Here is a 46395-nt window from a genome sequence, read left to right as displayed (position 1 = left end):
CCGGCAGAAGTGCTGATCGACACATATCGTTCATCCGGTGCCTGTGGTCAGCACGTAAACACCACCGACTCGGCCGTACGTATCACTCACGTACCGACCAACACCGTGGTCAGCTGCCAGAACGAACGTTCCCAGCACGCCAACAAAGACACCGCCATGAAAATGCTGCGGGCCAAGTTGTACGAGCAGGAAATGCAGAAACGCAACGCCGCGTCGCAAGCGCTGGAAGACACCAAGTCCGACATCGGCTGGGGTCACCAGATTCGCTCGTACGTGCTCGATGCGTCGCGGATCAAGGATCTGCGCACCAACATCGAACGCAGCGACTGCGACAAGGTACTCGACGGCGACATCGACGAATACCTGTATGCCAGCCTGAAATCAGGGCTGTAAAAGACGCAATACAGCATCGGCTGATTCAGGCCGATCCCTGTAGGAGCCAGCCCTGCTGGCGATCCCCGGGCCGCGAGGTCCGGGGGCAACGAACCTGATGGAATATCTAAAGACATGAGCGACCAACAACTCGACCCGCAAGCCCTGCAACAGGAAGAAAACTCCCTGATCGCCCTGCGCAAGGAAAAGCTGGCTGCCGAGCGCGCCAAGGGCAACGCCTTCCCGAACGACTTCCGCCGCGAAAACTACTGCGAAGATCTGCAGAAGAAATACGCGGACAAGACCAAGGAAGAGCTGGCAGAGGCTGCAATCCCGGTCAAGGTTGCCGGTCGCATCATGCTCAACCGTGGCTCGTTCATGGTGATCCAGGACATGACCGGTCGCATCCAGGTCTACGTCAACCGTAAAACCCTGTCGGAAGACACCCTGGCCGCGGTGAAAACCTGGGACATGGGCGACATCATTGCCGCCGAAGGCACCCTGGCGCGTTCCGGCAAGGGCGACCTGTACGTTGAAATGACCAACGTGCGTCTGCTGACCAAATCGCTGCGTCCGCTGCCGGACAAGCACCACGGCCTGACCGACACCGAACAGCGCTACCGTCAGCGTTACGTCGACCTGATCGTCAACGACGAAGTGCGTCAGACCTTCCGCGTGCGTTCGCAAGTGATCGCGCACATCCGCAGCTTCCTGATGAAGCGCGACTTCCTCGAAGTCGAAACGCCGATGCTGCAGACCATTCCTGGCGGCGCTGCGGCCAAGCCGTTCGAAACCCACCACAACGCGCTGGACATGGAAATGTTCCTGCGTATCGCGCCAGAGCTGTATCTGAAGCGTCTGGTGGTTGGTGGTTTTGAAAAGGTTTTCGAGATCAACCGCAACTTCCGTAACGAAGGCGTTTCGACTCGTCACAACCCTGAATTCACCATGTTGGAGTTCTATCAGGCGTACGCCGATTACGAAGACAACATGGACCTGACCGAAGAACTGTTCCGTGAACTGGCGCAGCTTGTGCTGGGGTCTACCGACGTGCCGTACGGCGACAAGGTGTTCCACTTCGGCGAGCCGTTCGTGCGACTGTCGGTGTTCGACTCGATCCTCAAGTACAACCCTGAGCTGACCGCCGATGATCTGAACGACATCGACAAGGCCCGCGCCATCGCCAAGAAAGCCGGCGCCAAGGTGCTGGGCTTCGAAGGTCTGGGCAAGCTGCAAGTGATGATTTTCGAAGAACTGGTCGAGCACAAGCTGGAACAGCCGCACTTCATTACTCAGTACCCGTTCGAAGTGTCGCCGCTGGCGCGTCGCAACGATGACAACCCGAACGTCACCGACCGCTTCGAGCTGTTCATCGGTGGCCGTGAAATCGCCAACGCCTACTCCGAGTTGAACGACGCGGAGGACCAGGCCGAGCGCTTCATGGCACAGGTGGCCGACAAGGACGCCGGCGACGACGAAGCCATGCACTACGACGCCGACTTCGTGCGCGCGCTGGAGTACGGCATGCCGCCAACGGCCGGTGAAGGCATCGGCATCGACCGCCTGGTGATGTTGCTGACCAACTCGCCGTCGATCCGCGATGTGATCCTGTTCCCGCACATGCGACCGCAAGCGTAAACGTTTCAGTTAAAAAGCCGCCTAAAACAGGCGGCTTTTTATTGCCTGTCTGGTACAAATGTATCAATTGGTTACTTTGGAAATAGCAGAGGAAGTCCTGTCGTGATGGGTGCAATAGCTCAAGAAGGTGCAGCGGGTATCGCCACTGCGGTCGCTGAAAGCGTTCAGTACCAGGGTCGCAAGGCCAGCCGACAGGGCAGTGAGCAGCGTCGCCAGGACATTCTCGACGCGGCAATGCGTATTGTCGTACGTGATGGCGTACGCGCTGTGCGTCACCGCGCAGTTGCCGCCGAGGCCGGTGTGCCGCTGTCGGCGACCACGTATTACTTCAAGGACATTGATGACCTGCTCACCGATACCTTCGCTCAATACGTAGAGCGCAGCGCCGAATACATGGCCAAGTTGTGGGTCAACAACGAAGGCTTGTTGCGTGAGATGGTGGTCAGTGGCGACGGCAGTCCGGAGTCGCGCTCGCAATTGGCTGACGACATTGCACGGTTGATGGCCGACTACGTGCATCGTCAATTGGTTAACCGGCGTGAGCATTTGATGGCTGAGCAAGCGTTCCGCCAGGAAGCGCTGCTTAACCCGCGCCTGGCGATTCTGGTGCGTTCACATCAGCAGATTCTGTTGCAGGGCACCTGCCAGTTGTTTCAGGTGCTGGGCTCGCGCGAACCGCAACAGGATGCCAAGGTGTTGACGGCGATTATCGGACGGATGGAATATCAGGGCCTGCTCAATGACGCCGAGCCATTGGCCGAAGAGGACATGCTCGGCATTCTGACGCGCTACATGCACCTGGTGCTCGCATCGGTCTGAACTGCGCTGATCGTTCCTCACGCTCTGCGTGGGAATGCCGCCCGGGACGCTCCGCGTCCCTTCGTCGACATGACGCAGAGCGCCAGTGGATGCATTCCCACGCAGAGCGTGGGAACGATCGATCACCATGAGGGCGGCGAATGTTCATAGGGAGTTTTGAATGAAAGCCTGGCGTGGCGTGCTGATCGCCTTGTCGTTCCTGCTGCTCAGTGGCTGTCTGGTGACCTTCAAGGAACCGCTGGCCGCCAGCGAACCGGCGCCCAAGGGCCTGCTCGGCAAGTGGTCGAGCACCAATGCCTGGGGCGAACCGATGAACCTTGAACTGACCCGCATCGGCAACGATCGCTATCAGGCCATCAGCTGGTTCAAGGCCAGGCCTCGCGAGCGCGAAGCCTATCCGTTCACTGTCTCGCGTCATGGCAATCGCTGGTATCTGTCGGCGAAAGTCCCGGCACAGTACGGCGGCCACTACACCATTGCCGGTTTTGAACTCACCGATAAACACGAACTGGTGGTCTACAACCTCGATCTTGAACAGATCAATCAGGCGATCAAACAGCAAGCCCTCGACGGTCAGGCGTTCCAGACCGACGATGGCGAGGGTGTGCAAGTCGACAGCAACCTCGACAAGGTCTTTGCTTATCTCGACGATCCGGCCTATTCCGATGTCTTCGTTGAAGCCGTGCGCTACCAGCGCCAGGCCCGCGCCCAATAATTCAGTACGTCACGTTTTCTACAGGAGTTTCGGGTGGACGATTACCAGCAGACGATACGCATGTTGTCCGACCGCATTGTGCTGGCGCAGACGCCGATCCGTGTGCTCGACGCGGTCAAGTGGGACGAGAACATCCGCAAGGGTTTCCTCAAGGCCAAAGGCAAGGAAATGCCGGCGGTGGATCGCGACTACTACCTCAATCGGCCGCTGAGTTTCGATTCGAGCAAGGTCAAACTGGAATTCCAGAACATCGAGCGCGACATCACCCGCCAGCTCGGCCAGTTCAACCCGGTCGGGCAGATCATGCGGCGCATGTGCAAGGAATACCGCATGGTCGTGCGCATGCTCGAAGCGCGCGGCACCGAGGATTTCGGCCTGATCTCGCAAGAGCTGTACGGCGCCGCCTCCGACGCCTTCCACGCCGGTGACCCGACCCTTGCCGACCTCGGCCTGATGATGTCCGATTACCTCAACAACATCGACGGCCGTGGCGATCTGAAGGACGAGCCGAAAGTCCTCACCGCCAAGGACGCCGTGCACCTGCTGCAAACCCGTCTGAACAAGGTGTTCGGCGAGGCCGAGGAGACCATCCGCGTGTTCGAGTCCGACGGTATCGTTGCCGACGCGGCGGCGGGCGCCGACTACATCAAGATCCGCACCGACGCGATGTTCAACGATAGAGACGTGCGTGCGCTGGAAGTCCATGAAGGCCTGGTGCACGTTGGCACCACGCTCAACGGTCTGAACCAGCCGATCTGCACCTTCCTCTCCAAAGGCCCGCCGTCGTCGACGGTGACCCAGGAAGGCCTGGCGATCCTCATGGAAATCATCACCTTCGCCTCCTACCCGAGCCGTCTGCGCAAGTTGACCAACCGCACCCGCGCCATTCACATGGTCGAGGAGGGCGCCGACTTCCTGCAGGTCTTCGAATTCTTCCGCGAGCAGGGCTTCGAAATGGCGGAAAGTTACGGCAACGCCAGTCGGGTATTCCGTGGATCGACGCCAACCGGTCTGCCATTTACCAAAGACTTGTCCTATCTCAAAGGCTTTATCATGGTTTACAACTACATTCAGTTGGCCGTGCGTAAGGGCAAGCTTGAGCAGATTCCGTTGTTGTTCTGCGGCAAGACCACGCTGGAAGACATGCGTACCTTGCGCCAGTTGGTGGATGAGGGGCTGGTGGTGGCGCCGAAGTATCTGCCGGAGCAGTTCCGCGATCTGAATGCGTTGTCGGCGTGGATGTGCTTCTCCAACTTCCTCAATCACTTGAGCCTGGACCGGATCGAAGCCGACTACTCGAACATCCTCTAACCCACTACAGACCGATCGTTCCCACGCTCCGCGTGGGAATGCTGCCATGGACGCTCCGCGTCCACTGTGACGCAGAGCGCCACGGGATGCATTCCCACGCTCCGCGTGGGAATGCTGCCATGGACGCTCCGCGTCCACTGTGACGCAGAGCGCCACGGGATGCATTCCCACGCAGAGCGTGGGAACGATCTGAACCTGAATTTTTGCGAGGTTTCACCGGATGAGAATCCTCGGCATCTTCTGCCTGCTCCTGACCCTCAGCGGTTGCAGCTCTTTGTTGTTCTACCCCGAACCCGGTCAGATTTTCACCCCGGAAAAAGCCAAGCTCGAATACCGCACCGTCACGCTGGTGACGGCGGATGGCCTGAAGCTCAACGCCTGGTGGCTGCCGGCCAAACCCGGTGTCGAGGTCAAAGGCACCGTCCTGCACCTGCACGGCAACGGCGGTAACCTGCCAATGCATTTGGGCGGCAGTTGGTGGTTGCCGAAAAACGGCTATCAAGTGCTGTTGGTCGACTATCGCGGTTATGGCCTGTCCGAGGGTGAGCCGAGTTTGCCGGCGATCTATCAGGACATCGACGCGGCGTTTGCCTGGCTCGACAAAGCGCCGGAAGTCAAAGGCAAACCGCTGGTGTTGCTCGGCCAGAGCCTCGGCGGTGCGATGGCCGTGCATTGGCTGGTGCAGCATCCAGAGCGGCAGAAACAGCTCAAGGCCTTGGTGCTCGACGGCGTGCCCGCCAGTTATCGCAGCGTCGGCCAATACGCCCTCAGTACTTCGTGGCTGACCTGGCCATTCCAGGTGCCGCTGTCGTGGCTGGTGCCGGACGGCGACAGCGCGATCAACTCGATGCCGCAGCTTAACGGCGTGCCGAAGCTGATCTTCCACAGCATCGACGATCCGCTGGTACCGCTTTCCAACGGCATCCGTCTGTATCAAGCTGCGCCGCCACCGCGCGTGCTGCAGTTGACCCGTGGCGGCCATGTGCAGACCTTCGGCGACCCGGTGTGGCGCCAGGTGATGCTGCGTTACCTCGACGATCCCGAACATTTCAACGGCCTGCGCCGCCTCGGCGAAATCCCCAATTACCCGCCACCCCCGAATTCTGAAGATGAGAGTCCGCAATGACTGAAGAACGCAACGCCATCCCGCTGATCATCACCGGTATCTGCAGCATCCTCGGCACCGTCGGGGCGCTGTGGTTCTACGGCTACCTGCACTTCGCCAAACCCGAGGATGCGTTGCTGCTCAACGAATTCACCATGCTCAAGACGGTGCCGGGCGAAGACTACAAAGTCTCGCTGGACCCGGCGCCGCAAGTGGCGCAGTGCATCGATGGCGTGCTGGTGTTGTTCGACACCGAGCAGAAAGGCCTGACCGGCGTGCTGATCAATGCGCAGAAAAAAGCCGTGCGCTGCATGGGCGAAGAGACCCCGCAAAAACTCCAGCCATAAAAGCAAAAGATCGCAGCCTTCGGCAGCTCCTACAGAAATCCCATGAGCTGCCGAAGGCTGCGATCTTTTGATCTTGAAAAAAGCCCCGCCTGATCACTCAGGCGGGGCTTTTGCGTTACAGCAGGGAGCTTAGTTCGAGCTAACCGCCGAACGTGGCACAACCGGCTGGTTGTCGTTGGAAATGGTCACTTCCACACGGCGGTTCATCGCACGGCCGGAAACACTGCCGTTCTCGGCAACCGGGTATTCCTTGCCGTAGCCCTGAGCAACGATGCGCGCTGGATCAACGCCCATTTTCACCAGAGCGGTACGCACGGAGTTAGCGCGACGCTCAGACAGCGTCTGGTTGTGGCTGGCAGTACCGGTGCTGTCGGTGTAACCCTCGACGATCACTTTGCGATCCGGGTTTTCCTGAAGGAACTGCGCCAGTTTGTTGATGTTGACCAGACCGCTGGATTTCAGGTCGGCACGGTCGGTGGCGAACAGCACGTCACCGAAGGTCACCAGCGTACCGCGATCGGTCTGCTTGGCGTTCAGGCTGTCCTGCAGCTGTTTGATCTGCTGATCGCGAGCATCCAGACGGGCTTGAGCACGTTGTGCCGAAGCGTTTTTCAGGTTGGCCTCGGCAGTGCGCAGGGCGATGGTCTGTTTGGCCACTTCCACGCGCTGGTTGGTCAGGTAAGCCAGTTGGTCAACCTTGGCCGCGTCTTGTTTGTCCAGATAAGCCTTGTCGGCCTTGTCCAGGTAATCACTGGCGTCTTTGGTTTCCAGCGCCGCGACTTTGCTCGCCTGTGGGTTGGCTTGCAGACCCGAGTAGTTGGTGCGCGCGTTTTCCAGGTTCGGATTAGGCGGAGTGGAGCAGGCAGCCAGAGCGACGCTTGCGGCCAGAAGAGCGGGGATCATCAGTTGCTTACGCATAATTTTTCGTCCTTTCTATCGATAAAGTTTCAGCGTTGCGGTCGGGATGCGCGCTTACTGCACGGTGCGCTGGCTTTCCTGACGCAGTTCCTGAACACCTTTCTGGGAATCCTTCACAGCCTGTTCGGCTTTCATTGCCTGAGCCTTGCGTTCGGCGACACGAGCGTCCCATTCGGCTTGCTCGGCGAGGGTGCGCGCTTCGTCATACTTCTTGTCGTGCATGGCGATTTCGGCTTGTTTCAATTTGTCCTGCGCTTGCTTCATTTCGACCGCCGCGAACTCGGTACCGCCAGCGCTGACCGCACTGTTGACCGCCGATTGGGTCACGGCGTATTGCTCGGTCGGTGGATTACCGGCGCAACCGGCCAGCACGAAGCTGGTGCCGATGGCCAGAGCGGCCAGTTTCAGACCGCGCAAGTGCGAGAAAGTGGTTTGGTTTTTCATGGTCTTCAACTCCATTAGGCATCTCCTGAAAACATCTGAATCCATCCTGGTCGAGGAGCCGAAAAGCGTCGTGTGAAAGGCGTTTTTGAAACGCTCGTTCCAGGCGTGGTTACAGGTTCCGACCGGAGTGATTTTTCAAAAGTTCAGAAAAGATGGCCTATCGCCTAAATAATTTTTGACCGAATGGACAAGGCTCTAAAGCGGGAACTTTGGCGGGATGGAGCGGTACGCGCGGGGGGGCGGATCTCGAAAACACATCGATTTTGAGCTGGAATACGATCCTGTAGGAGTGAGCCTGCTCGCGATAGCGTCATGTCAGACAACAAAAAATTTTGAATGAAATACCGCTATCGCGAGCAGGCTCACTCCTACAGTTTGATCTGTGTTGTGTCAGTGTTTTTGCTTGCCGGCAGCGGCCGAAAGGTCATGCAAATGGCGGCGCGACAACGCGAGGAACCTTGGCGTAGGCCCCACGTCTTCATAGAGCGGATCACCTTCCTCATCCGTCGCCACCACGGTCGAACCCTTCACATACGGCAGGCTCGCTTCGAACTCTTCAAGCGCTGCGCCAATCAGTTCGCCGAGCAGTTCTTCGGGATGGCGTTTGGGGTACATCTCGGCAATCGCTGCCAGTCGCGCAGCGGCTTCAACGTCCAGATGAATCGTGTAGCCAGTGTCGGTCAGGCGACCCTTGGCGTTTTCTTCCCAATGCTGGGCGAGTTCACGAATTTTCATGATGACCTCATTTCGCGCCTGCTCATGGCAGGCCTGGGTGAGTGTCCGGCAGGGCCGGCGGCAAGCCGTTGTACGGCTTACTGTTGAGACTAGCTTTCGCCCGCAAGGTTTAAAGTCCCTTGGTCGGATGCTTGTAAGAAGCGTCGTTGAGCGGCACTCTCTAGCTCATGCACTCGTTTCTAAGCCGTCCGGATTACTGCTGGGGAATTGCTGATGACCGATATTGATGCACGCTTGCGCGAAGACGTTCACCTGCTCGGAGAGCTGTTGGGCAACACCATTCGAGACCAGTACGGCGAGGCGTTCCTCGACAAGATCGAGCAGATTCGCAAAGGCGCCAAGGCCGATCGCCGTGGCTCGATGGACGCTGAACTGAGCGCCAGCCTCAATCAATTGAGCGAAGACGAATTGCTCCCCGTGGCGCGGGCGTTCAACCAGTTTCTCAACCTGGCGAACATCGCCGAGCAGTATCAATTGATCCATCGCCGCGAAGAATCGCAGCCGGCGCCGTTCGAATCGCGCGTGCTGCCTGAGTTGCTCGCGCGTTTGCGCAATGAAGGCCACAGCGCCGAATCGCTGGCCCGGCAACTGGCGCGGCTGGAAATCGAACTGGTGCTGACCGCGCACCCCACCGAAGTGGCGCGGCGCACGCTGATCCAGAAGTACGACGCCATCGCCGGACAACTCGCCGCGCAAGACCATCGCGACCTGACCACAGCCGAAGGCGAACAGATCCAGAGCACCCTGCAACGGCTGATCGCCGAAGCCTGGCACACCGAAGAAATCCGCCGCACGCGACCGACGCCGGTCGATGAAGCGAAGTGGGGTTTCGCGGTGATCGAACATTCGCTGTGGCAGGCGATTCCCAACCATATGCGCAAGGCCGACAAGGCGTTGCATGAAGCGACCGGCCTGCGTCTACCATTGGAAGCCGCGCCCATTCGCTTCGCCTCGTGGATGGGCGGCGACCGTGACGGCAACCCCAATGTCACCGCTGCGGTGACTCGCGAAGTGTTGCTGCTGGCGCGCTGGATGGCCGCTGATTTGTACCTGCGCGATGTCGATCATCTGGCTGCCGAGCTGTCGATGCAACAGGCCAGCGATGCCTTGAAAGCCAAGGCTGGCGACAGCGCCGAACCGTATCGCGCGGTGCTCAAGCAATTGCGCGAACGCCTGCGGGCGACGCGCAATTGGGCGCATGCCGCATTGACTGCGCCGACACCGGCGCCTGCCGATGTGCTGCACAACAACCGTGATCTGCTCGACCCGCTGGAGCTGTGTTTCAACTCGCTGCACGAGTGCGGTATGGGCGTGATCGCCGACGGCCCGTTGCTCGATTGCCTGCGTCGCGCGGTGACCTTTGGCTTGTTCCTCGTGCGCCTCGACGTGCGGCAGGATTCGTCACGACACAGCTCGGCGATGACCGAAATCACCGATTATCTCGGCCTCGGTCGCTATGAAGATTGGGACGAAGAACAGCGCATCGCCTTCCTGACCCGTGAGCTGAACAATCGTCGGCCACTGCTGCCGGCGCACTTCAAGCCGTCGGCCGATACCGCCGAAGTGCTCAACACCTGCAAGGAAATCGCCGCCGCACCGGGTGCGTCGCTCGGCTCCTATGTGATCTCCATGGCTGGCGCCGCTTCCGACGTCCTCGCTGTGCAACTGCTGCTCAAAGAGTCTGGCGTGTTGCGGCCGATGCGCGTGGTGCCGCTGTTCGAAACCCTCGCCGACCTCGATAACGCCGGGCCGGTGATGGAGCGGTTGTTGCTGCTGCCGGGCTATCGCGCACGCCTGCAAGGCCCGCAGGAAGTGATGATCGGTTACTCCGACTCGGCCAAGGACGCCGGCACCACGGCGGCGGCCTGGGCGCAATATCGCGCGCAGGAAAGGCTGGTGGAAATTTGCCGTGAGCAAGAAGTTGAACTGCTGCTGTTCCACGGTCGTGGCGGCACGGTCGGCCGTGGCGGTGGCCCGGCGCACGCGGCGATTCTGTCGCAGCCACCGGGCTCGGTTGCGGGGCGTTTCCGTACCACCGAGCAAGGGGAAATGATTCGCTTCAAATTCGGCCTGCCGGACATCGCCGAGCAAAATCTCAATCTGTATCTCGCTGCCGTGCTGGAAGCGACGTTGCTGCCGCCGCCACCACCGACGCCTGAATGGCGGCATCTGATGGACGAATTGGCCGCCGACGGTGTCAGCGCTTACCGCCAGGTGGTGCGGGAAAACCCGCAGTTCGTCGAGTACTTCCGTCAGTCCACGCCGGAGCAGGAATTGGGCCGTTTGCCGCTCGGCAGTCGTCCGGCCAAACGTCGCGCCGGCGGCATCGAAAGCCTGCGGGCGATCCCGTGGATCTTTGGTTGGACGCAAACGCGGTTGATGCTGCCGGCGTGGCTGGGTTGGGAGTCGGCGTTGAGCAAAGCGCTGGAGCGTGGCGAAGGCGAGTTGCTCGGGCAGATGCGCGAGCAATGGCCGTTCTTCCGTACGCGCATCGACATGCTCGAAATGGTCCTGGCCAAGGCTGATGCGGACATCGCGTTGTCCTACGACGAGCGTCTGGTCGAGCCGGATCTGCTGCCGTTGGGCGCGCAGTTACGCGACCTATTGTCGCAGGCGTGCGCGGTGGTGCTTGGTCTGACTGGCCAGTCGCAGTTGCTGGCACATAGCCCGGACACCCTCGAATTCATCCGTCTGCGCAACACTTACCTCGACCCGCTACATCTATTGCAAGCCGAACTGTTGGCCCGTTCGCGGCAGCAGAATGTCGAGCAGGGCAGCCCGGTGGAGCAGGCGCTGCTGGTGTCTGTGGCGGGGATCGCCGCTGGTCTGCGCAATACCGGCTAAGGTTTTTCACGGGACGCAAGGCATCTTGGGGATACCTCCGGTGCCGCATTGCGTGCAGGGGGAAAGTGCCGGCAGGCGACAGTTAATGATGGGGTTGCGACTTGGCTCACCGGATCGCGAGGTCGCGGCAGGCAGCGGTTTCTCCGACTTTTGGCGTCTTGTGTGGGCGCAGCCTGCTGTGTATCTTGATCAGCCTTTGGCCGTTTGTGCGGCCACGACCCGTATTTTTAAGATTGGCCCCAAGAGGCGAATCCTGTTGTTTTCTATATAAAAAATTGAGGAGCACATCGATGCGCGTCATTCTGCTGGGAGCTCCCGGGGCCGGTAAAGGTACTCAGGCAAAGTTCATCACCGAGAAATTCGGCATTCCGCAAATCTCCACCGGCGACATGCTGCGTGCTGCGGTCAAGGCCGGCACGCCGCTGGGCGTTCAAGCCAAGAGCATCATGGATGCCGGCGGCCTGGTGTCGGATGACCTGATCATCGCACTGGTTCAGGATCGCATCGCTCAGCCAGACTGCGCCAACGGCTTCCTGTTCGACGGCTTCCCGCGCACCATTCCTCAGGCTGAAGCACTGGTGACTGCCGGCGTTGAGCTGGATGCAGTGGTTGAAATCGCCGTTGAAGACGAAGAAATCGTGCAACGCATCGCCGGTCGTCGTGTTCACGAAGCCAGCGGCCGCGTTTACCACATCGTCTATAACCCGCCGAAAATCGCTGGCAAAGACGATATCACCGGCGAAGAGCTGGTACAGCGCAAGGACGACACCGAAGAAACCGTGCGTCATCGCCTGTCGGTCTACCATTCGCAGACCAAGCCGCTGGTGGAGTTCTACCAGAACCTGTCCGCCAAGAACGCGGGCAAGCCGAAGTACAGCCACATCCCGGGCGTTGGTTCGGTTGATGCAATCACCGCCAAGGTGCTCGCAGCGCTGAGCTGAAAAGTCTGATCGGCTGCATCATCCACGGCCCGCTTGCGGGCCGTAGTTGTTTATACTGACGCACTTTTTCCCACCCCTGTTTTGGAAACATCGATGAGCACCTTGCTGGCCCTGGACACCGCGACTGAAGCTTGCTCCGTTGCCTTGCTGCATGACGGCAAGGTCACGAGCCATTACGAGGTGATCCCGCGCCTGCACGCGCAGAAGCTGCTGCCGATGATCCAGCAACTGCTGGCCGATGCCGGCACCACGTTGCAAGCGGTCGATGCGATCGCCTTCGGTCGTGGGCCAGGCGCGTTTACCGGTGTGCGAATCGCCATTGGCGTGGTGCAAGGGCTGGCGTTCGCGCTGGAGCGTCCGGTGCTGCCGGTGTCCAATCTTGCGGTGCTGGCGCAGCGTGCCTTTCGTGAACGCGGCGTGAGCCAGGTCGCGGCGGCCATCGATGCGCGGATGGATGAAGTCTATTGGGGCTGCTACCGCGAGACGGCGGGGGAGATGCGTCTGGTCGGTGCCGAAGCGGTGTTGCCTCCGGAAGTCGCCGCGTTGCCGGCCGATGCCAGTGGCGAGTGGTTCGGTGCCGGCACCGGTTGGGGTTATGCCGAGCGCATCGCCGTCAATCTGAGCGACTCGGATGCCGGCATGCTGCCCCACGCCGAAGACTTGCTGACCCTGGCGCGTTTTGCTTGGGAACGCGGCGAGTCGATCCCGGCGGACGATGCGCAACCGGTTTACTTGCGCGATAAGGTCGCCACCCCCAAAGCCCGTTGAGCCTTTAAAAGATCGCAGCCTGCGGCAGCTCCTGCACAGGTAAGCATGTAGGAGCTGCCGCAGGCTGCGATCTTTTGATTTTCAAAACGCCAATCGTCAGTTTCCAGCCTCAGGTTTTAAACCTTTTGCGCTTTATGTGTTCTAGTTATCACTCGGCAGTTTGCTAAGTCGGCCCGGTGCCGCTAAATTGCCATCATCGATACCGAGCATGAAATTATGCGTATAGACGGCCTTTCCTCTCAGTCCTACCCCATCAAGCGCAAGCCTCGCAAAGGCAATGCGGCGCTGGATGAATCCGTCGACGATATCGATGGCGAGCTGGAATTCCCGACTGAAGAGCAAATGGCCGCCCGCGCTGCCAAAGCCTCCGCACAACGCCTGGCCAATTTGCCTGCCCGTCAGCAAGACATGATCTACCACCGTGCGATGAAGAAGAGCGTAGCCATGGCCCTCGCCAGCTACCTCAGTACTGCGGGTTTTGTCGATTGGGATGCAGACGTGCTGGGCCTCGACCTGTACATCTGATGGCGCTGCCTTACTACCTCGGTTGTCCGTCCTGGAGCGAAAACGCCTGGCGCGATTATCTGTACCCGGCAGACGCCAAGACCTCTGACTTCCTCGGTCTCTATTCTCAAGTGTTCAACGCAGTGGAAGGCAACACGACCTTCTACGCCAGCCCGTCGCCCGCCACCGTGCAGCGTTGGGCCGAGATCATGCCGGTGCACTTTCGCTTCACCGCCAAATTTCCCGGCGACATCAGCCATGGCGGCGACTTGCGTGAACAACTGACCGCTGCCGAAACCTTCCTGCAATTACTTAAACCGCTCGGCGAGCGTGTCTCGCCGCTGTGGCTGCAATTGTCGAAAAGCTTCACGCCGCAGCGTCTGCCGGAACTGGCGGCGTTCATTGATGCGCTGGATTGCCCGTTGGCCGTTGAAGTCCGTCATGAGCAATTTTTCGCCAAGGGTGAAAGCGAGCGACTGCTCAATCGTCTGCTGCTCGATCGTGGCGTCGAGCGCATTTGCCTTGATCCCCGGGCGCTGTTCAGTTGCCTGTCGACCGAGTCTTCGGTGATCCACGCGCAATCGAAAAAGCCCCGCGTACCGACACGTCCGGCGGCGTTCACCCAGTTCCCGCAGGTGCGTTTCATCGGCCATCCCGAGCTTGAAGCCAACGACACGTTCCTCGTGCCATGGGTGGCGAAAATCGCCGAGTGGATTGAAGAGGGGCGCACGCCGTACATCTTCCTGCACACCGCCGACAACCTCATGGCAGCGAAGCTGGCGCAACGTTTTCATGCACAACTGATGCAACGTTTGCCTGGCTTGCCGGCGCTGCCTGAGCTATACAGAGAACCCGCCGCGGAGCAACTTGGCCTGCTCTGAAGCGGATTTTTTTCCTGCCCAGGAGCCTGCCGATGGACGCCGCTGCCCTTCAAGAACAAGTCCTTAGAGCCCACGCCTTCAAAGCCCTGCATGACCGTCCGGGGATTTTCGTCATTCCCAATCCGTGGGATGCGGGTTCGGCGAAGATGCTCGCCAGTCTCGGCTATCAGGCTTTGGCAACGACCAGCGCCGGTTATGCGTTTTCCCAAGGCAAGGCCGATGGCACGTTGAGTCTCGATGAGACCTTGGCCAATGTCCGCGCGATTGTCGCCGCAACGGATTTGCCGGTGGCAGTGGATCTGGAAAACGGCTTCGCCGACGACCCGACCGAATCCGCGAAAAGCTTGCTGCACGCAGCCAAGGCGGGCGCCGTCGGTGGCTCGATTGAAGACGCCACGGGTCGGCCGGACGCGCCGATCTATTGTTTCGAACACGCCGTGGCGCGCATCGAAGCCGCCGTCGCCGCCGTGCGCACGTTGCCGTTTCCCTTCATGCTTACCGCGCGTGCGGAGAACTATCTGCACGGCAATCCTGATATCAACGACACCATTCGCCGCTTGAAGGCTTTTGCCGACGCAGGCGCTGACGTGCTGTACGCGCCGGGTTTGCGCAGCGCCGAAGAAGTGCTGGCGGTGGTGCGTGCGGTGGCGCCGAAACCGGTCAATGTGTTGATGTCCGGCGGTTTGAAGCTGACCGTGCAGCAACTTGAAGAAATGGGCGTGCGCCGCATCAGTACCGGTTCGGCATTGGCGTTGGCGGCGTTCGGCGAGTTCTTTCGCGCGGCTGAAGAAATTCAGCAGTCCGGCACGTTCGGGTTTACCTCGCACTCGATGCCGTACGCCAAGGCCAATCAGTTTTTCAAAGGCTGAACATGGGGCGCTGGATTGCGTTGCTGCTGTTGCTGATCGTTGGCGGCGCGTTGCTCAGTGTCTGGCGCGGTTGGCTTGAGCTCCCGCCGCAGTGGAATCCATGGGCGCCACTGGACGTGAAGGCCGCGCCCAATTGGCTGACCGGCTACAAGCTCATGCGTTTGCGCAGTGACCCGCAACTCTGCGCCCAGGCGTTGAGCAGCTCTGAATTGCGCGTCACGCGGCAATCCGACAGTCCCGACGCCAAGTGTCCGCTGATCGGCGCACTGCGCGTACAGGGTGGCGAGGTGGTGCTGAGCAGCAGTTTCCTCGCCAGTTGCCCGTTGGCGGTGGCCTACGCGCTGTTCGAGCGCCACACCCTGCAACCCGCCGCGCAAGCCGTTTACGGCGAGAAGGTCGTGCGCCTCGATCATCTCGGCAGCTTTGCCTGCCGCAATATCTACAACCGCGAAAATGGCGCGCTCAGCCGCCACGCCAGCGCCGATGCGCTGGATATCGCTGGTTTCCGTCTGGCTGACGGGCGCACCGTCAGCGTGCTCAAGGACTGGCCGAAGCAAAGTCAGGACGCAGCGTTTCTGCGCCAGGTGCGTGACGGCGCCTGCGAGGCGTTCAGTGTGGTCTTGAGTCCGGATTACAACGCCGCCCATCGCAATCATTTTCATGTCGATGTCGGGCGTTGGAGTGTCTGTCGCTGAGGTTTAAGCGGCGAGGCGCAGGTTCTGCAGAACGATCGGGCGTGCCCAGCCGTTATCGAAGTCAAGCGCCTTCTGTTGCTCGACGATTTCTTCCGGCGGGAACGGCGGGAAAGGTTTCTGCATCAAGTCGAGGTCGAACTCGGCAATGGGCAGGTACAACGGCTTCTTCTGCGGCGCCGGGCCAGGTTCTGGTGTCGGTTGACCATTGTTGATCACGACCGGACGTACCCAGCTGCTGTCGAAATCCTGTTGGGTTTGCTGAGCCTTGAGTTCTTCTGGCGGGAACGGTGGGAGCGGCTTGTCGAGCAGCTCTGTTTCGAACTCGGCGATCGGCAGGAACAGCGGCTCTGGCGGACGCACTTCGGTGTCGACCACATCGCATTCGCGCTGGCTGACAATGTGCGCGTGCAGTTCGCTGCCGACGGTCGGCTCTTCAGGGCTGTTCAGGTCAACCGGTGGAAACGTGCCGCAGGCCGGCACCACATCACTCGACTGTTCAGCCAGCGCCTGGGCAAAGAAATCTTGCCACAGATGGCTGACGCCGCTCAGTGCTTGAGTATTTTGACGGCTGAAGTCGCCATGGGGCGAGATGTAGCCAATCGATGTGGGAAGAATGCCTGACATTTTTTTCGGTTGACGCTCAGCTCTGGCAAAATGTGCGTTGAATGAGTTATCGGCGGTTTTTGCCGCTCCTTGAATTTTTGAGCGTGTTTTCCATGATTGAGCAACCCGCGGCCTGCCGCATCCATGTCGAAGCCCTCGGCGCGACGTATGAAGCGCAAGCTGCGCAGTGGGCCGAGCGTCTAGGTCTGCCGCTGGCAGTGGTAGACGGCGAGTTTGCCTTGCAGGTCGGCGAGCAGGGTTTGCAGCTGCAACAACTCGGCCCGGAAGCGCCGGGGCCGGTGCGCGTCGACTTCGTTGAAGGTGGCGCGGCACATCGACGTTTATACGGCGGTGGCAGCGGGCAGATGATCGCCAAAGCTGTCGGCGTCGCGCAAGGTGTGCGTCCACGGGTGCTGGATGCGACGGCGGGGCTGGGCAAGGATGCGTTTGTGCTGGCCAGTCTTGGTTGCGAGATGAGCCTGATCGAGCGTCAGCCACTGATCGGCGCGCTGCTGGAGGATGGCCTGGCACGTGGCGCGGAAGATTTCGAGGTGGCGCCGATCGTGGCGCGGATGAAGTTGCTCAAGGGCAACTCCATCGAGGTCATGCAGAACTGGGAAGGCGAGGCGCCGCAGGTGATCTATCTCGATCCGATGTTTCCCCATCGTGAGAAGACCGCGCTGGTGAAGAAGGAGATGCGTCTGTTCCGGCCGTTGGTCGGCGATGATCCGGATGCGCCGGCGCTGTTGCAGGCTGCGTTGGTCTTGGCGACGCACCGGGTGGTGGTCAAGCGGCCGCGCAAGGCGCCGTGCATTGAAGGGCCGAAGCCGAGTCATGCGCTGGATGGCAAATCGAGCCGGTATGACATTTATCCGAAGAAAGCACTCAAGCCTTAAAACCGAGTCGGCCCTATCGCGAGCAGGCTCACTCCTACAATTGATCTGTGGTGCACACAAATCCACTGTAGGAGTGAGCCTGCTCGCGATAGGGCCAGCCAAACAGCGCAAAAGCTAGGGTTTGTAAGCCCGCATAAACAACCCCACCACTTCCTCAATATGGCTCTCCGAAGCCTCTTCGCTCAACGGCTCGCCACAGCCATACAGCAACCGAAAATTCCCCGCGCCTTTGATCAGGCAAAAGAAATGCTCGGCCGCATTGCGCGGCAGATCGATGCTCAGCACGCCGCTGTCATGGATTTGCGTCAGCAACCGCTCCATGCCTTGCACCATGCGCTGCGGTCCCGCCTCGAAGAAGATCAGCGACAGCTTCGGATCCTGAACCCCCAGCGCCATGATCAAACGGTGCAGATTCACCGATTCATCGCTGTTGATCAGGTGATGAAAGCCTCGGGCAATGTTCAGCAACACATTTTCCACGGCAATGCCTTCGGGCAACTCGAAGAACAATGGCGGTAATTGCTCCTCGCATTTGGCCACTACGGCGGCGGAGAACAGCGTCTCCTTGTCGTTGAAATGGCTGTAGACCGTTAGCTTCGACACGCCGGCCTCGCTGGCGACCGCGTCCATGCTGGTGTTGGCATAGCCATGACTCAGAAACAGAATTTTCGCCGCGTCGAGGATCGCCTGGCGCTTGGCCAGGTCCTTGGGGCGGCCCGGGCCGTTTGGAGCTGAAAGATTGTTCGACATTCTTCGCTTTTATTACTGGACTGGTGAGTTTGCTATTAATAACATACCCGCCAGTATAATTATTCCCAGCACCATTAGCGAAAGGTCCGTCACCATGTTCCGCCATGCGTTGTCCTTTGCGTTGCCAGCGAGTCTGGCGTTGTTATTGTCCGCATGCGGTCAGGAAGAGGCGACGCAAGTCACCGTACGACCGGCCATGGTGGTGCAGCCAGAGCCTTCGGCGCAGGCGATGGAAAGTTATCCGGGCGAGGTGCGTGCCCGTTACGAACCCGATCTGGCGTTCCGTATCGGCGGCAAAGTCAGCCGACGACTGGTCGATGAAGGTCAGCGCGTGAAGGCTGATCAGCCACTCGCCGAACTCGATCCGCAGGACGTGCGTCTGCAACTCGAAGCCACTCGCGCACAAGTGGCCGCCGCCGAAGCGAATCTGACCATGGTGCGCGCCGAGCGTGATCGCTACAAAACCCTGATGGATCGGCAGATGGTCAGCCGCTCGGCGTATGACAACGCCGAAAACCTTTACCGTTCCGGTGAAGCCCGCCTCAAACAAATCAAAGCCGAATTTAACGTATCGACCAATCAGGCCAGTTACGCGGTGCTGCGTGCGCCACAGGATGGCGTGGTGGCCAAGCGTTCGGTGGAGGTCGGCCAGGTGGTCGCCGCCGGGCAAACCGTGTTTACCCTCGCCACCGATGGCGAGCGCGAAGTGTCGATCAGCCTGCCGGAGCAGAGCTTTGGCCGCTTCAAGGTGGGTCAGCCGGTGACCGTCGAATTATGGACGCAACAGAACCAGCGCTTCGCCGGACAGATCCGCGAACTGTCGCCGGCTGCCGATCCACGCTCGCGCACATTCGCCGCACGGATTTCCTTTACCAGCGGCAAAGTCCCGGCGGAACTGGGGCAGAGCGCCCGTGTGTTCGTGCAATCGGCCGATGCGCTGTCGCTGTCCGTGCCGCTCTCGGCGCTGACCGCTGAAAACGGCGCGACCTATGTCTGGGTCGTCAACGGCAATAACACCCTGAAGAAAACCCCGGTGCGCGTCGGCCCGTTCGGCGAGAAAACCGTGCCGGTGCTCGAAGGTCTGAACGCCAGCGACTGGGTAGTCGCCGCCGGCGTGCATGTGCTTTTGGAGGGGCAGCAGGTGCGTCCGGTGGATCGCTCCAACCGTGTGGTCAATCTGGCGGACAAGGAGTAAGTCCCGATGCGCTTCAACCTTTCCGAATGGGCGCTGCGTAATCGCCAGATTGTGCTGTTCCTGATGCTTTTGCTGGCCATCGTCGGTGCGTTGTCCTACACCAAACTCGGCCAGAGCGAAGACCCGCCGTTTACCTTCAAGGCCATGGTCATTCAGACCCGTTGGCCGGGTGCGACCGCGCAGGAAGTCTCGCGCCAGGTCACCGAACGCATCGAAAAGAAACTGATGGAAACCGGTGAGTACGAGCGCATCGTGTCGTTCTCGCGCCCCGGCGAATCGCAGGTCACGTTCATTGCCCGTGACTCGATGCATTCCAAGGAAATCCCCGACCTCTGGTATCAGGTGCGCAAGAAGGTCAGCGACATTCGCCAGACCTTGCCGCCGGATATCCAGGGACCATTTTTCAACGATGAATTCGGCACCACGTTCGGCAATATCTATGCGCTGACCGGCGACGGTTTCGATTACGCCGTGCTCAAGGATTACGCTGATCGCATCCAGATCCAGCTGCAACGGGTCAAGGACGTCGGCAAGGTCGACTTGCTCGGTTTGCAGGACGAGAAGATCTGGGTCGAGCTGTCCAACGTCAAACTGGCGACCCTTGGCTTGCCGCTGGCGGCGGTACAACAAGCGCTGCAAGAGCAGAACGCGGTGTCGACCGCCGGGTTCTTTGAAACCGGCAGCGAGCGCTTGCAGTTGCGGGTTTCGGGGAATTTCAAGACAGTCGATGAGATAAAGAACTTCCCCATCCGCGTTGGTGACCGGACGTTCCGCATTTCCGATGTGGCTGACGTGCGCCGTGGTTTCAACGATCCTCCGGCGCCGCGCATGCGTTTCATGGGCGAGGACGCGCTCGGTCTGGCCGTAGCGATGAAGGACGGTGGCGACATTCTCGTCCTCGGCAAAGCGCTGGAAGGCGAGTTCTCGCGCATCCAGAAAAACCTCCCGGCCGGCATGCAATTGCGCAAGGTTTCCGACCAGCCGGCGGCGGTGAAAACCGGGGTCGGCGAGTTTGTTCAGGTACTGGTCGAAGCGCTGGCGATTGTCTTGCTGGTGAGCTTCTTCTCCCTCGGCGTGCGCACCGGCATGGTCGTCGCGCTGACCATTCCGCTGGTGCTGGCGATGACCTTCGCCTGCATGTATTACCTCGGCATCGGCCTGCACAAGATCTCCCTCGGTGCGCTGGTGCTGGCGCTCGGATTGCTGGTGGACGACGCGATCATCGCCGTGGAAATGATGGCGATCAAAATGGAGCAGGGCTTCGATCGCATTCGTGCGGCGAGTTACGCCTGGACCAGCACCGCGTTCCCGATGCTGACCGGTACGTTGATCACTGCCGCCGGTTTCCTGCCGATTGCCACGGCGCAATCCGGCACCGGCGAATACACCCGTTCGATCTTTCAGGTGGTGACCATCGCGCTGCTCGCCTCGTGGGTCGCGGCAGTGATGTTCGTGCCGTATCTGGGGGAAAAACTGCTGCCGGATCTGGCGAAAATTCATGCGGCCAAACATGGCACTGGCGATGGTCAGCCGGATCCGTACGGCACGCCGTTTTATCAGCGGGTTCGGCGTCTGGTCGAGTGGTGCGTGACGCACCGCAAAACCGTGATCGTGCTGACGGTCGGGCTGTTTATCGCTTCGGTGATGTTGTTCCGTTTCGTCCCGCAGCAATTCTTTCCGGCCTCCAACCGACTGGAGTTGATGGTCGATCTGAAACTGGCGGAAGGCGCGTCCTTGGCCAACACCACAGGCGAGGTCAAACGACTCGAAGCGATGCTCAAGGATCACGCGGGCATCGACAATTACGTCGCTTATGTCGGCACCGGTTCGCCGCGTTTTTACCTGCCGCTCGATCAGCAACTGCCGGCGGCAAGCTTCGCGCAGTTTGTGGTGTTGGCGAAGACCATCGAGGAGCGTGAAGCGCTGCGCAGCTGGTTGATCGAGACACTCAACGAGCAATTCCCGGCGCTGCGTTCGCGGGTCACTCGCTTGGAAAACGGCCCGCCGGTTGGTTATCCGGTGCAGTTCCGCGTCACCGGCGAACACATCGAAGAAGTCCGTGCATTGGCGCGCAAGGTCGCGGCCAAGGTTCGCGAGAATCCGCACGTGGTCAATGTGCATCTGGATTGGGAGGAACCGAGCAAAGTCGTGTACCTGAATATCGATCAGGATCGTGCCCGGGCGCTGGGTGTAAGCACGGCCAATCTGGCGAAATTCCTGCAGAGTTCGTTGACCGGGTCGAGTGTCAGTCAGTATCGCGAAGACAACGAGTTGATCGAGATTCTGTTGCGCGGCACGGTGCATGAGCGCACTGAACTGTCGTTGTTGCCGAGTCTGGCGGTACCGACCGATAACGGCCGCAGCGTGGCGTTGTCGCAGATTGCCACGCTGGAATACGGCTTTGAAGAAGGGATTATCTGGCATCGCAATCGGCTGCCGAACGTCACCGTACGAGCGGACATCTATGGCAAGGAGCAGCCGGCGACCCTGGTCAAGCAGATCATGCCGACGCTGGACTCGATTCGCGCCGAGTTGCCGGATGGTTATCTGCTGGATGTCGGCGGCACCGTGGAAGATTCCGAGCGCGGGCAGAAGTCGGTGAATGCCGGGGTGCCGATGTTCATCGTCGTGGTGCTGACGTTGCTGATGGTGCAGTTGCGCAGTTTTTCGCGCACGGCGATGGTGTTTTTGACCGCGCCATTGGGCTTGATCGGGGTGACGTTGTTCTTGATGGTGTTCCGCCAGCCGTTCGGGTTTGTGGCGATGTTGGGGACGATTGCGTTGTCGGGGATGATCATGCGCAATTCGGTGATTCTGGTGGATCAGATCGAGCAGGATATCGCTTCCGGCCTTAAGCCCTGGCAGGCGATCATCGAGGCGACGGTGCGGCGGTTCCGGCCGATTGTGTTGACGGCGCTGGCGGCGGTGTTGGCGATGATTCCGTTGTCGCGCAGTGTATTTTTCGGGCCGATGGCGGTAGCGATCATGGGCGGGTTGATTGTCGCTACGGCTCTGACTTTGTTGTTTTTGCCGGCGTTGTATGCGGCTTGGTTCAGGGTTCGGCGCGAGGCTTGATCTTTGGTTTGACGTGGCGGCCTTCGGGCCGACCATGTTTTGGGTGTTCCTTGTGAATATCCGTTTCTGCGGGGATCAAAAGCAGGCGAGCTGACACTCAACCTGATTGGGGGGCGGGCTTGCCGTGATTCCATGTAGGAGCTGCCGAAGGCCGCGATCTTTTGATCTTGTCTTTGATATAAACACCCAAGATCAAAAGATCGCAGCCTTCGGCAGCTCCTACACGGTGGGTTACAACGTGCCGAAGACTTTCTTCGCCAGACTGGTCGCTGCAGCGGCAGGGTTTTGACGGATGGTTTCTTCCTGTTTGCCGATCATTTCAAACAAGCCATTCAGCGCCTGCTCGGTCACGTAGTTTTCGACATTCGCGCTTTTCGCATCGACAACACCGAAGGCCGCAGCCTGGCCGGCGAACGAGTTGTACTTCTGCGCCACGCCAACCTTGTCGGTGGACTGTTTGACGATCGGCAAGAACTTGGCGCGGATCTGTTCGCGGCTGGATTTGTCGAGGTATTGGGTGGCCGAGTCCTTGCCGCCGCTGAGGATGCCCTTGGCGTCTTCGACGCTCATCTTTTTAACGGCATCGACGAGGATAGGTTGGGCTTGGGTCACGGCGGATTCTGCGGCCTTGTTCATCGCGGTTTCCAGCTCTTCGACCTGAGCCCCCATGCCAAACGCTTTCATCTTGCTGGCAGCTTTGCCGAGTTTGCCCGGCAGTTCGATCTTCACATCGGGGTTGTTGCTGAAGCCACCCGGGGTGCCCAGTTGTTTGACGGCAATTTGCGCACCTTGGGTCAGGGCGTCCTTGAGGCCGCCGGTAGCGTCTTTTTGCGACAGGTCGCTGAGCGACAGGGCCATGGCGTTGGCGCAGATCATCAGGCCCGCGCACAGGCCGGCGAAGCGAAGGGTAGGGCGGAGCATGGCGGCTTCCTTGTTGCAGAATATGAATTAACGAATGGCGTCGACGCGGATTTTCAGCGGCTGCGGGTCGTTGCCGTCGAGTTGCACGGCGTGGTTTTCGGTGGTGATGAACATCAGCTCACCATTCACTTCAATGCGTGCGCTGACCGAATAACGGTGACCGGGTTTGACTTGCGCCGGATCGTAGCTCAAGTGAAAAGGCAGTGGTACCTGACCTTGGACCGGGCCTTTCTGCTCGTCGAGTACGACGGCGGGCGCATCGGCCAGAGAAATGTCTTGCAGGCTCACGCTGAGGGTCGCGCTCGGTGGCAGAGCGATGCGCTGCAGGTAGAACACTTCGCCATCGAGGCCGACCTTGCCGGCCGGTGTGGTCGATTGGCAGGCGCTCAACAAAGTGGCAGCGGCGAGAAGGGTGAGTTTTTTCATCGGGACCTCTGTGACTTTTGCGCCGGAAGAATCCCGGCACCGAAGGGGAATCTAGCGGATTTTGTCATTAACGTCAGTGAACAAACGTAATGGTTTTTTCAGCCATTGCGCGATCCACTGCGATAGCCACGAGCCCAGGTTGGGCGAAACCGGCGCAAGTTCGACATGCGACGGCGTGACCAGAATGGATTGACGGTAGCGATTTTCAACACCGCTTAACGCATAACGCCTACCGGGCATGACGCTGTCCGGATCGTATTGCAGATAAAACGAAGCGGCGGTTCGTTCATCGTGTGTGATGCGGGCAAGTTGTGTATCGGGATGATCTGCATCGTGCAGGCTGATCGTTACAGCTTCGTGTTCAGCAACCGTGCGCGGCTCCTGAACTTGCACATGCAAAAAACCGATCGGACTCAAATGCAGCGTCTGTCGGTGCGGGGCTGTGTTTACGATAACAAAGTAATCCAGCGCCAACAGTAGTGGCTGTTGGTCATGAAACATCTGAACGTTGATCTGATATTTCACGCCGACATCGTGGTAGTGATGCGGGAAAGAGAACTTCCAGTCGATATCGAAAACTGACGGGTGTCGCCAGTCTTTGATGGTAATCGGCGGAGTTAAAGTAATGGCTTTGACGCTGACCACCGTTTCATTCTCACCGCCCTCAGGAGCGCGGAAGTCTGGGGGCAGACGGAAGTCGACGGTGACAATGGGAGTTTGTTCGTGCAACAGGCTCATCTCGATATCCTTATCGCGATTATTAACGTGAGCCTATTTATTCACGAATCAACTAACGAGAGAACCCGGCGGGCTCTCCGTTAGTTATCGGCAAGTTTCAGCCTTCGGCAATGACCGCCGTTTCAGCCGCATCTTCACTGCGATGCAATGCCACTTGGCGGATCGACAATCGAATGTCCGCTGGCAATACGCGCTTCGCCGCACCTTCCGCCAGTTCGCCGAGCAGCTCGTGATAACTCAGTTTGCCGGCCTCGTCGCGACGCAGCACGTCGAGGTCGAGCAGGGTCTGGATAAAGTGACGGAACAGGCTCTTGTCGAAAAACTCCGGGGCGTTGAGGCCATGGAGGATCGACAGGCGCTGGGCCATCACGGTGCAGAGGTCTTCAAGCTCTTCGGCGCTGATGCTGTTCTGGCCGCTGTTGAGCAGCAAGGACACGGTCATGTAGAAGCGCTGCAAGGTCTGCGCGATGCTCTTCGACAGCAGCGTCAGCAAGACAAAATGTCGCGAGCTCGGTGCTGGGCGCAGGTAGACATCCTTCTCGAAACGCAGCAAGCCTTGCTCGACAAACGCTTCCAGCCACTGATCGACCACGCCATCCAGTTCTTCCAGAGACCAGCGAATGAACAGCTCCGATTGCAGGTACGGATACAGCGCACGGGTGTAGCGCAGGATCTGTTCGCGGCTCATGCGCGAAGCGCTCTGGAAGAAACTCGCCAGCAGCGCCGGCAGGGCGAAAATGTGCAAAACGTTGTTGCGGTAGTAAGTCATCAGGACGGCGTTCTGCTCATCCAGATAAAGAATCTTGCCCAGCGCATCGTTCTGCTCGGCGAGCAAGTCCATGTCCTTCACATGTTCGATCAACGCGCGACCATCGCCTTCCGGCAGCGTGGTGTGCGGCGAATACGGAACCTTGCGCAGCAACGCCAGATACAAATCCAGCACGCGGGCCATAGCGCGATCGTCCAGCGCCAGGCGCGTGGTCGACAGCAGCGCCAGCGCTACCAGGTTGACCGGGTTGATCGCCGCTGCTTCGTTCAAATGCTGCGCGACTTTCTCGCCGAGGCGGTTGGTGGTTTCGTTGAGCCACGCCGGTTTGTATTGCGGGCCGAGTTCCTGCTGGCGCCAGTCCGGTTGCTCGGCGTCGAGGAATTCCGCCAGTTTGATCGGCTCGCCGAAGTTCACCGCGACCTGACCAAAGCGTTGCTTGAGTGCGCCGATGACTTTGAAGATGTCGAAGATCGACTCTTTCTTCTTGCTCGCGCCACGCAGTTCGCCGAGGTAGGTACGACCTTCCAGCACGCGCTCGTAACCGATGTACACCGGCACAAACACGATCGGCATCCGCGACGAACGCAGGAAACTGCGCAAGGTAATCGCGAGCATGCCGGTTTTCGGTTGCAGCATGCGCCCGGTGCGCGAGCGACCGCCCTCGACGAAGTACTCGACCGGGAAGCCTTTGGTGAACAGCGTGTGCAGATACTCGTTGAACACCGAGGTGTACAGCGGGTTGCCCTTGAATGTGCGGCGCATGAAGAACGCGCCGCCGCGACGCAGCAGGCTGCCGATCACCGGCATGTTGAGGTTGATTCCGGCGGCGATGTGCGGCGGGGTCAGGCCGTTGCGGAACAGCAGGTACGACAACAACAGGTAATCGATGTGGCTGCGATGGCACGGCACATAGATCACTTCGTGACCCTGCGCGACTTTCTGCACGCCTTCGATGTGGTTGACCTTGATACCGTCGTAGATCTTGTTCCAGAACCAGCTCAGCACCACTTCGAGGAAGCGGATCGCGGTGTAGGTGTAGTCCGAGGCAATTTCGTTGCCGTAGCGCAGGGCCTGGGCCTTGGCTTTCTCCGGCGAGATGTTTTCGCGCTCGGCTTCGTCGAGGATCGCTTGCTTGACCAGCGGTTGGTTGAGCAGGCCTTTGACCAGATTGCGGCGGTGGGAAATGTCCGGGCCGATCACTGCTGCTTTGAGATTGCGGAAGTGTACGCGCAGGATCCGCTGGGCCATGCGCACGGTGCGTTCGTGGCCCTTGTTGTGTTCGATCAGCTCGCGCAGGTGGATCGGCGCGGAAAACTGCACGCGGGTTTTACGCCCGAGGACGATGATGCTCAGCAGCCGGCGCAGGCGCCCGGTGACGGCCCAGCTGTCGGCGAACAAGAGTTTCCACGGACTGTTTTCGCTGTCCGGCGATTGGCCCCAGAACACGCTGACCGGAATGATCTGCGCGTCTTCGGCAGCGTTCTGGGTGAGGGCGCTGACCAATCGGGTCAGGGTCGGCGGTGCACCGCGTTTGTCCTGGCGACCGAGCCAGTCCGGATCCGGCGTCAGATAGAAAAACGCCGCCGGTTCGATCAGCGAACCGACCGACACCGGCAGCACCGGACGCGGCAGGCCGGCCTTGGTGCACTCGGTGTCGAGCACGGCCAGATCGGTCAGCGAAGGGTTTTGCAGGACGTAGAACACCGGACGACTGCGGTCGAGGTTGAGGGTGAACGACGACTGGTTGATCGTCTCCGAGCGAACCCAGAGATACAACAGTCGGCGCAAGGTGCCAAACACAAGACGGCGGAACGGGGAACGGGTCATACGGCTTCTGCGTGAGTGAATAAAACCGAGCAGATGCTCGGGCGGTCGATAGTGTGCCGGATTCGCTGAAAATCGGCAAAAAAGCGGCGAAGTAATCTCCTGTTGAGAGTTTTCACGCCTGTCATATACTCGGCGGTCTGTCGCCGGGGCCCTTGTATGGACGTCGGACGCAGGTTGATGTTCCGCAAAGGCTTTCCTGCGAAAAGCCTGTTCAATAATAAAAAAGGAGTATGAACAGATGGCAACCCGTGAAACCGGCAACGTGAAGTGGTTCAACGACGCCAAGGGCTACGGCTTTATCCAGCGCGAAGACGGGGTGGACGTGTTCGTGCACTACCGCGCGATTCGTGGCGAAGGGCATCGGTCGCTGACCGAAGGCCAGCAGGTCGAGTACGCGGTGATTACTGGCGAGAAGGGCTTGCAGGCGGAAGACGTTGTAGGCCTGTGATGATCGTTCCCACGCTCTGCGTGGGAATGCCTCAACGGACGCTCCGCGTTCGCTTTGGGACGCAGAGCGTCCCGGACTGCATTCCCACGCGGAGCGTGGGAACGATCAATGCGGTGTATCAGTCACCATTCATATCGACTGACACTACGCATTCGCGAGCAGGCTCGCTCCCACATTTGTATCCGCGTTGCCTGTTGTTACGCGGTTTTCCAGGTGATTTCTTCTTCACCGTCTTCGCTGATGCGCATCCAGCGATCCGCCGTTTCCTCACCTTCTTCCTCGACCCACGTCCCCGGCGCGCAACGTACTTCGACGTTCAGCGCAGCAAACGCTGCGCGAGCGCAGGCGATGTCGTCGTCCCATGGGGTCGCATCGCTTTCCAGGTACAGGCTGTTCCATTTGCCCACGGCTTTCGGCAGCCAGGTCACCGGCACGTGGCCGGCCTTGCACTTCCAGGTCTGGCCTTTCTGCACCCAGTCGCTGCATGGGGCCAGTGCTTCGCCCAGCCAGGCCGAAATGGCCTTGTGGTCGACGTCGGCGTCTTTCAGGTAAATCTCGATATCCGGTTGGCGCATGGATGTCCTCACTGCGGGTCTGAAAAATCCATTCGCGGATTTAGCCGGCCCCGGGCACTTGCCCGAGACCAAAAGTTATTGAAGAACGAAATAATCGTAGCGCATCGACACGGTGGTCTCGAACGGCTCGGCCTGTTCGATCACCGCCGCGCGACGCTCGGCACTGGCGCGCCAGCCGTGGGGAGTCATCGCCAACAGGTTGGCGCGATCCTCGGGCTTGTCCAGCGTCAGTTTGAATTCCAGGGTTTCACTGTGTGCCAGCGCCATGCCTTCTGGCACCAGAGCCAGGTGCTTGTCGTCGGTGTACTCGCGCACTTCGTCGTACAGGCGTTCGCGCAGTTCCATCAGGTGGCCGCTGGTCGGGCCGACTTTCATCAGACCACCGCCGACACTGAGCAGACGTTTGGCTTCTGCCCAATCCAGCGGACTGAAAACGCTGGCGAGAAACTGGCAACTGCCCGACGCCAACGGCACGCGGGCCATGCTGGCGATCAACCAGCTGATCGCCGGGTTACGCTTGCAGGCGCGTTTGACCGCTTCGCGGGAGATATCCAGCGCGTAGCCATCGGCGTTCGGCAAGGCCTCGGCGATTTGCGCGGTGTAATAACCCTCGCCACAACCGATGTCGACCCAGCGCCCCGGCGCATAACTCGCCGCCAGCTCAGCCAGACGCTTGGCCACCGGCGCGTAATGGCCGGCGTTCAGAAAGTCGCGACGCGCTTCGACCATAGCCTGGTTGTCGCCCGGGTCGCGGCTGTTCTTGTGCTGCACCGGCAGCAGGTTCAGGTAACCCTGCCGCGCACGGTCGAAGCGGTGGCCGGCGGGGCAGACCACGCCGTTGTCCACCGCGTTCAGCGGCTCACTGCAAATGGGGCAAGCAAGCATCAGGCGAGCAACTTGATCAGGGTCTGGTAGTAGATCTCGGTCAGCACGTCGAGATCCGCCGCCAGCACGCGTTCGTTGACCTGATGGATGGTCGCATTGACCGGCCCCAGTTCAACCACTTGCGTGCCCATGGTCGCGATAAAACGACCATCGGACGTCCCGCCGCTGGTCGACGCCTTGGTTTCGCGACCGGTGATCGCCTTGATGCTCGCCGACACCGCGTCGAGCAGCGCACCCGGTTCGGTGAGGAACGGCAGGCCGGACAGCGCCCAGTCGATGTGCCAGTCCAGATCGTGTTTGTCGAGGATGTCGGCGACGCGTTTCTGCAGGCCTGCGACAGTCGATTCTGTAGAGAAACGGAAGTTGAATACCGCCACCAGATCGCCCGGAATCACGTTGGTCGCACCGGTGCCGGAGTTGACGTTGGAAATCTGGAAACTGGTTGGCGGGAAGAAATCGTTGCCGTGATCCCAATGCTCGGCGGCCAGTTCGGCCAGCGCCGGAGCGGCGAGGTGGATCGGGTTCTTCGCCAGATGCGGGTAAGCGACGTGGCCCTGAATGCCTTTGACCGTGAGCTTGGCGCCCAGCGAGCCGCGACGGCCGTTTTTCACCACGTCGCCGACCAGCGTGGTGCTCGATGGTTCGCCGACGATGCACCAGTCCAGACGTTCGTTTCGCGCGGCCAGACGCTCGACCACAGCCTTGGTGCCGTGGTGCGCCGGGCCTTCTTCGTCGCTGGTGATCAGGAACGCAACTTTGCCCTCGTGGTTCGGGTAGTCGGCGACGAAACGCTCGGCGGCGACGGTCATCGACGCGAGGCTGCCTTTCATGTCTGCCGCGCCACGGCCGCAGAGCATGCCGTGTTCATCGATCAACGCGTTGAACGGGTCGATCTGCCAAGCGGTGACCGGGCCGGTTGGCACCACGTCGGTGTGGCCGGCGAAGCACAGTACCGGACCGTCGTTGTTGCCGTGGGTCGCCCAGAAGTTATCCACATCTTCTATGCGCATCGGCTCGAGGCTGAAACCGGCATCGCCCAGGCGCTGCATCATCTGCTTCTGGCAATCGGCGTCGACCGGCGTCACGGATGGACGGCGGATCAGGTCGATGGCGAGTTGGAGGGTCGGCGAAAGGTCGGCGTGGGCCGTCATGTAATAACTCCGGGTGCGCACGGTAAACCTGTAGGAGCTGCCGCAGGCTGCGATCTTTTGATTTTGTTTTTTAAAATCAACAGCAAGATCAAAAGATCGCAGCCTGCGGCAGCTCCTACCGAGTTTGTTGGCATTGAAAAAGGCGGTCATTCTAAAGCAAAACGGCGGCCCGAAGGCCGCCGTTTGACGTTATCCGTTACCGATTATGCTGTTGCCGGCTCAGGCTTGGCCGCAGGTTTGGGCAGCGACGAGAGGAACGCCATGATCAGCGCCGCCAGATACGGCAGCGACTGCACCAGCAACATCACTACCCAGAAACGCATGTCGTTGCTCGGCATGCCGTTGACCAGATAGATCCCCAGCGCCGCGCCCCACAACAGCAGCATGATGAACAGCTCTTCCCGTGCTTCGGAAATCGCCACCCAGAAGCCATGGTTGTCGGCGTTTTTCGGCGTACGGAAGAACGGAATGCTGGTGGTAAAGAAGCCGTACAGCACCGCTTTGGCGATGGTGTGCGACAACGCCAATCCGGCCAGTGCCGCGCAGAATGCATCTTTCAGGTTCACGCCGACGGCGCGACGGTAGAGGAAGATGATCTTGCCGACCTTGAACACAAACAACGCCAGTGGCGGAATTGCAAAGATCAGCAACGGCGGATCGACCCGCTGCGGCACGATGATCATCGCCGCCGACCACAACAACGCGCCGACGGTGAAGAAGATGTTCATGCCGTCCGCGACCCACGGCAACCAGCCCGCGAGGAAGTGGTAGCGCTGACCGCGCGTCAGCTCGGTGTCCTTGCCGCGCAGCAGGCTGCGGGTGTGGCGCTTGATGATCTGAATCGCACCATAAGCCCAGCGGAAACGCTGCTTCTTGAAGTCGATGAAGGTGTCCGGCATCAGGCCCTTGCCATAACTGTCGTGGTAGTACGCCGCCGACAGGCCTTTCTCGAACACGCGCAGACCGAGTTCGGCGTCTTCACAGATGCACCAGTCAGCCCAGCCCAACTCTTCCAGCACCGAGCGCCGGGTCATGGTCATGGTGCCGTGCTGAATGATCGCGTCACGGTCGTTGCGGGTGACCATGCCGATGTGGAAGAAGCCTTTGTATTCGGCGTAGCAGAGCTTCTTGAAGGTGCTTTCGTTCTGGTCGCGATAATCCTGCGGCGACTGCACCACAGCGATTTTCGGGTCGGCGAAGTGCGGCACCATGTGCTTCAGCCATTTCGGGTGCACGCAGTAATCGGAGTCGATCACGGCGATCACTTCGGCGTCTTTGGCGGTGTGCGGAATCAGGTAGTTCAGCGCGCCGCCCTTGAAGCCGGCCAAAGGCGAGACGTGGAAGAACTTGAAGCGCGGGCCGAGTGTTGCACAGTAGTCGCGCACCGGTTCCCAGACCGCCGGGTCCTTGGTGTTGTTGTCGATGATCAGGACTTCGTAGTCCGGATAATCGAGCGCGGCGAGGGCGTCGAGGGTCTGTTTGACCATCTCCGGCGGCTCGTTGTAGCACGGCACGTGGATCGAGACTTTCGGGCGGTAATTAGAGTCGCCCTCGACCGGCAGGAATTCGCGTCGACGTTTGTGAATCCACACCGCTTCGGCCAATTCATGCGCTTCGGTCAGCAACACGATAAACACCCCGAGCGCGCCGAGCGCCAAGAGGAATCCGACCGTCAAACTGAACCAGGTGCTGTATTGCAGGCTGTAGTCGTAACCGATCCACACCAGCACCGAACCGCAAAGAAAGGCGATAAAGGTCAGGAAGATCCGCCCACGTTGACGCAGGGCCGAACCGTCGATCATCAACAGGGTCAGCGACAGCAATGCCAACACCACCGAACCGATCGCCAGCACGCGCCATTGCGGGATCGCGACAACCGGGCCTTCGAAGTTGAATTTCTGCTGGCGCGCGGCGTTGAACACGCCCCAATAAGCGCCGACCGAGCCTTCGTCGCTGGCCTTCCACGGCTGGTCAAACGCTTCGATCACGAAGTAGTTGAAGCCTTGGCGGTTGAGCTTGTTGACCAGGTTGCGCAGATAGATCGCTTGATCCGCCGGCGACGCATCGGCGCCACCGCGCATGCGACCGTTGCTCGGCCAGCCGACCTCGGAGAGCAGTAGCGGTTTTTTCGGGAAGAGCTTTTTCAGGTCGCGGGCACGGTCGAAAACGAACTGGCCAGCCTTGTCGACCGGAATGAATTCCCAGTACGGCAGAACGTGCGCAGCGATCAGGTCAACGTGCTTGGCCAGCTCCGGGTGTTCTTCCCAGACGTGCCATTGCTCGGAGGTGGTCACCGGCACTTTCACCGCCGCGCGCACGCGATCGAGCAATACGCTCAGCTCTTGCGCGGTGATTTCCTTGCGGAAAATCGCTTCGTTACCGACCACCACGCGAACCACGCTGCGTGATGTGTTGGCCAGTTCGATGGCGCGCTGGATTTCCCGTTCGTTGCGTTCCTGGTCGGGGCTGATCCAGATCCCGAGGGTCACGCGCAGGCCGAATTCTTCAGCCAGTTTGGGGATGTCTTGCAGCGAACCGTCGACCGAGTAGATGCGGATGTTGTCCGTCAGCTTGCTCATGATCTCCAGATCGCGGCGCATCTCGTCGTCAGTCGGGTACTGATCCTTTTGCGGATATTGTCCCTGCTGGAACGGCGAATAGGAGAAACCGGAGATTTGCTCCGGCCAGTTCGGCGCGGAGACCGGGCGGTTGATCAGCGCCCAGAAACCGGTGAACAGGGCGGCGATTGCCAGAACCACCACCAGGTTGAGTCCAAATTTACGCGATGACATAGCTATTTCGGGTTCCAAAGGCTGTGGAACGGAGGATCGGTCGGCTATACGCCCGAGGGGCGCGCATCCTACACCGGCTGTTCGCAAGTCGTACATCAGACAGGGAAATGCCCGACATTGGGCAGCCGACTTTGACTTAAGTTCTTACACTTGTAGCTGGAAGCTTAAAACTTGTCGCTGTGTAGCCCTATAATGCGCGCCGGTTTTTGGGGTAATGGTCATGAGTACAGAAGATCCGCGGTTTGCAGGCATCGCCCGTTTGTATGGCATCGAAGGCTTGGCGCGTTTACGTGCGGCGCATGTGGCGATCGTCGGCGTCGGTGGCGTCGGTTCCTGGGCGGCGGAAGCCATTGCCCGCTGTGGCGTCGGCGAGATTTCGCTGTTTGATTTGGACGATGTCTGCGTCAGCAACGCCAACCGCCAATTGCACGCGCTGGACAGCACCGTCGGCAAACCCAAGGTCGAGGTGATGGCCGAGCGTCTGCGCGGGATCAATCCGGATTGTACGGTGCACGCAGTGGCGGACTTCGTCACCCGCGAGACCATGGCCGAATACATTACGCCGAACATTGACTGCGTGATCGACTGCATCGACGCGGTTAACGCCAAGGCTGCGCTGATCGCCTGGTGTAAACGCCGCAAGATTCAGATCATCACCACGGGTGGCGCGGGCGGGCAGATTGATCCGACGCTGATCCAGGTCTGCGATCTCAATCGTACGTTCAACGACCCATTGGCCTCGAAAGTGCGTTCGACGTTGCGTCGTGATTACGGTTTTTCGCGCACCGTGACTCGTCATTACAGCGTGCCGTGTGTGTTTTCCACGGAGCAACTGCGCTACCCGAAACCGGATGGCAGCATTTGTCTGCAGAAGAGTTTTGTTGGCGACGGCGTGAAGCTCGACTGCGCGGGTGGGTTTGGCGCGGTGATGATGGTCACGGCGACGTTCGGCATGGTCGCGGCGACCAAGGCTGTGGACAAGATTGTCGCGGGTGTGCGGCGCCCTTCAGATCGGGTCAAACCTGACGCCTGACCGGTTGATCATTCCCACGCTCCGCGTGGGAATGCAGCCCGGGACGCTCCGCGTCCCCATCAGCAGCCGAACGCGGAACGTCCGTTGAGGCATTCCCACGCAGAGCGTGGGAACGATCAGTTAGCGCGCCAGATCATTCATTCGCTGGAGCACGGCATTCAGGCCGTTGCTGCGCGAGGGCGACAACTGGCGCGACAGGCCGAGCTGATTAAACCAATCAGGCAAGTCTATTTGCTTTAAATCAGCCGCCGACAACCCGTTAACCCGCAACAGCAACAACGCCACCAACCCGCGAATCATCCGCGCATCGCTGCTCGCGCTGAATTGCCAGTGACCCTCGCGCAACGCCCCAACCAGCCACACCTGACTCTCACAGCCATGCACGCGATTGGCCTCGCACTTGTCGGCGTCACTTAGCGGCGGCAGGCGATCACCAAACTGCATCAACAACCGCGCCCGCTGTTCCCAGCCCGCCGCGTTCTGAAAAGTCTGCAGCGCCTCGGCGGCCTCGACCGGCAAACTCATCGCAACAACTCCAACGCCTGATCCAGCGCTTCAAAGAAGCGCTCCAGATCTTCGGAATCGTTGTACAGCGCCAGCGACACGCGAATCGCTCCGGCCAGCTCAAAGCTTTTCAGCAACGGCATCGCGCAATGATGTCCGGCGCGCACGGCAATACCTTGCTCGGTCAGCAAGTGCGCCAGATCGGCGTTGTGCACGCCTTCGACGACAAAACTCGCCAGCGCCAATTGCGGCTTGCCGAGCAAGCGAATGCCATTACGAGCGGCGAGGTCTCGCAGCAGATAGTCATGCAGCACCGCTTCGTGGGCCGACACCGCGTCCTGATCGAGCCCGGCCAGATAATCCAGCGTGGCACCGAGGCCGATCACACTGGCAATCGGCGGTGTGCCCGCTTCAAAACCCAGCGGAGCAGGGCGAAAGCGCGCGTCGTGGTAGTTGGCTTCCAGCACCATTTCACCGCCGAACTGCCAAGGCTTCAGTTGTTCAAGTGCAGCATTGCGCCCGAACAACACACCGAGGCCATCGGGGCCATACAGTTTGTGGCTGGAAAACACATAAAAGTCGCAACCCAGCGCCTGCACGTCATGCCGACCGTGAACCACGCCTTGTGCGCCATCGACCACGGTCAATGCGTTCTGCGCCTTGGCCATGCCCAATAGCGCCGGCAATGGCTGCCATGCGCCGAGTACGTTGGACAGCTGACTGACCGCCAGCAAGCGTGTGCGCGGGCTGATCAAGTGCACGGCGGCAGCGAGGTCGATCAGACCGTCGGTATCCAGCGGCAGGATCACCAGTTTCAGATTGCGACGTTGCGCCAGTTGCTGCCACGGCAGCAGGTTGGCGTGATGCTCCAGGGCGCTGATGACAATTTCATCGCCGGGGTGGAAAAGATGTTCCAGGCCATAAGCCAGGAGGTTCAGCGCACTGGTGGCGCCGTGGGTAAAGATGATCTGCCCACTGTCACCGGCGTTCAGCCACTGGGCAACCTTGAGCCGACTGTCCTCGAACGCCTGCGTGGCATGGGCGCCGGGCAGGTGTTGCGCGCGATGCACATTGGCCGCGCCATTGGCGTAGTAATGCGTCAGCGCGTCGAGCAGGGCTTGCGGTTTTTGCGTGGTGGCGGCGTTGTCCAGATAGGTCTGGTCTTGCCGTTGCAGCGCGGCGATGGCCGGGAAATCGGCACGCCACGGGGAGGGAATCATCACAGTTTTTAGCCCTGGTGAAGAGGGGCGGGATGTACGCCAGACCCTGTAGGAGTGAGCCTGTTCGCGATGGCGTCTGTGAGGGCGCTAGAAGCATCGCGAGCAGGCTCACTCCTACAATGGATCGTCTGACGCTTAGTTGTGAGCGTGCAGCGCTTCGTTCAGTTCGATCGCCGATTTGTGGGTTTTGCATTCCACAGCACCGGTTTCCGAATTGCGACGGAACAGCAAGTCAGTCTGACCGGCCAGCTCACGCGCCTTCACGACTTTAACCAGATTGTTGTTTTCGTCGAGCAGCGCCACCTTGGTGCCGGCGGTCACGTACAGGCCCGACTCAACAGTGTTGCGGTCGCCCAATGGAATACCGATACCGGCGTTGGCGCCGATCAGGCAGCCTTCGCCAACCTTGATCACGATGTTGCCGCCGCCTGACAGGGTGCCCATGGTCGAGCAACCGCCGCCCAGATCGGAGCCCTTGCCGACGAAGACGCCAGCGGAAACGCGGCCTTCGATCATGCCCGGGCCTTCGGTGCCGGCGTTGAAGTTGATGAAACCTTCGTGCATCACGGTGGTGCCTTCACCGACGTAAGCGCCCAGACGCAGACGCGCGGCGTCAGCGATACGCACGCCGGCCGGAACCACGTAGTCGGTCATTTTCGGGAATTTGTCGACCGAAAACACTTCCAGCAGATCGCCGCGCAGACGGGCTTCCAGTTGCATTTCCGCCAGTTCGCTCAGGTCGATGGCGCCCTGGCTGGTCCAGGCCACGTTCGGCAGCAACGGGAAGATCCCGGCCAGGCTCACGCCGTGCGGCTTGACCAGACGGTGCGACAGCAGGTGCAGCTTGAGGTAGGCCTCAGGGGTCGAAGTCAGCTGTGCGTCTTCAGCCAGCAGGGTGGCGACCAGCGGCTTGTGGCTTTCGGCCAGACGGGTCAGCAGCTTGCCTTGCACGGCGTCGATGCCTTTCACGGCTTCAGCCAGTTGTGCAGCCTGAGCGGTGGTGAAGGTGATGGCCTGGTTGCCTTCGGTGTAACCGAGGATCGGCGCAACCGCGGCGACCAGTTCGGCCGAAGGGTTGAGCAGTGGCTGTGCGTAGAACACTTCCAGCCATGCGCCTTGACGATTCTGAGTGCCGACACCAAAGGCGATGCTGAACAGGGAATTGGACATGTAAATACACCTCTACAAAGAGTGACGGGCTGCTTACTTCAGAGCGGCCGCGTAGATATCTGGCTTGAAGCCAATCAGGGTTCGGTCACCGAGATCGAGCACCGGGCGCTTGATCATCGAGGGTTGAGCGAGCATCAGTTCGATGGCTTTCGACTGGTCGAGATCGGCTTTACGTTCGTCGTCGAGTTTGCGAAAGGTCGTGCCTGCACGGTTCAACACCGTTTGCCAGCCGTGCTCGTCACACCATTGGGTCAGGTGCTCACGGTCGATGCCGGCGCTTTTGTAATCGTGAAAGTCGTAGCTGACAGCGTGTTCATCGAGCCAGGTGCGCGCCTTTTTCATGGTGTCGCAGGCTTTGATGCCGAAAAGGTGCAACGTTTTACTTGAAACGGTCAAGGAATCGCCCCCTTCACAGGTGCTGGAGAAAAATGGTGACGGATTATGCCATGACCCTTCGGCGAATACGCAAAACCCTGTAGGAGCTGTCGAGTGAAACGAGGCTGCGATCTTTTGATTGTGTCTTTAAAGATCAAAAGATCGCAGCGTGCCGCAGCTCCTGCGCATTGTTGTGCGGGGATCGGTTGGGACAGCTGCGACATAGGTGCAACGGTCAGATGCATGCTAAGCGGCTAATATGGCAGTTCAACGCTGTCGATTGTCTGAGATTTCCGCTTTATGCAAACTGCTTACACCGTCCTGATCCTGCTGATGCTGGTCAGCGTTTCGCGTCTGGTCGGACGGGTCATCCCGCTGCCTCTGCCGCTGGTGCAAATCGCCGCCGGCGCCTTGCTCGCCTGGCCGACCCTCGGTCTGCACGTGGCGCTCGATCCTGAATTGTTCCTCTTTCTGTTCCTGCCGCCGCTGCTGTTTTCCGATGGCTGGCGCATGCCCAAACGTGAATTCTGGCATTTGCGCGGGCCGATCCTGACCTTGGCGGTTGGTCTGGTGCTGTTCACCGTAGTCGGCGCCGGCTACTTCATTCACTGGTTGTTGCCGGCGATTCCGTTGCCGGTAGCCTTCGCCCTGGCCGCTGTGCTGTCGCCAACCGACGCGGTTGCGGTCTCGGCGATTTCGCAGAACCGCTTGCCGACGCCGCTGATGCATATCTTGCAGGGCGAAGCGTTGATGAACGACGCCTCGGGTCTGGTGACCTTCAAGTTCGCACTGGCCGCGGCGATCACCGGCGTGTTCTCGCTGACCAACGCCAGCCTGACCTTTGTCGTGGTGGCCCTCGGTGGGCTGGCCGTCGGCGTGGCCTTGAGCTGGCTGGTCGGGCGCCTGCGCGCCTGGATGATCGCGCGAGGCTGGGACGATCCCGCCACGCACGTGGTGTTCATGTTGCTGCTGCCGTTCGCTGCTTATGTATTGGCTGAACGCCTCGGGGTCTCGGGCATTCTCTCGGCAGTGGCGGCGGGCATGATGCAGAGCTGGCTCGATCTGCTGCCTCGGCAAACCAGCACCCGCTTGCTTAATCGCAGCGTCTGGTCGCTGCTGGAGTTTGCCTTCAACGGGTTGATCTTCCTGCTGCTCGGTCTGCAGTTGCCGGACATCATCAAAGCGGTGGTCAGCCACGAACCGACGTTATGGCCGACCCTGTTCTATCGCTGTCTCGACGTGGTGGCGATCTTTCTCGCCTTGGTGCTGCTGCGGTTTATCTGGGTGCAGAGCATCTGGCGCTTGTCGGTGTTGCTGCGGCGTTTGCGTGGCAAGAACGAGTTGACTCAGGTGCCGACGGCGCGCTCCTGCTGGCTGCTGACCGTGGGTGGCGTACGCGGTGCGGTGACGCTGGCGGGTGTGATGTCGGTGCCGATGTTGATGGGCGCGGAGTCGTTTCCCGAGCGTGATCTGCTGATCTTTATCGCTGCCGGGGTGATTCTGCTGTCGTTGATTTCGGCGTGTATCGCTCTGCCTCTGTTGTTGCGCGGCATCGAAAAAAGCCCGGACGACAAACGTCGCCAGGAAGTGCGCGACGCCTGGCGCAAGACCGCCGAGGCAGCGATTCATGCGCTGGAAACCGAGGAGGTCGGCCCGCAGGATGCAGCGCAGGCCGCACTCGCGGCAGAACTCAAGGCGCGGATCATGTCCGAGTACCGCCATCAGCTCGATGTCTTCAACGACTCGGCCGAAGCACAGGCCCTGGCGTTTCAGATGGATCTGCTCGAGCGTCGTTTACGCCTCAAGGCACTTCGCGCGCAACGTCTGGAACTCTACAGCCTCAGCCGTCATCACCAGATCGGTGATGACGTATTGCGCGAGGTATTAGGTGAGCTTGATTTGAGTGAGGCCAATCTGGGGGTGTTGAAGTAGTCCCGCATGGGTGTTGATCGGATTGCTGGTTTTATCGGGGATAAACGGTTCGCGCCATGTGTATATCCAATCTACTTAGTTCGGTGTTTTCAGTGACCTCAAATACTCCGTCGGTGAAGGTTTTTTCTATCGGGTAGTGCATGATCGACTTTTGATCATAAGCGGTCACAGACATCTTTTGATTGATCTTGGTGAAGAAGTTTTCGTCAATAGCGGCTCTGCTCATGCCGAGTCGCGTGAAGTGGTCGTAAACCTTTTGCTTGTTCCAGGGGATGTTGGCGTACGGGTGCAAATGCTCGTGTTCGAAGCCCAAGGCGTGGCCGAACTCGTGCAGTAATACCGTTCTGAATCTGCTGCTGCCTGGCTTTTCGGCAATGTACATCGTTGGATTCTGCACATCGACGGTGAGTGCGTCTGTGCCAACGGCAGAGCTGTTGTCACTGGTTTTGGTCTTGATGCGAATGTCGGCATCGCGCTCGCTCGTGAACGCGATATCCAGATTGATATGGTTGCCCCATTCCCGAATGACTTCCCGATACTGCCTTTGCTCGTCGTTCGTCAGGTTATCGAGAAACGTGACGCTAAGCGTCCTGAACGCTTTCCATACCTTTCCATCAAGGGCCACGCCCAGTAAGGAAATGCCCTGTCTGCTGACGTTGGCAGGGTTTTCGGCAAGCGCGGCCTGATAGGAAAGACTTTGGCTTTTCGGCGGCAGTGTCGTACAGATTTTGCAGTCTGGCATTCTTGAAATCCTTTTTAAGTGATGCATGAAGTGAGTGGTTTTGATGAAACCTGACGTCCTGTCAGGCATCGGGCTGTGGATAAGCTGCGGATATGAAAGCCTTGTCTTTGTCGCTGAGCTGCAGATTCAGGTGAATCTGGAAGTCACCCTGAGTCCAGCTCTGGCGGATGGCGTAGTGCATGATGGACTTTGGGTCGTAAGCCGAGTTGTCGACTTCACTGGCATCGAGAAGATTGAAATAACGCTCGTCGATGCTGCTGCGGGCCAGATCATCTTCTGCGCCAAAGTGCTCGTAGACGGCTTGCTTGTCCCAGGGAATGGTCATCTGTGGATGCAGATGTTCATGTTCGGCACCCAGTACATGACCGAACTCATGTATGGCATTGGCCATGAAGAACTTGAGCGACAAGTTGTGATCGGGCGAAAGATTCATAGTGGCTTCGCTTTGATCATCAATGGTTAATGCGTCAGTGCCGATCAGCGACCAGTAGGCTCCGCCGTCATCGGATATACGAATCTCGGCATCACCGTCATCGACAAAGTCGAAGTTGAGATTGATAAAAGCAGTCCATGTCTCTGCGGCCGCGCGAATGGCTTGCTTGTAGGCCGCGTCACCGGCCAGCACGCGAATGCGCAGGGTTCGGCCGGGTGTCCAGAGTTTGCGATGCTTGAACACGGCTCTTTTCTGCCGACCGCTGGGCGCACCGCGGTTGGCGGGATTCTCCTCAATGGCCGTTTGGTAAGACGCGTTAATGTCTTTGGGCGCTTTAACAAAACAATCTTTAATATCATCCATGAATAACTTTCCGTAATAGACGCTTTGTTGTTTTTTTTGGGGGGCGTGGAATTTGTTTTTTTAAATAACCGGGTTCGGCCTGACGGACAGAGTAAGTGTCGGGGCTGAAGATAGGAAGACGATGCGGGGAGTTGATATGTTGCGTGGTGTTTGTTCCCGCACGACATTGCATCGTGCGGGAATATATAAACGTTAGTTAGCGGCGCTTGATGAAGTCGCGGATACGTTCCGCAGCCTCGACACATTCTGCCAGCGGCGCAACCAGTGCCATCCGCACGCGACCTGCACCCGGGTTGACTCCGTCGACATCGCGGGACAGGTAAGAACCCGGGACTACGGTCACGTGTTCCTGTTCGAACAGGTCCCGGCAGAACGCAGCATCGTCACCCTGCACATTCGGCCACAGGTAGAAACTGCCATCAGGACGCTGAACGTCCATCACCGGGCTGAGGATTGCCAGTACCGCGTCGAACTTCTCGCGGTACAGCGCACGGTTGGCGCGAACGTGGACTTCGTCGTTCCAGGCGGCGACGGAGGCCAGTTGGGTTTGGACCGGCATCGCGCAGCCGTGGTAGGTGCGATAGAGCAGGAAACCCTTGAGGATATCGGCGTCGCCGGCGACGAAACCGGAACGCAGGCCCGGCAGGTTGGAGCGCTTGGACAAACTGTGGAACACCACGCAGCGCTTGAAATCCTTGCGACCCAATTCAACGCAGGCCGTCAGCAGGCCCGGCGGCGGGGTCTGTTCTTCGAAATACAGCTCGCTGTAGCACTCGTCGGCGGCGATCACGAAGTCGTATTCGTCAGCCAGGGCGATGAGTTTTTTCAGCACATCGACCGGAATCAGCGCGCCGGTCGGGTTGCCTGGCGAGCACAGGAAGAGGATCTGGCAGCGCTTCCAGATGTCGGGAGAAACGGCATCGAAATCCGGGTTGAAGCCGTTCTCGTCGAGGCACGGCAGATAGTGCGGCTTGGCCCCGGCGAGGAACGCGGCGCCTTCGTAGATCTGATAGAACGGGTTCGGGCTGACGACCAGCGCATCATCGCCACGGTTGACCACGGTCTGGGTGAAGGCGAACAACGCTTCGCGGGTGCCGTTGACCGGCAGCACATTGCGCGCCGGATCGATCCAGCCGCTCGGCACGCCAAAACGCCGCTCGCACCAGCCAGCGATGGCTTCGCGCAGGGCCGGGATGCCCAACGTGGTCGGATAAACCGCCATCTGATCCAGATTGTTCGCCAGCGCTTCGGCGACAAAGCTTGGCGAGCGATGTTTCGGCTCGCCGATCGACAGGGCGATCGGACGTTTGTCCGGGTTCGGCGTCACGGTGCCGAGCAGGGCGCGGAGCTTTTCGAACGGGTAAGGCTGGAGCTGGTTCAGAGCGTTGTTCATTGGGGCCTCTTTTAATGTGGGAGGGATTGCTTCAATGCGCGCCTTACACAAACCTGTAGGAGTGAGCCTGCTCGCGATGAGGATGGCTCATTCAATATCTATGCAAGCTGATGAACCGCTATCGCGAGCAGGCTCACTCCTACAGGGGTTTGTTGAGCAGGCTGGTATCGGAGTCTTCCTTCCCACCGGAGTAATAGTTACTAATTCAAATACTGATACGCGAAAGCTTGATATCCGGTTCCTGATTGACGCTCAACTGCTCAACGATTGCGTCCTGCAAGCGGCTGCACAGCAGCGGGTCGGACAGCGGCTGGTTGTGCGCGTCGGTGATGAAGAAAACGTCTTCCACGCGCTCGCCCAGGGTCGCAATCTTGGCGTTTTGCAGCGACAGGTCGAACTCGAGAAAAATCCCGCCGATCCGTGCCAGCAGGCCCGGCCGGTCCGGCGCGGTCAGTTCCAGCACGGTCACCGGACGCTGCGCGTCGTTGTGGATGGTCACCTGCGGCGCAAACGCGAAATGCTTGAGCTGGCGTGGCACCCGGCGCTGGATGATCGTCGGGTAGTCGTCCGGGTTGCGCAGCGCTTCGGTCAAGCCGTCGCGGATCTGTTTGACCCGCGCCGGGTTGTCGCCGATGGATTCGCCTTCGTTGTCGAGCACGATGTAGGTGTCGAGGGTGAACTGGCTGCTCGAGGTGATGACTCGGGCGTCATGAATGTTCAGGTTGAGCTGATCCATCGCCGCCACGGTTACGGCGAAGAAGTCATGCTGGTCCGGTGCATAAATGAAGATCTGCGTGCCGCCCTCGAATTCGCGTTGGGTGGTTTCCTTGATCAGCACCAGCGGACCGCCATCGACCGGCTGCTGGAGGATCGCGTCGCTGTGCCAGGCCACGTCGCCCGCCGTGTGCCGCAGGAAGTAGTCATCGCCCAACTGCGCCCACAACTGCTCGACGTCGTCCGGATCGGTTCCGCCACGCACCAGAATATCCAGTGCCGCGCTCTGGGTCTGACGGATCTGCTCTTCGCGATCCACCGGGTTTTCCAGGCCCCGGCGCAAGGCGCGTTTGGTCTCGGTATAGAGCTGGCGCAGCAGGCTGGCGCGCCATGAGTTCCACAGCGTCGGGTTGGTCGCGTTGATGTCGGCCACGGTCAGCACGTAGAGGTAGTCGAGACGGGTTTCATCGCCGACCGCCAGGGCGAAATCGTGAATCACTTGCGGATCGGACAAGTCCTTGCGTTGGGCGGTGGTCGACATCACCAGGTGGTTTTGCACCAGCCAGACAATCAGGCGACTGTCCCACACCGGCAACTGGTGGCGCTGGCAGAACGCCTCGGCATCGACCGCGCCGATCTCCGAGTGATCGCCGTGCCGACCCTTGCCGATGTCGTGGTACAGACCGGCCATGTAGATCAGCTCGGGCTTGGGCAGCTTGGCCATCAGCTTGGCGGCCAGCGGGAATTTCTCCGAGACCTGGGTGTACTGCAATTTGCGCAGGTGCTTGATCAGGTTCAGCGTGTGCGCATCGACCGTATAGATGTGGAACAGGTCGTGCTGCATTTGCCCGACGATAAAGCCGAACTCCGGCAGATAACGCCCGAGAATCCCGTAACGGTTCATTCGGCGCAGGTTGCGGTGGATGCCGATCTTGCACTTGAACAGCTCGATGAACAGGCTGGTGTTGCGAATATCGTTACGGAAGTTGTCGTCGATCAGGTGACGATGCTCGCGCAGCAGACGAATGGTGTCGGCGCGCACGCCTTTGATATCTGGCTGCTGGGCCATCAGCACGAAGATTTCCAGCATGGCAAATGGCGTGCGGCGGAACACGTTGTCGTTGCGCGCTTCGATGTAGCCGTCGTGCAGCTGGAAGCGCGAATTGATCGGTTGCGGCGGCGCTTCGTCTTCTGGTGCGAGGATGACTTCCTCGAAGTGCTGGATGATCAGGTCGCTGAGCTGGGCAATGCTCATCACCACGCGGAAATACTGCTGCATGAAGTTTTCGACCGCCTGTTTGGCGTCGTCACCTTCAAAACCGAGCAGGCCGGCGATGGTGCGTTGATGATCGAACAGCAGGCGATCTTCTGAACGCCCGGCAAGCATGTGCAGGGCGTAACGCACTTTCCAGAGGAATTCCTGGGAGGAGGCGAGCAGGGCGTTTTCGCTCTCGACCAAAAAGCCTTCGCCGGCGAGGGCGCGCAGGTTAAGCGTGCCGTACTGACGTCGGGCCACCCAGAGGATCGTCTGAATATCCCGCAGTCCGCCGGGCGAGCCTTTGACGTTGGGTTCCAGGTTGTATTCGGTGTCGTTGTACTTGTGATGGCGGGCCTTCTGTTCGGCGCGCTTGGCCAGGAAAAACTCCTTGGCCGGCCACATGTGTGCAGTGCTGGTGACATCGAGCATGCGCTGGCGCAGACGCTCGGGGCCGCAAATGGTGCGGCTTTCCATCAGGTTGGTGACCACCGTCAGGTCGGCGCGGGCTTCTTCGGCGCATTCGTCGACCGAGCGCACGCTCTGGCCGACTTCCAGGCCGATGTCCCACAACAGCGTCAGAAAGCGCTCGATCGAGTCGCGAAAAATTTCGTGATCGGCGCTGTCCAGCAGGATCAGCAGGTCGATGTCGGAATAGGGGTGCAGCTCGCCGCGACCATAACCGCCGACCGCGACCAGCGCGATGTCGGCGTCTTCGCTCCAGTTGAACTGGTCCCAGGCCTTTTGCAGGATATTGTCGACGAACCAGGCACGGTCTTCGATCAGCCGACGGATGTCGCGGCCATTGCGAAAACGCGCGTCGAGCACTTCGCGAGCCTGGCGGATCGCCTTCTTGAACGCCGCGATAGGACTCGCTTTGAGAGCCAGTTCAGCCTGGAACTGGCCGCGGTCGAAGAGTTCGGGATCCACCTGCGGCATCGATTGGCTTTCCTTCTATAAGGCTGGGAGCGTTGTGTGGATCAGGCCGAGATGCGCGCGATGGTGTCGTCGGCGCGCAGGGTGAAGATCTCGTAGCCGGTATCGGTCACCAGCAGGGTGTGTTCCCACTGTGCCGAGAGCTTGCGGTCCTTGGTGATCGCGGTCCAGCCGTCGCCCAATACTTTGGTGTCGGCCTTGCCCTGGTTGATCATCGGCTCGATGGTGAAGGTCATGCCGGCCTTCAGTTCCATGCCGGTGCCAGCGCGGCCGTAGTGCAAAATCTGCGGCTCTTCGTGGAACACCTTGCCGATGCCGTGACCGCAGAACTCGCGGACCACCGAGAAACCGTTCTTTTCCGCGTGCTTCTGGATCACTTCGCCGATGTCGCCAAGGCGGCAGCCGGGTTTGACGATCTCGATCGCCTTGTACATGCATTCCTGAGTGATCTGCGACAGGCGCTCGGCCCACACCGGTACTTCGCCGACGTGGAACATGCGGCTGGTGTCGCCGTGGTAACCGTCTTTGATCACGGTGACGTCGATGTTCAGGGTGTCGCCGTTTTTCAGCGGCTTGTCGTTCGGGATGCCGTGGCAGACCACATGGTTGATCGAAGTGCAGATCGACTTCGGGTAGCCCTTGTAGTTGAGCGGGGCAGGGATGGCTTGCTGCACGTTGACGATGTAGTCGTGGCAGATCTGGTTCAGCTCATCGGTGGTGATGCCCGGTTTGACGTGTTCGGCAATCATTTCCAGCACATCGGCGGCCAGTTTGCCGGCGACACGCATGCCAGCGATGTCCTCGGGGGTTTTGAGGTTGACGGTCATACAGGCTCTCTCTGCGCTCGGCGGCGCTTGCTGATACGAATAGGGTGGCAGGTGTGCGTTTTGCGACCCTGAAAAACGCGATTCTAACAGACGCACGGCGCAATTCAGTGCCTGCGTGCATCGCTTCTCTCTATACAGTGGTGCGTTCGGAGCCGATTCCAAGGGGGCTGCGCCCATGTCCTTGGTGCGAATACAGATTTCGGGTTCCGTTTCTGCGCACCCTGTGGTATAAAATGCGCCGCTTTCCGGGGATACCCCGAAAGGCTTAAATCCACACACGTGTCGACACGATGACCTGGGTGCTTTTGGCTTTATGCCACTGGTTGGTCATTGGGATACGTGGAGGCCAAACCCGACTTATTAAGGAACTATCATGTCCCAAGTCAATATGCGCGATATGCTGAAGGCCGGTGTGCACTTCGGTCACCAAACCCGTTACTGGAATCCGAAAATGGGTAAGTACATTTTCGGCGAGCGTAACAAGATTCACATCATCAACCTTGAAAAAACCCAGAAAATGATCAACGAAGATCTGACATTC

The 46395-nt window shown here is 59.6% G+C and carries 43 protein-coding genes; 21 read left to right on the top strand and 22 right to left on the bottom strand.

What is annotated here, in order from left to right:
* The 7 genes from ACIPZE_RS26605 to ACIPZE_RS26575 form a co-directional block, all read left to right on the top strand.
* A partial coding sequence (locus ACIPZE_RS26605; RefSeq protein WP_400776345.1) for a peptide chain release factor-like protein occupies nucleotides 1–393 on the top strand: 393 nt, incomplete at its 5' end.
* Between the two features lie 114 nt (nucleotides 394–507).
* The gene (lysS, locus tag ACIPZE_RS26600) at nucleotides 508–2010 is read left to right on the top strand and encodes a lysine--tRNA ligase (protein ID WP_122662230.1); all 1503 of its coding nucleotides are present in this window, start codon (nucleotides 508–510) and stop codon (nucleotides 2008–2010) included.
* Nucleotides 2011–2115: 105 nt separating this feature from the next.
* Nucleotides 2116–2829, top strand: coding sequence for a TetR/AcrR family transcriptional regulator (locus ACIPZE_RS26595; RefSeq protein ID WP_283437548.1), 714 nt, complete (start codon nucleotides 2116–2118; stop codon nucleotides 2827–2829).
* 160 nt (nucleotides 2830–2989) lie between these two features.
* A complete protein-coding gene (locus tag ACIPZE_RS26590; RefSeq protein ID WP_400776341.1) occupies nucleotides 2990–3544 on the top strand; it encodes a hypothetical protein in 555 nt (184 codons plus the stop codon).
* A gap of 60 nt (nucleotides 3545–3604) precedes the next feature.
* Nucleotides 3605–4855: a flavohemoglobin expression-modulating QEGLA motif protein gene (locus ACIPZE_RS26585; RefSeq protein ID WP_174823963.1), complete on the top strand. Its 1251-nt coding sequence runs from the start codon at nucleotides 3605–3607 to the stop codon at nucleotides 4853–4855.
* A gap of 220 nt (nucleotides 4856–5075) precedes the next feature.
* A complete protein-coding gene (locus tag ACIPZE_RS26580) occupies nucleotides 5076–5981 on the top strand; it encodes an alpha/beta hydrolase (protein WP_400776338.1) in 906 nt (301 codons plus the stop codon).
* A complete protein-coding gene (locus tag ACIPZE_RS26575; protein WP_283437545.1) occupies nucleotides 5978–6307 on the top strand; it encodes a hypothetical protein in 330 nt (109 codons plus the stop codon). The genes ACIPZE_RS26580 and ACIPZE_RS26575 overlap by 4 nt, the downstream gene beginning before the upstream one ends.
* Before the next feature lie 129 nt (nucleotides 6308–6436).
* Here ACIPZE_RS26575 and ACIPZE_RS26570 read toward each other — a convergent pair whose 3' ends face one another.
* The 3 genes from ACIPZE_RS26570 to ACIPZE_RS26560 all read right to left on the bottom strand — a co-directional run bounded on the left by ACIPZE_RS26570 (nucleotide 6437) and on the right by ACIPZE_RS26560 (nucleotide 8404).
* Nucleotides 6437–7225, bottom strand: coding sequence for an OmpA family protein (locus tag ACIPZE_RS26570; RefSeq protein ID WP_283437544.1), 789 nt, complete (start codon nucleotides 7223–7225; stop codon nucleotides 6437–6439).
* 54 nt (nucleotides 7226–7279) lie between these two features.
* Nucleotides 7280–7684, bottom strand: coding sequence for a DUF4398 domain-containing protein (locus ACIPZE_RS26565; RefSeq protein ID WP_129389705.1), 405 nt, complete (start codon nucleotides 7682–7684; stop codon nucleotides 7280–7282).
* 375 nt (nucleotides 7685–8059) lie between these two features.
* Nucleotides 8060–8404: a hypothetical protein gene (locus ACIPZE_RS26560; protein WP_064120549.1), complete on the bottom strand. Its 345-nt coding sequence runs from the start codon at nucleotides 8402–8404 to the stop codon at nucleotides 8060–8062.
* A 213-nt stretch (nucleotides 8405–8617) separates the two neighbouring features.
* On the opposite strand from ACIPZE_RS26560, the gene ppc reads away from it, so the two are divergent.
* From ppc to ACIPZE_RS26525, 7 genes are all read left to right on the top strand, one after another.
* A complete protein-coding gene (gene ppc / locus ACIPZE_RS26555; RefSeq protein WP_400776335.1) occupies nucleotides 8618–11248 on the top strand; it encodes a phosphoenolpyruvate carboxylase in 2631 nt (876 codons plus the stop codon).
* A gap of 290 nt (nucleotides 11249–11538) precedes the next feature.
* A complete protein-coding gene (gene adk / locus ACIPZE_RS26550) occupies nucleotides 11539–12189 on the top strand; it encodes an adenylate kinase (protein ID WP_034154864.1) in 651 nt (216 codons plus the stop codon).
* 93 nt (nucleotides 12190–12282) lie between these two features.
* Nucleotides 12283–12957: a tRNA (adenosine(37)-N6)-threonylcarbamoyltransferase complex dimerization subunit type 1 TsaB gene (gene tsaB, locus ACIPZE_RS26545; protein ID WP_400776332.1), complete on the top strand. Its 675-nt coding sequence runs from the start codon at nucleotides 12283–12285 to the stop codon at nucleotides 12955–12957.
* Between the two features lie 216 nt (nucleotides 12958–13173).
* Nucleotides 13174–13482 carry a hypothetical protein gene (locus ACIPZE_RS26540; RefSeq protein ID WP_064393215.1) on the top strand — a complete coding sequence of 103 codons (309 nt, stop codon included), beginning with the start codon at nucleotides 13174–13176 and terminating at the stop codon, nucleotides 13480–13482.
* Complete coding sequence (locus tag ACIPZE_RS26535; RefSeq protein WP_283437541.1) at nucleotides 13482–14342, top strand: DUF72 domain-containing protein; 861 nt, start codon at nucleotides 13482–13484, stop codon at nucleotides 14340–14342. The genes ACIPZE_RS26540 and ACIPZE_RS26535 overlap by 1 nt, the downstream gene beginning before the upstream one ends.
* Before the next feature lie 32 nt (nucleotides 14343–14374).
* Nucleotides 14375–15211 (top strand): oxaloacetate decarboxylase, encoded by an 837-nt coding sequence (locus ACIPZE_RS26530; protein WP_400776330.1) that lies wholly within the window; start codon nucleotides 14375–14377, stop codon nucleotides 15209–15211.
* Between the two features lie 2 nt (nucleotides 15212–15213).
* Complete coding sequence (locus ACIPZE_RS26525) at nucleotides 15214–15906, top strand: extensin family protein (RefSeq protein ID WP_400776328.1); 693 nt, start codon at nucleotides 15214–15216, stop codon at nucleotides 15904–15906.
* Nucleotides 15907–15909: 3 nt separating this feature from the next.
* On the opposite strand, the gene ACIPZE_RS26520 is transcribed toward ACIPZE_RS26525, so the two are convergent.
* Nucleotides 15910–16530 (bottom strand): energy transducer TonB, encoded by a 621-nt coding sequence (locus ACIPZE_RS26520; protein ID WP_283437538.1) that lies wholly within the window; start codon nucleotides 16528–16530, stop codon nucleotides 15910–15912.
* A 92-nt stretch (nucleotides 16531–16622) separates the two neighbouring features.
* Here ACIPZE_RS26520 and ACIPZE_RS26515 point away from each other — a divergent pair, with 92 nt between their 5' ends.
* The gene (locus ACIPZE_RS26515; protein WP_400776326.1) at nucleotides 16623–17405 is read left to right on the top strand and encodes a class I SAM-dependent methyltransferase; all 783 of its coding nucleotides are present in this window, start codon (nucleotides 16623–16625) and stop codon (nucleotides 17403–17405) included.
* Nucleotides 17406–17519: 114 nt separating this feature from the next.
* Here ACIPZE_RS26515 and ACIPZE_RS26510 read toward each other — a convergent pair whose 3' ends face one another.
* Nucleotides 17520–18155, bottom strand: coding sequence for a TetR/AcrR family transcriptional regulator (locus tag ACIPZE_RS26510; protein WP_283437537.1), 636 nt, complete (start codon nucleotides 18153–18155; stop codon nucleotides 17520–17522).
* 94 nt (nucleotides 18156–18249) lie between these two features.
* Here ACIPZE_RS26510 and ACIPZE_RS26505 point away from each other — a divergent pair, with 94 nt between their 5' ends.
* Together ACIPZE_RS26505 and ACIPZE_RS26500 are read left to right on the top strand one after the other, a co-directional pair.
* Nucleotides 18250–19350: an efflux RND transporter periplasmic adaptor subunit gene (locus ACIPZE_RS26505; RefSeq protein WP_129389732.1), complete on the top strand. Its 1101-nt coding sequence runs from the start codon at nucleotides 18250–18252 to the stop codon at nucleotides 19348–19350.
* Nucleotides 19351–19356: 6 nt separating this feature from the next.
* On the top strand, nucleotides 19357–22425 hold the full coding sequence (locus ACIPZE_RS26500; protein WP_400776322.1) for an efflux RND transporter permease subunit: 3069 nt from the start codon (nucleotides 19357–19359) through the stop codon (nucleotides 22423–22425).
* A gap of 231 nt (nucleotides 22426–22656) precedes the next feature.
* On the opposite strand, the gene ACIPZE_RS26495 is transcribed toward ACIPZE_RS26500, so the two are convergent.
* The 4 genes from ACIPZE_RS26495 to plsB all read right to left on the bottom strand — a co-directional run bounded on the left by ACIPZE_RS26495 (nucleotide 22657) and on the right by plsB (nucleotide 27106).
* On the bottom strand, nucleotides 22657–23346 hold the full coding sequence (locus ACIPZE_RS26495) for a DUF4197 domain-containing protein (RefSeq protein ID WP_283437535.1): 690 nt from the start codon (nucleotides 23344–23346) through the stop codon (nucleotides 22657–22659).
* Nucleotides 23347–23373: 27 nt separating this feature from the next.
* Nucleotides 23374–23772 carry a YbaY family lipoprotein gene (locus ACIPZE_RS26490; RefSeq protein ID WP_129389741.1) on the bottom strand — a complete coding sequence of 133 codons (399 nt, stop codon included), beginning with the start codon at nucleotides 23770–23772 and terminating at the stop codon, nucleotides 23374–23376.
* Nucleotides 23773–23823: 51 nt separating this feature from the next.
* A complete protein-coding gene (locus tag ACIPZE_RS26485; RefSeq protein ID WP_283437534.1) occupies nucleotides 23824–24510 on the bottom strand; it encodes a hypothetical protein in 687 nt (228 codons plus the stop codon).
* A gap of 97 nt (nucleotides 24511–24607) precedes the next feature.
* A complete protein-coding gene (gene plsB, locus ACIPZE_RS26480) occupies nucleotides 24608–27106 on the bottom strand; it encodes a glycerol-3-phosphate 1-O-acyltransferase PlsB (RefSeq protein WP_283437533.1) in 2499 nt (832 codons plus the stop codon).
* 238 nt (nucleotides 27107–27344) lie between these two features.
* On the opposite strand from plsB, the gene ACIPZE_RS26475 reads away from it, so the two are divergent.
* Nucleotides 27345–27554, top strand: coding sequence for a cold-shock protein (locus ACIPZE_RS26475; RefSeq protein ID WP_007908870.1), 210 nt, complete (start codon nucleotides 27345–27347; stop codon nucleotides 27552–27554).
* Between the two features lie 197 nt (nucleotides 27555–27751).
* Here ACIPZE_RS26475 and ACIPZE_RS26470 read toward each other — a convergent pair whose 3' ends face one another.
* The 4 genes from ACIPZE_RS26470 to ACIPZE_RS26455 form a co-directional block, all read right to left on the bottom strand.
* The gene (locus ACIPZE_RS26470) at nucleotides 27752–28129 is read right to left on the bottom strand and encodes a hypothetical protein (RefSeq protein WP_400776317.1); all 378 of its coding nucleotides are present in this window, start codon (nucleotides 28127–28129) and stop codon (nucleotides 27752–27754) included.
* Nucleotides 28130–28204: 75 nt separating this feature from the next.
* Nucleotides 28205–29014, bottom strand: a complete 810-nt coding sequence (locus tag ACIPZE_RS26465; RefSeq protein WP_400776315.1) for a putative RNA methyltransferase — start codon at nucleotides 29012–29014, stop codon at nucleotides 28205–28207.
* Nucleotides 29014–30165, bottom strand: a complete 1152-nt coding sequence (dapE, locus tag ACIPZE_RS26460) for a succinyl-diaminopimelate desuccinylase (protein WP_400776313.1) — start codon at nucleotides 30163–30165, stop codon at nucleotides 29014–29016. The genes ACIPZE_RS26465 and dapE overlap by 1 nt, the downstream gene beginning before the upstream one ends.
* Nucleotides 30166–30368: 203 nt before the next feature.
* A complete protein-coding gene (locus ACIPZE_RS26455; protein ID WP_400776310.1) occupies nucleotides 30369–32957 on the bottom strand; it encodes a glycosyltransferase in 2589 nt (862 codons plus the stop codon).
* Between the two features lie 214 nt (nucleotides 32958–33171).
* Here ACIPZE_RS26455 and tcdA point away from each other — a divergent pair, with 214 nt between their 5' ends.
* Nucleotides 33172–33990 carry a tRNA cyclic N6-threonylcarbamoyladenosine(37) synthase TcdA gene (gene tcdA / locus ACIPZE_RS26450; protein ID WP_283437530.1) on the top strand — a complete coding sequence of 273 codons (819 nt, stop codon included), beginning with the start codon at nucleotides 33172–33174 and terminating at the stop codon, nucleotides 33988–33990.
* 120 nt (nucleotides 33991–34110) lie between these two features.
* Here tcdA and ACIPZE_RS26445 read toward each other — a convergent pair whose 3' ends face one another.
* The 4 genes from ACIPZE_RS26445 to ACIPZE_RS26430 all read right to left on the bottom strand — a co-directional run bounded on the left by ACIPZE_RS26445 (nucleotide 34111) and on the right by ACIPZE_RS26430 (nucleotide 37280).
* The gene (locus ACIPZE_RS26445; protein ID WP_283437529.1) at nucleotides 34111–34515 is read right to left on the bottom strand and encodes a SufE family protein; all 405 of its coding nucleotides are present in this window, start codon (nucleotides 34513–34515) and stop codon (nucleotides 34111–34113) included.
* The gene (locus ACIPZE_RS26440; protein ID WP_400776307.1) at nucleotides 34512–35717 is read right to left on the bottom strand and encodes an aminotransferase class V-fold PLP-dependent enzyme; all 1206 of its coding nucleotides are present in this window, start codon (nucleotides 35715–35717) and stop codon (nucleotides 34512–34514) included. Before ACIPZE_RS26440 ends, ACIPZE_RS26445 begins: the two co-directional genes overlap by 4 nt.
* A 132-nt stretch (nucleotides 35718–35849) precedes the next feature.
* Nucleotides 35850–36884, bottom strand: coding sequence for a 2,3,4,5-tetrahydropyridine-2,6-dicarboxylate N-succinyltransferase (dapD, locus tag ACIPZE_RS26435; RefSeq protein WP_122591337.1), 1035 nt, complete (start codon nucleotides 36882–36884; stop codon nucleotides 35850–35852).
* 33 nt (nucleotides 36885–36917) lie between these two features.
* Entirely contained in the window at nucleotides 36918–37280 is a 363-nt protein-coding gene (locus ACIPZE_RS26430) for an ArsC family reductase (protein ID WP_016985102.1), read from the bottom strand.
* Between the two features lie 279 nt (nucleotides 37281–37559).
* On the opposite strand from ACIPZE_RS26430, the gene ACIPZE_RS26425 reads away from it, so the two are divergent.
* A complete protein-coding gene (locus tag ACIPZE_RS26425; RefSeq protein WP_400776304.1) occupies nucleotides 37560–39191 on the top strand; it encodes a Na+/H+ antiporter in 1632 nt (543 codons plus the stop codon).
* Between the two features lie 31 nt (nucleotides 39192–39222).
* Here ACIPZE_RS26425 and ACIPZE_RS26420 read toward each other — a convergent pair whose 3' ends face one another.
* The 5 genes from ACIPZE_RS26420 to map form a co-directional block, all read right to left on the bottom strand.
* The gene (locus tag ACIPZE_RS26420; protein WP_400776301.1) at nucleotides 39223–39933 is read right to left on the bottom strand and encodes a M12 family metallopeptidase; all 711 of its coding nucleotides are present in this window, start codon (nucleotides 39931–39933) and stop codon (nucleotides 39223–39225) included.
* 61 nt (nucleotides 39934–39994) lie between these two features.
* A complete protein-coding gene (locus ACIPZE_RS26415) occupies nucleotides 39995–40729 on the bottom strand; it encodes a hypothetical protein (RefSeq protein ID WP_283437524.1) in 735 nt (244 codons plus the stop codon).
* A 196-nt stretch (nucleotides 40730–40925) separates the two neighbouring features.
* Nucleotides 40926–42122 (bottom strand): succinyldiaminopimelate transaminase, encoded by a 1197-nt coding sequence (dapC, locus tag ACIPZE_RS26410; RefSeq protein ID WP_400776298.1) that lies wholly within the window; start codon nucleotides 42120–42122, stop codon nucleotides 40926–40928.
* Nucleotides 42123–42327: 205 nt separating this feature from the next.
* Nucleotides 42328–45030 carry a [protein-PII] uridylyltransferase gene (locus ACIPZE_RS26405; protein WP_283437522.1) on the bottom strand — a complete coding sequence of 901 codons (2703 nt, stop codon included), beginning with the start codon at nucleotides 45028–45030 and terminating at the stop codon, nucleotides 42328–42330.
* A 41-nt stretch (nucleotides 45031–45071) separates the two neighbouring features.
* On the bottom strand, nucleotides 45072–45854 hold the full coding sequence (map, locus tag ACIPZE_RS26400; protein ID WP_129389792.1) for a type I methionyl aminopeptidase: 783 nt from the start codon (nucleotides 45852–45854) through the stop codon (nucleotides 45072–45074).
* Nucleotides 45855–46227: 373 nt separating this feature from the next.
* On the opposite strand from map, the gene rpsB reads away from it, so the two are divergent.
* Nucleotides 46228–46395 (top strand): 30S ribosomal protein S2 (rpsB, locus tag ACIPZE_RS26395; protein ID WP_400776347.1); only part of this gene is annotated, 168 nt, incomplete at its 3' end.

The organism is Pseudomonas sp. NPDC089741 (assembly GCF_044748825.1).
Classification (GTDB): Bacteria; Pseudomonadota; Gammaproteobacteria; order Pseudomonadales; family Pseudomonadaceae; genus Aquipseudomonas; species Aquipseudomonas helmanticensis.
This window is presented reverse-complemented; position numbering and strand designations above follow the sequence as displayed.

Coding starts and splice junctions, on each gene's coding strand:
- ACIPZE_RS26510 (WP_283437537.1), bottom strand. CDS start 18,155: ATGTCGAACAATCTTTCAGCTCCAAACGGCCCGGGCCGCCCCAAGGAC.
- ACIPZE_RS26525 (WP_400776328.1), top strand. CDS start 15,214: ATGGGGCGCTGGATTGCGTTGCTGCTGTTGCTGATCGTTGGCGGCGCG.
- ACIPZE_RS26515 (WP_400776326.1), top strand. CDS start 16,623: ATGATTGAGCAACCCGCGGCCTGCCGCATCCATGTCGAAGCCCTCGGC.
- ACIPZE_RS26520 (WP_283437538.1), bottom strand. CDS start 16,530: ATGTCAGGCATTCTTCCCACATCGATTGGCTACATCTCGCCCCATGGC.
- plsB (WP_283437533.1), bottom strand. CDS start 27,106: ATGACCCGTTCCCCGTTCCGCCGTCTTGTGTTTGGCACCTTGCGCCGA.
- ACIPZE_RS26585 (WP_174823963.1), top strand. CDS start 3,605: ATGTTGTCCGACCGCATTGTGCTGGCGCAGACGCCGATCCGTGTGCTC.
- ACIPZE_RS26580 (WP_400776338.1), top strand. CDS start 5,076: ATGAGAATCCTCGGCATCTTCTGCCTGCTCCTGACCCTCAGCGGTTGC.
- ACIPZE_RS26595 (WP_283437548.1), top strand. CDS start 2,116: ATGGGTGCAATAGCTCAAGAAGGTGCAGCGGGTATCGCCACTGCGGTC.
- ACIPZE_RS26470 (WP_400776317.1), bottom strand. CDS start 28,129: ATGCGCCAACCGGATATCGAGATTTACCTGAAAGACGCCGACGTCGAC.
- adk (WP_034154864.1), top strand. CDS start 11,539: ATGCGCGTCATTCTGCTGGGAGCTCCCGGGGCCGGTAAAGGTACTCAG.
- ACIPZE_RS26540 (WP_064393215.1), top strand. CDS start 13,174: ATGCGTATAGACGGCCTTTCCTCTCAGTCCTACCCCATCAAGCGCAAG.
- ppc (WP_400776335.1), top strand. CDS start 8,618: ATGACCGATATTGATGCACGCTTGCGCGAAGACGTTCACCTGCTCGGA.
- ACIPZE_RS26565 (WP_129389705.1), bottom strand. CDS start 7,684: ATGGAGTTGAAGACCATGAAAAACCAAACCACTTTCTCGCACTTGCGC.
- ACIPZE_RS26500 (WP_400776322.1), top strand. CDS start 19,357: ATGCGCTTCAACCTTTCCGAATGGGCGCTGCGTAATCGCCAGATTGTG.
- lysS (WP_122662230.1), top strand. CDS start 508: ATGAGCGACCAACAACTCGACCCGCAAGCCCTGCAACAGGAAGAAAAC.
- map (WP_129389792.1), bottom strand. CDS start 45,854: ATGACCGTCAACCTCAAAACCCCCGAGGACATCGCTGGCATGCGTGTC.
- ACIPZE_RS26405 (WP_283437522.1), bottom strand. CDS start 45,030: ATGCCGCAGGTGGATCCCGAACTCTTCGACCGCGGCCAGTTCCAGGCT.
- ACIPZE_RS26590 (WP_400776341.1), top strand. CDS start 2,990: ATGAAAGCCTGGCGTGGCGTGCTGATCGCCTTGTCGTTCCTGCTGCTC.
- ACIPZE_RS26420 (WP_400776301.1), bottom strand. CDS start 39,933: ATGCCAGACTGCAAAATCTGTACGACACTGCCGCCGAAAAGCCAAAGT.
- tsaB (WP_400776332.1), top strand. CDS start 12,283: ATGAGCACCTTGCTGGCCCTGGACACCGCGACTGAAGCTTGCTCCGTT.
- ACIPZE_RS26465 (WP_400776315.1), bottom strand. CDS start 29,014: ATGCTTGCTTGCCCCATTTGCAGTGAGCCGCTGAACGCGGTGGACAAC.
- ACIPZE_RS26570 (WP_283437544.1), bottom strand. CDS start 7,225: ATGCGTAAGCAACTGATGATCCCCGCTCTTCTGGCCGCAAGCGTCGCT.
- dapE (WP_400776313.1), bottom strand. CDS start 30,165: ATGACGGCCCACGCCGACCTTTCGCCGACCCTCCAACTCGCCATCGAC.
- ACIPZE_RS26425 (WP_400776304.1), top strand. CDS start 37,560: ATGCAAACTGCTTACACCGTCCTGATCCTGCTGATGCTGGTCAGCGTT.
- ACIPZE_RS26575 (WP_283437545.1), top strand. CDS start 5,978: ATGACTGAAGAACGCAACGCCATCCCGCTGATCATCACCGGTATCTGC.
- ACIPZE_RS26505 (WP_129389732.1), top strand. CDS start 18,250: ATGTTCCGCCATGCGTTGTCCTTTGCGTTGCCAGCGAGTCTGGCGTTG.
- ACIPZE_RS26485 (WP_283437534.1), bottom strand. CDS start 24,510: ATGAGCCTGTTGCACGAACAAACTCCCATTGTCACCGTCGACTTCCGT.
- ACIPZE_RS26535 (WP_283437541.1), top strand. CDS start 13,482: ATGGCGCTGCCTTACTACCTCGGTTGTCCGTCCTGGAGCGAAAACGCC.
- ACIPZE_RS26530 (WP_400776330.1), top strand. CDS start 14,375: ATGGACGCCGCTGCCCTTCAAGAACAAGTCCTTAGAGCCCACGCCTTC.
- ACIPZE_RS26475 (WP_007908870.1), top strand. CDS start 27,345: ATGGCAACCCGTGAAACCGGCAACGTGAAGTGGTTCAACGACGCCAAG.
- tcdA (WP_283437530.1), top strand. CDS start 33,172: ATGGTCATGAGTACAGAAGATCCGCGGTTTGCAGGCATCGCCCGTTTG.
- ACIPZE_RS26495 (WP_283437535.1), bottom strand. CDS start 23,346: ATGCTCCGCCCTACCCTTCGCTTCGCCGGCCTGTGCGCGGGCCTGATG.
- ACIPZE_RS26560 (WP_064120549.1), bottom strand. CDS start 8,404: ATGAAAATTCGTGAACTCGCCCAGCATTGGGAAGAAAACGCCAAGGGT.
- ACIPZE_RS26445 (WP_283437529.1), bottom strand. CDS start 34,515: ATGAGTTTGCCGGTCGAGGCCGCCGAGGCGCTGCAGACTTTTCAGAAC.
- dapD (WP_122591337.1), bottom strand. CDS start 36,884: ATGTCCAATTCCCTGTTCAGCATCGCCTTTGGTGTCGGCACTCAGAAT.
- dapC (WP_400776298.1), bottom strand. CDS start 42,122: ATGAACAACGCTCTGAACCAGCTCCAGCCTTACCCGTTCGAAAAGCTC.
- ACIPZE_RS26455 (WP_400776310.1), bottom strand. CDS start 32,957: ATGTCATCGCGTAAATTTGGACTCAACCTGGTGGTGGTTCTGGCAATC.
- ACIPZE_RS26490 (WP_129389741.1), bottom strand. CDS start 23,772: ATGAAAAAACTCACCCTTCTCGCCGCTGCCACTTTGTTGAGCGCCTGC.
- ACIPZE_RS26415 (WP_283437524.1), bottom strand. CDS start 40,729: ATGGATGATATTAAAGATTGTTTTGTTAAAGCGCCCAAAGACATTAAC.